We start from the raw sequence: 57,671 nt of genomic DNA on the forward strand, positions 1-57,671 counted from the left end.
AAAAGAATATTCTTTTTAAGGCATAGACAAGCTATGTCTTTTTGTGATATCATTTTTTTACAAAAATATTTCAAGTCGAAAATCTTTATCCCTTTTTTAGGAATTGGACCTATTTTTCATCTTTAGTTAACAGATTCAATATAATGATTTATAATTATATATACGAAAAAAAACAAAAAATTCCTAGAAAGTTATTTTTATAAAAAAAAGGTCGTGAATTTCACGACCTAAAAAATTATATTTTTTTTACAAATTCTGATTTTAGTTTCATAGCACCAATACCATCAATTTTACAATCGATGTTGTGATCTCCATGAACTAATCTTATGTTTTTTACTTTAGTTCCAATTTTAACAACAGATGAACTTCCTTTTATTTTCAAATCTTTGATAACAGAGATAGTATCTCCATCAACTAAAAGAGTTCCGTTTGCATCTTTAACTATAAGAGAATCGTTTGAATCCTCTTCAAGCGTTTCTGCTGACCACTCGTAAGCACATTCAGGGCAAACGAATAGGTTTCCATCTTCATATGTGTACTCTGAGTTACACTTTGGGCAATTAGGTAAATTTGTCATAATTTTTTCTCCATTCTATATGTTTACTACTATTATAAAACAAAATTGAAGAAAATTCAAGAAAACTAATTTTTATATAGAGGGAAATCTTCACAAAGAGTTTTTACACTTGTTTTAATCTCTTCTAAAATTGCTGGATTTTCAGAATTTTTTAAAGCTTTAAAAATTAGATTTCCAACTTTTTCCATTTCGACAGTTCCCATTCCTCTAGATGTCAAAGCAGGAGTTCCAAGTCTAATTCCACTTGTAACAAAAGGACTTTTAGTGTCATAAGGAATACCATTTTTATTAACTGTAATATGAACTTCTTCTAAAATTTTTTCTGCATCTTTTCCAGTTATATTTAAATTTGTTAAATCAACTAATATAAGATGGTTATCTGTTCCACCACTTACAACTCTTACACCATTATTTATTAAAGTTTGAGAGAGTACTTGAGCATTTTTAATTATATTTTTCTGATATATTTTAAATTCTGGATTTAAAGCTTCTTTTAAAGCGACAGCTTTACCAGCTATGATATGCATTAAAGGTCCACCTTGAATACCTGGAAATATTATTTTATCGATTTTTTTGGCAATTTCTTCATCATTAGTTAAAATTAATCCACCTCTAGGGCCTCTAAGAGTTTTATGAGTTGTAGTTGTAACTACATGAGCATAGGGCATTGGAGAACTGTGCAATCCAGCTGCCACTAAACCTGCTATATGAGCCATATCTACAACTAATGCAGCACCGACTTCATCAGCAATTTCCCTAAAAATTTTAAAATCAATCTCTCTTGGGTAAGCACTCGCACCAGCTATGATTAGTTTTGGCCTATGCTCTAAAGCTAAAGCTCTAACTTCAGCATAATCTATTCTTTCGTCATCTTTTTTGACACTATAAGATATCACTTTATAATCATTTCCAGAGAAGTTAACATTTTTACCATGAGTTAAATGTCCACCGTGATCAAGTTTCATTCCGAGAATAGTATCTCCAAGGCTTATTAAAGCTCTGTAGGCAGCCATATTAGCTCCAGAACCAGAATGAGGTTGCACATTAGCATACAGAGCACCGAACAGTTCTTTTGCTCTTTCAATGGCTAATGATTCAACTACATCTACAAATTCACAACCGCCATAATAACGTTTTTTAGGATACCCCTCTGCATATTTATTTGTTAAAATTGATCCAACAGCTTCCATAACACTTTTCGAAACAAAATTTTCTGAGGCGATAAGTTCTAATCCATACTCTTGTCGATTCAATTCATTTTGAATAGCGTTGTAAATATCAAAATCTTTATCTTTTAAAAAATTTAACATAATGACCTCCTTTATTTCAAATGATATTTCAATTATATACTATATAAAGATATTTTTCTATAGAAAATAGTGAATCAAAAATATAATCTCTATGGATTTATTAAGAAATATGATATAATACTTCTTATCTAAAAAAATTAAAAATAATTTAAATATACAGGAGGAAGCAAAAATCGTATGCTAGAAAAGTTTGTTATTTTAATTACATTAGTATATTCTACAGTTGCGTTTGGATACGCAAGCAATGAAATTAGAGAAATTATAATAAGTGAAGTTTTATCACATGAGGGAAATAAGCTGGTGAAAACTCAAAAAGAGCTTTCAAAATATGGAATAAGAAATTTTTTATTGATTGAATATAATAAAAAATTTGAGACAGCTTATGAAATAAGAAGTTTAACAGAAGAGCAAGCTAGAGAGATTGCATCTCATCTATTGGTAGATTATAGATTAGATGAAATAAAGCATTCATACTCACAAATGATGATATTTGATATATTTTTTAACGGAGGATACAGAGCAGGAGCAGTTGTAACTCAGAGAGCTTTAAAAAAATATAGGCCATCAGAAGATATAGCTGTTGATGGTGTTTTGGGAAGTAAAACAATAGCAATTATAAATTCTGTAGATGATCATGAAAAATTTATTGATCTTATAACAGAAGAAAGAATAGCTTATTATAAAAGCTTAGATAGTTGGGCAAAGTATGGAAAAGGTTGGGAAAAAAGAATAAACAACTATAAAGTAAAGCTTAAAGAGATGGCTATGCTTGACAATGGTAGTAGAATATAGTTTAATAAAGTTATCCAGAAAATTGGATAACTTTTTTTAATTGGGAGGAAAAAATGAAAAATATTTTAACAATAGCAGGATCTGATTCATGTGGTGGAGCAGGAATTCAAGCAGATTTAAAAGCAATGAGTGCTCAAGGCGTTTATGGAATGAGTGTTATAACAGCAATAACAGCTCAAAATACAAACGGAGTTTTTGCTGTTCAAGAGATAAATTTAGATATTATAAAAAAACAGATAGAAGTATTGTATGAGGATATAGATATAAGTGCAGTTAAGGTTGGAATGCTTTCAAGCAGTGAAATAATAAAAATAGTTCATGAAACTTTAAAAACTGTAAAAGCTAAAAATATAGTTATAGATCCTGTTATGATTTCTAAAAGTGGTTATAATTTATTAAAAGATGAAGCTGTTGAAGAGTTGAAAAAATTTTTGAAAATAGGAACTCTTATTACACCTAATATTCCAGAAGCTGAAATTTTAGCAGAAATGAAGATAGAAACAGAAGATGATATGATAGTTGCTGCAAGAAAAATAAAAGCATTTGGAGCTAAAAATGTTTTAGTTAAAGGAGGCCATAGAGAAGATAACTGTACTGATATTTTATTAACAGAAGAAAATACAGTAATTAAATTTACTGGAGTAAGATTTGAAACTAAGAATACTCATGGAACAGGTTGTACATTGTCATCAACAATAGCTTCTTATATAGGAAAAGGTTTAAGTGTAGAAGAATCTGTTAAACTAGGAAAAGAGTATATAAGTGAAGCAATTAAAAATTCGTTTTCAATAGGAGGCGGAGTAGGACCAGTAGGTCATTTTATAGATTTATATAAAAAAGCAGGTGTTGATTTTGAATAAAAATTTAGAAAAAAAAATTATTACTGAAAATATAATTTTAGCACTACAAAAAGTAAAACAAACCTCTCCTTTAGTTTATCATTTGACAAATACAGTTACAATAAATGATTGTGCAAATATAACTTTAGCGATTGGTGGGTCTCCTTTAATGTCTTTTTGTATAGATGAAATAGAAGAGATAATAGGGTTTTCATCGAGTGTAGTTTTAAATATAGGTACTATGGATAAAAGTATGCTTCAAATGGCTGTAGAGGTTGGAAAAATAAGTAATAGATTAAAAAAACCTATTATACTAGATCCAGTTGGTGTTGGAGCAACAAAAGCAAGAAAAAATCTTGTAAATGAATTATTAAAAGAAGTAAATTTTTCTGTTATAAAAGGAAATATGGCAGAAATAAAGTGTATTTTAGATATGGAAATTCAAAATAGAGGTGTAGATTCATTAGAAATTGATGAAAATGCAGAAGAGATAGCAAAATTAGCAGCTCAAAAATATAATTCGGTAATTGCAATAACAGGTAAAGTTGATACTATTGCTGATAAAAATAATATAGTAAGAGTATTTAATGGAAATAAAGCTATGGGTTCTGTAACAGGAACAGGCTGTATGATTTCATCGTTAATAGGTACTTTTCTAGGAGCAGAAAACAGCTCTTTTACAAGTGCTATTGCAGGAGTTTTAAGTATGGGAATTTCAGGAGAGCTTGCAGGAAATAATTTTGTTGGAACTGGAAGTTTAAAAGTTTCAATAATTGATAATATTTCAAAATTAAACGAGGAAACAATAATAGATGCGATTAAGATAGATTTTTTTAAATAGTTGTGGGAGGCTTATATGCAGAATTTATTAGAAAAGTTAGTTCAAAAGCATAAAAAAACAACAGAGTTAGGAAGAGTTGCAAATTACATTCCTGAATTAGAAAAAGCGAATCCTAAAAGTTTAGGCATATATATTATAGATAATGAAAAAAATGAATATTTTGCAGGAGATTATGATGAAAAGTTCACAGTACAAAGTATTTCTAAAGTAGTTGCTTTAATGTTGGCTATTTTAGATAATGGTGAAGAGCATGTTTTTTCAAAAGTTGGAATGGAACCAACTGGTGATCCATTTAATTCTATTAGAAAGTTAGAAACTTCCAGCAGAAAAAAGCCATATAACCCAATGATAAATGCAGGAGCTATTGTTGTATCATCAATGATAAAAGGTGATGATGCAAAGGATAAATTTAATAGATTTCTTCAATTCTTTAAAAAAATTACTGAAGATGACTCGCCAGAATTAAATTCAAAAGTATATTTAAGCGAATCAGAAACAGGAGATAAAAATCGAGCTATGGGATATTATTCAAAGTCTGAGGGAATTATAAAAGGAAATGTTGAAGAAGCTTTAGAAGTTTATTTTAAACAGTGTTCTGTTGATGTTACAGCTAAAACAATTGCAAAATTAGGGTTATTTTTAGCTAATGATGGGCGAATAAGTACAGGTGAAAGAGTTGTATCAAATCGAGTAAGTAGGATTGTAAAAACATTAATGGTAACATGTGGAATGTATGATAATTCTGGAGAGTTTGCTGTGAGAGTTGGATTACCTTCTAAAAGTGGTGTTGGTGGTGGTATAGTTTCAGTTGTTCCAAATAGGATGGGTATCGGAGTATATTCACCTGCTCTTGATTTAAAAGGAAATTCTATAGCTGGAGTTGCACTTTTAGAAGATTTATGTAACGAACTTAAATGTAGAATATTTTAAAGGATAAGTTTAAAATATTGGGTACATATATTATAGTAAGATAAAATATATGGGGTGATTTGGATGGATAAAATTTTAGTGTTATTTAAATATTATAATGATGCAAAGTTAGCAGTAGAAAATTATAAAGTTTTAAAAGAAAAATTTAATTTTGAGATGTTACCTCTTTATGTAAAAGAATTAAAAGTTCCAACAGGAGTGACTTTTCTAAGTCCTACTATGACTCTTGATATCTTGAAAGAATATGAGGATGAATATATAGAAAAATTAAAAACTCTTTTAGATAAAGAGGGATTAAAAGAAGAGTTAATAATAGATATAGGAATGACAAAACAACTTGTTCAAGATTATTTAAAAAAAGTAGATTTTATTATGGTTGAAGAAACAGATTATTTAGATGAAGATTTTTTGGATTTATTAAAAGTTATTTATAAGCCAGTTATAATTATAAATAAAAGTGTTTCAAATTTTGAAAAAATTGTTGTAATTTCAGATGATGGTATAAAAATTAATAAAAGTATAAAAAACTTTGTAAAAGATTTTCCAACCATTAAAGATGTAACATTAATAAGTTGGAACTATAAACAAGATGAAAATAATGTCTTAGATTTTTTAAAAAGAAAAGGTATTGAAACAAAAGTTGAAATGTTTGATGATTCATTAAATACAAAAGATGATTTCTTTAAACGAATAAATGAGTTTGATTTGATAGTTATGGGAAATTTAAGTAAGTCATTTTTCTTTGAAAAGATAACAAAACGTATGGGAGTAGAGATAATAGAAAAAGCCAATACACCAATATTTATAGGATGAAAAAAAGCTGAGGTTTTAAACCTCAGCTTTTATATTATAGAATTATTCATTGTAATATAAGTTTTCTGTAGGGAATACAGAATCACAAGTTACATCAACACCTAATTTTCTAAGAGTTTGTTCGTCACCTTTTCCTAAAATTGTAGTCGAGTGAAGTTGAGCTCCTTTTAGTGCAGAAAGCTGATCAAGAGCAGCTCCAGCCATTGGATTAGTTGAAGCAGAAATTGTAAGTGCAATTAACATCTCTTCACAATCTAAACCTTCATTTTTACTTTGTAGTGTAGTTCTTTTTAGTTTTGTAATATCTTCAATAATATTTGGAGATATTAAATGTATATTATCATTTATTCCAGCAATAGCTTTTAAAGCATTGATTAAAACAGCTGCTGAAGCGTCTAAAACATTAGATTTTTTACCAGTTAAAATCATACCAGTTGTAAGCTCCATAGCTACAGATGATAATAAATCAGTTGTTTCATAACTAGGAGTTTGCTTTTCTAAGTGTTCTCTAGCAGCAGTAACCACTTTTCTATAAGATTCTTTTAATCCTAACTCTTCCATAATAAGTTTTGCTCTTTGGAAAGTTTCCTTATCAACATAACCTTTTTTATATTCACATCCAGTTTTGAAATATCTTCTGATAATCTCTTGCTTAGAAGCTTCTCTAACAACTTCGTCATCAACAATACCAAAACCAACTCTATTTACACCCATATCAGTAGGAGATTTATATATTGATTCTTTATTTGTAATTTTTTCAATTATTCTCTTTAAAACAGGAAAAGCCTCAATGTCTCTATTGTAGTTAACAGCAGTCTCACCATATGCTTCTAGGTGGAATGAATCTATCATGTTAACGTCTCTTAAATCTACAGTAGCAGCTTCATAAGCTATATTTAAAGGGTGCTTTAATGGAACATTCCAAACAGGGAAAGTTTCGAATTTAGAGTATCCAACAGCATTTCCTCTTTTGTTTTCATGGTAAAGTTGGCTTAAACAAGTAGCAAGTTTTCCACTTCCAGGTCCTGGAGCAGTAACAACAACGATTGGCTTAGTTGTTTTGATATAAGGATTTTTTCCATATCCCTCTTCACTAACTATTGTATCTACATCTGTAGGATAACCTTTTGTAGCTCTATGTTGATAAACTTTGATTCCTCTTCTCTCTAATTTAGTTATAAATAGAGTTGTAGAAGGTTGATCATCATATCTTGTTATAACAACACTGTTAACCTCTAGTTCACGTTCTCTTAAATCATCTATTAATCTGAATACATCCATATCATAAGTAATACCAAAGTCACCTCTGATTTTATTTCTTTCGATATCTCCTGAGTATACACATATTATAACTTCAACTTTTTCTTTTAGTTTTTGAAGTAATTTAATTTTAGCATTTTCATCAAATCCTGGTAAAACTCTTTTTGCATGTAAGTCAAATAGAAGTTTTCCACCAAACTCAAGATATAATTTATCAAAATTATTAACTCTTTCTAGGATATACTTCGATTGTTCCTCTAGATATTTATTGTGATCAAAACCTATTTTCATGACTCACTCCTTTGAATTATATATATTTGTCAGAGCGCTTCCTGACTCTACATAGTAGCATAAGAATAAAAAAAAATCTAGATTATTTTTTATTCTTTGTGATATAATTATGAAAAATTCTTTTAAACAAAGGGGAGAAAGATGAAAAAAATACCAATAATAATAGATTGTGATCCAGGTTGTGATGATACAATTGCTTTGTTACTAGCTTTTGCAAATGACAAATTAGATATAAAAGGAGTTACTGTTTCAGCGGGAAATGTAAACATATACAATACAAGTGAAAATGCAAGAAAATTAATTGGGGTTTTTAGACGCGAGATAAAAGTAGCTAAGGGTTGTGAAAAACCTATGTTTAAAACTATAGTTACAGCACCAGAAGTTCATGGGGAAAGTGGTCTTGGATGTTTAATTTTACCAGAAAAAAATAAAAAATTAGAAGAGTTAAATGCAGTAGAGTTTTTAGCTAAAACTTTAAAAGAAAGCTCAGAAAAAATAACGATAGTTATAACTGGTCCTATGACAAATATAGCTGTATTTTTAATAGCTTATCCAGAGTTAAAAGAGAAGATAGAAAAATTTGTAATAATGGGTGGTTCATCAATTGGTGGAAATGTGACACCATCAGCAGAGTTTAATATCTATGTAGATGCTGAAGCTGCTGATATAGTATTTAAGTCTGGTGTACGTATTATTTTGTGCCCTTTAGACGTTACTATGAAGGCGTTTATAACTGAGAAAGAGCTAGAAGAAATAAAAGCGATAGGTGGATATGCATCTGAAGTTGCATATGGTGCTATAAAAAATGCTCTCGATTTTTATAAAGAATTTTACAATAAACATGAAGTTCCAATGCATGACCCTTGTACAATTGCATATCTATTAAATAAAAATATATTCAAAGGGAAAGAGGTTTTTGTAGGGGTAGAATTGAGAGGCGAGTTTACTTATGGTGAAACAATAATAGATTATCGTAATAAATTCTTTAAAGAAAAAAATGCTTTATCTTTAAATGAAATTGATAGAATCGAGTTTGTAAATATGATAAAAGTAGCTGTTACTAAACTAAAAACTGTGGTATAATAAAACTAAAATAATTTTATGGAGGAACTAGTGTGCTAAAGATATTTAATGATAGAGTATATGGTTTAGAAGAGAGTTTAATAGCTAGTGGATACCCTATGATAGCTGAATCTATAGAGCCTTGGGATGAAGATTTAAACTTAGAAGAAAAAGATTATAAAAGAGCAGGAAAGTTAGGAAATGTACCTTCGGGAAGTGGGCATGATAATTTTTTAAAAGGAGTTATTGTTCAGTTTGATATAACTTATCCTAACTATTGGACACCACAATTTCAAAGATATCACTTTGCTGATATAGTTTCATCGACTTCAAAGATGCATAGACTTACAAAGATGGATTTAAAAACTTCTTGTAATGAGTATGTAGATGATGTTGTAATTCAAAACCTAAATAATTGGATTCAGATTTTTAACTCTTTTGAAAAAGATGAGAAAGATGTAGAAGTAGCTGGAAAAGTTTATACAAAATATGAAATTTATATGAAAATAATTTCTAACTGTCCAATGGGCTTAGAACAAACTATGAGAGTAACAACGTCTTATTTGCAGTTAAAAACTATATATCTTCAAAGAAGACATCACAAGTTAAAAGAAGATTGGGGTAATTTCTGTGATTGGTGTTTAACACTTCCACATTTTGAAGAGTTTTGTTTGAAAGGCAATAAATAATTAAAGACCTTAATGGTCTTTTTTTTGTGCTATAAATAACTATTTACCTAGTAGTTACAAAAAATAAAAAAAACTCTACGAATAGAGTTATGTTTTTATTTGGTGCCTAGAAAAGGATTCGAACCTTCGACCGCCCGGGTATGAACCGGGTGCTCTAGCCAACTGAGCTATCTAGGCGTATGGCAGGTCAAGAGGGACTCGAACCCGCAACCCTCGGTTTTGGAGACCGATGCTCTACCAATTGAGCCATTGACCTACATGGTCGGAATAGCAAGATTCGAACTTGCGGCCCCCTGCTCCCAAGGCAGGTGCGCTACCGGACTGCGCTATATTCCGAAAATGTTTTCTTTGTAGCCGGTGTTTCTCGCTACATAAATATAGTATCACAAATTATTATTTATGTCAACAAACTTTTTTTATTTTTGTAAACATTTTTTTATGATATAATCTAAATTATAAAATTATGAACAAAATTTATCAGGAGGATACTATGAAAAAATTAATATCTTGGAATGTAAATGGACTTAGAGCAGTACTACAAAAAAACTTTTTAGAATATTTTAGTGATGTTAATGCAGATGTTGTTTCTTTACAAGAAATAAAGCTTCAAGAGGGGCAAACCGATTTCAATCCAGAAGGATACCACTCTTATTGGAACTATGCAGAAAAAAAGGGGTACTCTGGAACTGCTGTATTCACAAAAGAAAAACCAATTAATCATTTTTATGGAATTGGAATTGAAGAGCATGATAAAGAAGGACGAGTTATTACTTTAGAATTCGATAAATATTATTTAGTAAACGTTTATACTCCAAATTCTCAAGCTGAATTAGCGAGATTAGACTATAGAATGAGTTGGGAAGATGAATTTAGAAATTATCTTTTAGAATTAGATTCTAAAAAACCTGTTGTTCTTTGTGGTGATTTAAATGTTGCTCATACTGAAATTGATTTAAAAAATCCAAAATCAAATAAAACAAATGCTGGATTTACTATTGAAGAGCGAGAAAAATTTACAGAACTACTAACAAGTGGCTTTGTAGATAGTTTTAGGTATCTACATCCAAATGCAATTGAAAAATATTCATGGTGGTCTTATAGATTTGGTGCTCGTAAAAATAACGCTGGTTGGAGAATTGATTATTTTGTTGTTTCAAATAGAATAAAAGATAAAATTTCAGAGGCAAATATTCACAATATGATTCTTGGATCTGATCACTGTCCTGTTCAACTTATTTTAGAAATAGATTAAAAAGGAATTATTATTATTTGCCGTAAATGAGTCTATAAAGTATAATTTTTTATATAAATAGGGGATGATTTTATGTTTCGTGACTCTTACAGCAAAAATAAATTTTTAATCACAGTTGAAGGAATGAGTGCAAATACACTTTCTTTGGGAATTCAAGGGTTTGCACTAACAGCTTTAGCAATCTATTTTAATTGTAAACCCTTTTGGATCTCTCTTATAAGTACACTACCTTTGGGGCTTCAATTGTTACAAGTTTTTTTAGGGACATATTACAAGCTTTTCAAAAGTAAAAAAAATGCTCTGTTTTTTAGTGCTTGTGCAGCTAGAATTCCAATGTGTTTTCTTTTTTTTATAGTTCTCTTTGATAAAACAGATTATCGTTTTTTAGTTGGAATTGTTTTTGTATATTCTTTTTTTTCAGCTTTTTTAAGTGGAATATGGACAAGTTCAGTTGGGGATATTATAAAAAAAGAGGATAGAAGTTTATTTTTCTCAAGAAGATTTATTTTAGTTTCAATTTCAAGCGTAGCATTTTCTTATGTTGTTTCAAAAGCTTTAAATTATAATCCTGGAAAAATGAGTATGCTTGTGCTTACTTTTATTATTGGAATAGCTGCACTAACAACTTTAGTCTTGCTTTTTTTTCATGATATACCTGATTTTTCAGAAAAGCAAAAAGAATTTTCAATTAAAAAAGCATTAAAAGATAGTAATTTTTGTAACTTTTTAATGTTTATAGCTATGTGGAATTTTTCTATTGAATTTACAAAGCCATATTTTTATTATTTTGCTGTTGTAGACTTAAAAGCTTCATACAATATTTTGGGTTTATCCTCATCATTAACTGCTATACTATCTGTTTTTGCATTTTTTATATATGGAAAACTAGTAGAACGTATAGGATATAAAAAATTATTATCATTTGGGATTGGAGTTACAACTTACGTTGTTATTTTTTATTTTTTAATGACAAAAGAAACTGTAAATAGTTTAATTATGCTTGATGCAATTGGAACAGCAATTGGATGGTCAGCTATAAACTTTTCTTTATTTAGTTTATTGTTAGATTTATCATCTCCAGACAGAGATTCTTATACAGCTGCATATGCACTTTCTGTAGGGGTTCTAGGATTAACAGGTGCTCTTTGTGGGGGTTATCTTGCTAACTTTCTTCAAGGTAAAACAATCACATTATTTGGAGACTCTTATGCTGGATTGAAACTTATGTTTTTAATAAGTTTATTTTTAAGATTTTACTGTATGCTGCTATTAACTAAAGTTAGAGCTTATCAGAAAAATCTATACTATCCAGGAATCTATCCATCAATTGTATATTTATTAAGAAATCGTAGATAAAAAAATCCATCCTTTTGAAAATAAAAAGGATGGATTTTTTCTATTTAGTCATTTAAAATCAATTGAAGTATGACATCGTCTAATTTGTCTTTATTTTTTTTTATAAAATCATGAGTATCAGAACAAAGATTATTTATATTAGTTATAGATTTATTATCTAAGTCTAAAGACCCTTTATAAAGACTAGGGTTCAATCTATAGTAGTTCCATTTGTTTTTAGATGAGTCAAATATTTTTCTTAAAACAAAATCATCTGTATTTGATTGAGCTGAAAATAAAATGTCTATAATAGGCATCATCCATTTTGCGCCACCTTTGGTTTTTAAGTGCTCATAGTTTTTATATCCATCTTTTTTACCTGTTCCAATTGAAATTAAAATCATATCATCTGAACCTGGAAAAGAGGGTTTATTTTCTTTTAAGTGTTTTTTAAAATCTATATTTCTAGCTTCAGCATAAGCAATTAAAGCTGGGTTATTAGCAAAAATTCCACCGTCTATACAGTTGTATATCTCATTGTTTAAAGATACTAATTTTTTAGCATTAAAATAAACAGGAGCAGAAGAAGAAGCAATAACGACGTCTTTTAGCTTAAAATTTTTCAAAGGTTTTTTTTTAGCATTTAAACTATCAAAAAAAATCTCTTTAGCTCTAATAAGATCATAAGAAGTTGTCATAAAAGGTTTTATTGTATCACTTAAATTTATATCTCCAAATAGAGATTGTGAAAGCTCTTCTAAAGCTTTTGTAGAATATTTAGGACGAAGAATCCCACCAAAAGATGAGACTCTTCGAATTATATTCTTTTTAAAAATTCTATCACCACAATTTTTGTAAAGATCTACGATTTCATTTGCAGTATGATAGTTTGGTGAAACATATAAAGCACCTAAAATCCCACCAGTACTTGTTCCTACAACTAAATCAAAATATTGGTGTAGAAATACTTTTCGATTCATATATTTAGAAAGTTCATTTTCTAAATATTGACAAATTATAGCAGGAACAACTCCTTTTACTCCACCACCATCAATTGATAAAATTCTAAGTTTTTTCATATTAAATCACTATTTAATAAGTGGAGCTATTGCATTTTTAAATTGCCAGTTATGGTATTCATCCCAGTCAATACTCCAAGTCATAAATCCTTTTATTTTAGTATATCCTTTTCTTTCTAATTCTCTCCAAGCGTTAGTGAAAGAGCTCATATCGTTTGTAGCTCCTGTTCCAGCAGCACCAACACCAGCAGGAAGTCCAATAGCTAACATCTCTTCAGGAATTGGTCCTATAGGAAATAAGCTAGCATATTCATTTCCCCAAGCAGGTCCATCATGTCCTTTCATTAAAGCTTCAGCAAATGCAGGAATAAATTTAGCTTGATCATTACACATAACAGGTGTTCCACTTCCATCGAATGGATATATTCCAGTTCCAGGGGCATTATAGAATTGAGGATGTATTGTTGTAATTAAATGCTTTGTTGCTTTGATTAAATCAGAATATAAAGTTCCAAAACCATCGCTTATTAAGTAAGCTACTTCTGGAGCCATTGAATATACAAATTGAGGATCTTTAGCTCTGAAATATTCGATAATCTCTTTTATAGCGTCAACAGCATATTTTGTACCATTAAGAGCACTTTGTCCTTCTAAATCAATATCAAATCCATTGAATCCAAACTCTTCAATAATTCTAATTACACCGTTTTTAAAGATTGCTTTATCACTATCAGACCCAAGATGGAATACACCATTTTGTCCTCCAACAGCAATTATAACATTGTGTCCTTTAGCCTTCATTCTAGCAACTTTTTGAGCGAATTCAGCTCTAGTTACTTTACCACTTAATTCAGGATTGAATTGAGGAGTTAAGTAGTCGTTTGCGTGTTCGATGAATGATACAACTATTGTATCATATTCAGATGGAGTAGCTTCTAAATCAATATAAGATGTTTGTCCAGCATTTCCTCCCCAAGATGACCAATAACCAATAAGAGACTTTTTAGAAGTTCCTGTAGACTCTTTTATTAAAGTTAAAATATTAGTAGTATAGTAAGTTATAGAAGAAGTTCCTACTCCTGCAAATACTAATTGTACTTCATTCGTTCCAGTTAATAACGGAAGAGAAGATACAGCTAAGTTTACATTTAATATTGAAGATCTTCTTGTTAATTCAACTGGCTTTAAAGTAGTTTTAAATCCGTTTACATATACAGCATATTGAGCATGAATATTTGTATTAGGAATTGAAACTGTACCTAATACTGTAGTTTTATCTCCACTTAAATAGATAGCTTCTACACTAGTAGCTCCTAGAATAGGTAATTTGTCTGGAAATGAAACTTTAGGAGTTTCAGGTTCGGGATTAGGCTCGGGATTAGGAGTAGTTCCTTCACCAATAACTTCACCATTAATTATAAGAGAGATTGATTTTCCATTTAAAGTTGCATTAGCTGCAATTTTATTGTCAAATCCAGCGCCATTACCATTTATTCCATCAATCTTGAAACTACCATTAGGTCCTAAATTAAAGTTAGCAGCACCTGACCAATCAGTTCCAGAAGTTACAACAATTCTATTTCCAACTTTAGATGAATTTATTTGCCACTGAGAAAGACTTGATGCAGGAGAATCAAAACTTAATTCCCATGTACCACCATAATTTTGGGCGGTATGTGAAACTAATTCTAAGTTTGCACTAAATCCATTTCCCCAAGATTGACTTGAAGAAAGTTTTAATGTAGCAATATTATCAGTTGATGGAGGCGGTAAAATTACATCCTCTTCAATAGTAACTTTATTAGAAGATTTTGAAATTTGCTCTAAAGATTGAGAACCTGTATAAGAGAAAATAGCTTCAACTATATAGTCACCAGCAGTTAAAATACTGTTAAAATTAACTGGCGTACTTGGATTAGTAGCTGTTCTTTGTTCAATAGTATTTCTAACAGAAGTTTTTAAATTATAAGTAACTAAAGTAATTCTTCCTTGAGAATCTGAAACAGATTTAGAAACTACAGTAGCTTTTTTATCTTTGATAGTTAATTCTACATTTCCAACAGTAGGAACAATAACCTCTGGTTCAACAGGTGGTTCTGGAGTTATTGGAGGCTCTGGAGTTTCAACTTCTATATCTAAATCAAATATATTTTTTTCAACAGTTGAAAGAGTTTCTTTCACTTCGAAGAAATATATAATTGAAGATTCCATAGTTAAGCTATTAACTTTATTTTTTAATTCTATTAGTTGAATATTTAAAGACTCAAGTTCATCACTTGACTCAATAAATCTTTTCTTTAAATTGTTATAATGATTTAAAACATTTGAAAAATGTGATTTAATGCTTTGTATTTCTAAAGTATTCATTTAACACTCCTTATTTAAAATTATAGTGAAGTTTCTTTCCAAGCTTCATTTGATGTTGGCGGATTATCCCAAGCTGAAACAAACCATCCATTTATATAATATTGACCTTTGTAGTAAACTTTAGTATTTGACTTTGGGTAGCTCATAGATTCGTGCCAGACTTGTACTCCGTTGTAAATTCCAGAATCTAAATTTGGAATAAGAGTATTAACAGTTGTATTTAAATCGTTATAAACTTGGAAAGCTTTAGAAAAAGCAGAATCCTCTTGAATTAAACCAGTTGAATCAGGTCCGTTTATATTAGATCCACTATTTTCTTTATCTCTATTTGCAGACCAAAATGAAATCATTCCAACATTTTTAGTTTTACAGAATTGAATAAGTGTTGAAACATCTTCTAAGTAGAATGTATTAAAACTACCTGTATCATTGATTCCGATTTCAGGACAGATACCAACCATTCCCCAAAGTTCATCGTCAGATTTAAAAATTCCGTTGTTAGTATAAAGTGTTTTTAATTGTGAATGTAAGTTAGTCATAGCAGATATAGATTGCTCAGCCATATTTCCAACATAAGCAGGTCCATAACACATCGCCATAATGTTTACTCCCTCGATTGAAACACCCTTTTTAATAGCATCATCTAATAGTAATAGTTCAGCTTGATTTAGTCCATAAGGCATTACTGGTAATGTAAACCAAATACCAACGTATCTATCATCAGCTGCTAATTCATCTTGCAAAAGTTTTATTGCTAAATGGTTTGTTTTATTTTCATTAGAAGTTTCATTTCCAATAGTGCTGTTATGCTCCATATCAAAGTCCACTCTATTTAAATTCCAATTATTTATAATAGATTTATACTTGTTTTTTAAATCTTCAATATCTGATATAACTTCATTTAGGTATGGTCCGTTAAGTCCTCCAAAAGAGATACAAACATCCCCACCCATAGATCTTAATCTTTCGATATCTTGCATAAGCCCAGCGTTAGTTCCTTTGTTTCCAGGTAACATTGAGTTTCCTGCCCAAGCTGGATTTTTATTAGAATCAGCAGTTATAAATCCTAAATTATAGAATTGAACTCCAGTATTTTTTGATTTGTCAGCAAAAGTGAATTTTAAATTTACATCATCTCTAGCAGCATCAACAAACGGAGCAAAGATTCCTCTAGGCCATTTAGTAACTCGATTTTGTTCAGGGTCTGGCTCAGGTTCAGGTTTAGGAGGAGTCACTACTTCTCCTTTAATATTAATGATATTAGATTTTAATAGTATCTCACCAGTTCTAGATCCAAGATTGTATTTACAATTACAATTGAAGAAATACTGTCCTTCATTTACTTCGTTGAATTGAACATGGTCAAATGGATTATTAATAATAACAGTTTCAATTTCAGTATTGTTTTTATCTCTTAAAACATAAACAACTTCAGTTATAGCTGAATCCACATCAGTAACTTTAGTTAATAATCCTTTTGGAGTATTCTTGAAATAAGTTAATGCAGCACAACATATAGATGGCATTTCTTTGTCAACTAGTTGTACATTAACTTTGTTTGATGTTATAGACTTACTTTCAATAACATCATTTAACCCATCATAGTAATAAGTAGCTATGAAGTAGAAGCTTCCAGCTTCTCTAAATTTAAAATCCACATTAAATAGAGATTCAGGGAGAGCGATATGAGATATTTCTAAATCACCAGTTGAAATTTCTTTGTATAACTTATATTCGATACTGTTTAATCTTATTTCAGGATCAACAACATCCTTTAAAGTTGCAATAAGAGTAGTTCCATTATCACTTAATAAAGCTGTTTTAATCTCAGGAATAATTATTTCAGGAACCTCAGGTTCAGTTACCTCAATAATATGTTCTAAGTCAAATATCATTTTTTCAACATCGTATGCTAAAGCTTTTATTTCATAGAACTCGTTTATACTATTAGTACTATTTAAGCTATTTGACAGACTTATAAGAGATTCTAATTTATTTTTTGTAACATTGTATTCTGGGTTTGATGAAACAATATCAATAATTAAGTTCATATTTGTTTGGAGAGTTTTAAATTTATCAAACAAAGCTGAAATTTTATTTTTTAAGTCACTCACTTGAAAATCTAGTTCGTTATTTGAATTCAAGACAAAGAACCTCCTATTTTTTTATATATTAAGTTGTAATTTTATTTTCTTATATAAATTTTAAAGTTTATATTCTATGTAAAATACGAAGTAATAATTCAAAACTATTTAAGTATGATGATAAGTTACATTATGTTATCACAACTACAATGAAATTTCAATTCATAATTTTTTTTTAATTTTTTTTTAATTCAACCAAACCTTTCAATTAAAGGGTATTAGTGTGCTTTGTAAGATTAAAAATATTTTTCTTGAAAAATTTTGTTGATTATTTCTGATAAAAACTGTATTATATTTTCATAAAAGTTTAATTAAAACGGATGATAAAATAAAAGTAAAAAGATAAAAAACTATGAGTGGATGATAAGTAAAATTATAGTTTAAATATTTTTATGCTGAAAGGAGATAGTATGTTCTTTAACAAGAAGAATAAAGAGCTAAAGATAGAAATTGCTAATCTAGTTGCTATAAATAAGGAAAATGAAGAAAAATGTGAATATTATCAAGAAAAATATTTACAGATAAAATCAGAATATGTCGAAGCTCTGAAAAGAAATGAAAATTTTAATAATGCATTTAGAGAAAGCTTTTCAGAATTATCTTCAAAATTAATATCAGTAGAGGTTACACTTTCAAAATTAGAAGAAACTAATAAAAATAAAGATTTCTTAAAGACAGAAAACTTAATAAAAAGATTTCAAGAATTTGAAAATGATTTGATAAAATTGTCAAAAGATATAACAAGGTTAGTAACATTTTTAGAAAAACACACAGATTTTAATAAAGATGAATCAACTTACAGAGCAAAGCTTGAAGAGTCGTATAAAATGTTTAAATAAATTTACTGTTGGAGGATAAAATTACAAATGAAAAAAACGAATACAGATTTATTTCCTATTGTAGATAGAGAACAAGAATTTCAAAAAATATATAATAATACAATAGAGAAAGTTAACTATATAAACAATAAATATTCATTATCTCACGTAGGTATAGATTGTGAAGAGTTGTCACCTTTAATTGAAAAAATGAATAACTTCGTTTTAAACTTAACAAGAGTTACAAAATTAGAGGAATACTTATCTTTTAAGCTTTTAGTTCAAAAGATACTAAGATTACTGGGAGATTGTAATCACGATACTGTATTACCACCAGTGGACCCAGAATTAGAGCCAATTGTAATAAAAGCTATATTACAAAATTTAAACAAAAAATTAGTAGGAGAGTTATTAACATCTGAAAATGATCATTTAATAACTTCTGTAGAGTATGAGTTATATAAAAATAATGCAAGAGTAGAGAAAATAACTTTAAACTCAGTATCAGCATCAGCAAACTTTATTTCTACAGAGCCTGGAAGTTACTATTTTTTAGCTAAATATTACTGGTCAACAAAAATGAAGCAAATAACTTCAAACACAATCTTAATTGAAGAAGAGGTTGTAGTTCCACCACCAGTTGAAGGAGATTTCCCAACAACATTACCGTACTCAAACTTATGGGCACATACTGTAACTTCAAATGGAAACTATGAAATTACATTAAATAATACTTGGGGAGTTATAGATACTAAACTTGCTGTTTATTTAGATAATCAATTAAGTGAAATTTTAGATACAAATTATACTTCTGGAAATAAAGGATCTGCTAAAAATGTTGTTTCAACTTCAAAGTATCCTTCAAATAAAGATTTAAAATTTGTTTATAAAGTAACTTATAAGAGAGATGAAAAAACAAATGATACTATTGTAGTTTATTACAAGAGTACAACTGGAAAAATTGAAATAGCTACTCCTAATGGAGGGGTAAAGTATTGTAATTATCCAGAATGGAATCCAGAGATTGAGTATGGAGCAGCTACAAACAAGATTGTATTCTTTGGAGGATTCCACTTTAAACACTCTGGATGGGCTTCAAAAGGAGACGGTCCTAAAACAAATGGAGATTGGTCTCCTTGGACAAAATTATCTGCAGGAGAAGAAGCAGCAATAAATTGTCCTGGAAATCATCTTATGGATTCAGCGGGAACAAAACCAAATGCACATTTAGAGCCTATGAATATATCTACAGTTGAAGGATTAGGAACTCCAATGGAAAAAATGCATATAACTTATTCTCCAGAGTGGGGTAAATGGGGTGGAAGAAAGTATACTCCAAAAATTTCTCCATGGGATAAAATATCACATATGCAGTATGCATTCGTAGATGTAATTCCTGATTATACTGGAAGTTTTAATACAGATAAAGATGATATATCACACTTAAAAAAATCAGCATCAGATGCTCCAAATGGAACTAGTTTAAAAATTTCTCCAAATATATTTGATCCAGGAGCAGCGTTCTCAAAATATGGTGGAACAAACGCATTCATGACAGAGTTTAATGAAATGTCTAAAAAATATCCATACGTTAAGCCAATTGCTTCATTAGGTGGATGGTCAAGATCAGCATTCTTTAGAGATGCAGCTCAACCTGGAAATATATCTTACTTCACAAAAAGATGTATTGACTTTATAAGAGAGTTTGGATTTGCAGGAATAGATATTGACTGGGAATTCCCATGTAATAGAAGAGATGGAGATTTAGTAGATAGTCAAAATGACTTAGGATCTCCAAGAGCAGCGGATGATGAAGAATTCTTATTCACTAACTTGATGAAAGCTTTAAGATCAGCACTAGATAACGCAGGAGTAGAAGATGGAAAATATTACTTCTTATCATGTGCAATAGTTTCTGGAAAGAACCATATCCAAAAGAGTGGAATAGGAGTATGGCATCCAGCTTGTGACTTTATCAGTTACATGACATATGATGTGCATGGAGCATTTGATCCAATGACAAACCATCAATCTTATTTATTCCAAAATCCAGCTGAACCAGTATCAGAAACAAATCCATATGGAAATGCGTTATCTATAAGTGATTTAATAACTTATGTAACAACAACATTTGGAGTTTCTAAAAAGAAAATAACAGTAGGAACACCGTTTTATTCAAGAGGATGGTCTGGAATATTTAAACCAACTTCTGGATGGCCAACAAGTATGCCTGGATTATTTGTAAAAACAAATATAGATGCAGCAGCTAATGGTACAAAAGGATGTTCAGCACCAGGAACAATGGATGGAGGAAGAGGAGCAGGAGTATTACCTCTAAACCATTTAAATAAATTGATAAAAGGTGAAACTGTATCAGTGAAAACACTTGATATGAATGGACCAGCTAATCCACATGCAGGAGCAGTATTAAAAGGAATAGACTTTAACTACTACTATGATGAAGCAGCACAAGTTCCATACCTATACAATGAAACAGCTGGAATCTTCTATACATTTGAAGATGAAAGATCAGTAGAAAATAAATGTCAATGGATTGTTGAAAATGATTTAGCAGGATTAATATCTTGGGATATAGCAATGGATGATTATGGAGTTGATATGCATGGATCAACAGCAACATCAGCATACCCTTCATTATATTGTGAAGATCATCTTTTAACATCAGTTATATTTGATAAATTCAAAGCAAATTCTTTAAGATTAAACTATCTAAATAGATTGCTAAAAAGATAATAAAACCAAAATAGAGTGGACGGATGTTCACTCTATTTTAGAATAAAGCTTCTAACAGGAGGATAAATGTACGGACAAGTAATATATAAATTTAGTTTTTCTAGATTTAAAGTAGCAAAAGAAATTCAATTTTTTACAGATAGAAAAATAATAAATGCCACAGTAAAAACAATAGATTCTTATGGAAATATTATATTAAATGAATTGAAAAATATAAAAATAGATGAAAAAAATACTACGTTATCATTTGATTATTTTTATGGAAAAGATTATGAAGTAACTTTGTTTGGGGATGATATTTCTTATGATAATATAAGTGATATAGAGGTTTTAGAGTTAGATCAACTTCAATTTAAAGTTGGAGATGATGCACCTCATAAAGAGATGCTAAATAAACTTATGGATAAATCTAAAATGAATGCAATTAGTAATTGTGGTTTTAGTGGAAATAATAGTCCAGAAAAAGCGATAGATAGTAATGTAAATACATATTTTTTAAGTGAGAGTTATGAGTCTTTAGGATTTGGAGAGTTTTTAATAGATCTAGGAGATGTAGCATTAATTGATAATATTGAATTTTTAACAAACAGTAATGAAGATGGAAAAATTAAAAGTTATAAATTTATGTATAGAACATCATCAAGTGATACTTGGAAAGAGATATTTTCTGAACTTGATAACAATTCAACTAAGAAAAATAAAACCTTTGAAACAGTTTTAGCAAAAGAGTTATGTATAAAAGTTTTAGACAGCGGATATAAAAAAGTATATATAGCAGAAGTTAATGTATTTAAATATTGTTCGTTAGAAAATGAAGTTTATGATTTGTTTCTTGTTGATAACAAATCTCAATTGCGAGAAGATGTAACTCAAGATATGATTGTAGATTTACAAGAACGTGCAACTTATACAGAATCATATATGAGACTTTTAGAAGTAGCAAGTGATCTTTATATAGAAAGAGAAAATTTAATTCCAAAAGCATTAAAAATCTCTTTAAATGGAGAATCTGTAATAAACAGAATCGCATTTAAAGCAGATAGAAATATGATTAAGAGTGAAATTAGATATAAAGATTGTTTTGGTATTTTAAGAGTAAAAAGACTTTATTGGTATGTTGAAAATAAAGTTGATGGAATTATAACTATTGGAGTAGAAGAGTATGCTGGAAGACTTAGAGTTCATACAGATTCAGCAGAAATTTTAGTTTATGGAACAGAAAATGCAGAATTTGTTAGTGTAGAAACATTACCTTTAGATAATTTTTCTTTAAGAGAAGAAAAAGATAACAGAATAGATTTAAAAGCATCTTACTCTTCAGAAAATAAAACTGAAGAAAATTTACTTATAAAAAAAGAATACTTATTAAGTGAGATTAGAACTAGTAAAACTGGAGATGCTAAGATTTTTGTAAAAGACACTGGAAGAAGTAGTCGATTATCTTGGGATGATTTACCTGAAAAAAAAGAATATGTTGAAATTGGAACGTTAAAAAATAATGTTTTAAAGCTTGAAAAAGCTTATTTTACAGATGAAATTAAGATTGAGAGCTCATCAGGTGAAAGATACTTAGAAAATATAGAGTTATATCAATATAATAGTATCGGTGACGAAGTAGAAAATTTATATTTAAATGATAATTATTTAGAGTTAAAAGAAAATATAGATTTTGAAACAATTTTAGATGTTGAGTCTAGAGTTAAAAATGATGGTATTTATATAGAAAAAGTAAAAAAAGCAAAAGCATTATTTATAGAGAATAGCTTAACAGAAGAAATCGAACTTCAGTTTGAAGATGGAAAAATTTTAAGTGAAATTAAAGTTAGAACTTTAGAAAAAGCATATAGAGTAGAACTAGCTTATGAAAATAGAGCTGGAGATATTTTAAGAAAAGATTGTAACTTTAAAATAGATGAAGAAAATGAAGAGTTAACTATAAATTTTGAAAAGATTTATGCAGTAAAGATTAAATTGAAAATTCATGGAATAGATAGAGCGTATAAACCAAAAACAGATGCTTTAAGTATAGAATCTTATTTAGTATCAGTAGATACTGATGAAGAATTTAGTTTTAACAATCAAAATTCAACTGTAAGAGTATCACAAAAAGGATCTTACACAGACTATTTTATAGCCTTGAATAAAGAAGAAGTTTTTTATAAATTTAAAATAAGTTCTAAATCAAATATATTTATAAAAGATATGTTTACAGGTAACTACATTGAATTTAAAGAAAATGTTGGGTTTTTAGAAAATGATAAAGGATATTTAGTTAAAGAGTTTATATTTAGAGTTTATAATAATCTTTCAGAAGAGAGTAGTTTAGAAAATCTAAAAGCATTTAAAATAAGTAAACTAAAATTAGCTATAGACTCTTTATTTATTGGAGAAGAGTTAGCAAAATTTGTAACGTTTGATTATATTACAGAATTGGAAAAAGCAGTTGTTCAATCACAAGAATATTTAGCTAAACTAAAAATAGCAAAAGATATTATTAAATCAGAGATAGAAGATACAAAGTATAAATTACTTACAAATAAAAATTTACCTATAAAAAGTTTAGTTTTAAGCTTTAATGATGAAATTGAAAATATTTTCGAGTATAAACTATATTCAAAAGATTTATTAGAAAATATAATTGAAATAGAAGATTTTTCTATAGATGTTTTAGAAAATAGAAAAGAGATTCGTTTAAGTTTCAATGAAATATATTCTACTCAATTAGAGATAGTATTAAAGATTGCAGAAGTAGAAGCTTCAAAATTTGCAGTTGCGTATGAAGAGTATAGTATAAAAATTTAATACGGAATGAAAGGAGCCCAAATGAGAACTACTAGTAATAATAGAAATGTATGTTTAGTTTTTACAATTGAAACTAATGTAAAAAATGTAATAAATAAATTAGAATTATTGACATTAGCTCATATTTCAAATGCAGAAATATTATACACAGATGAGCATGGATATGATAAAGTGAGCAAACTTTTAGAAGTAAAAAATATAGACAATAAAACAGAATTATTGTTTGAAGCATTTTATGCAAAAAAGTTTGATTTAGTTATTTATGATGAAGTATCAGAAGAAGAGATAGAAAAGATTAATATTATTTCAATAGATCAACATCAATTTTATGAAGAGAAAGATGTAGATGTAAGATTAGATAAAAAAATAATGTTAGCAACATCTCTTTGTGGTCAGAACTCAAATGAATCACCAAATTTAGCAATTGATGGAAATAGAAGTACTCGTTTTCATAGTGCTAAATATAGTGGAGGTTACGCTGATTTTTTACTAAATTTAGGAGATGAATTTTTAATTTCAGGATTAGAATTTATAACAAGAGCTAATAATGATGGAACAGGAAATGGAAGAATAAAATCTTATGAAATCATGTATAAAAGTTCTACAGCTGAAGAGTGGAAAAAAATATTTCAACAATTGACAGAAGAAGCTGGAGAAACTAGAACAGCAACGTTTAAACCTGTTTTAGCTACAGAAATTTGTATAAGAGTTACAAATGGAAAAAATGGATATATTGCTATAAATGAAATCGATATATTTAAATATAGTTTAATTGAAGAGAAAATTTCAAATTTATTTACAAATAGTTTAGAAGAAAAATTGAAAGATGAAGTAACAATAGAGGAAATTGAAGCTTTAGAATCTCAATTAGTAACAAAATCATATTTAGATAGAATTACAAATGCAAAAAAATTATATTTAAAAAGAATGTTTAGAAAAGTTTTTCAAATTGAATTAAGTGAAAACAAAAAATTTGATAAAGTTTATTTTACATCAGAAGAAGTTGTTGCAAGCGCTGAATTAGAGTATATAGATAAAGATGGAATTGAAGTGTTAATACAAGCTGAAGTTTCAAATTCTGGAAACAACTATACTTTAAATATAGATAGAATCTCAACATCAAAGGCTTCTATTATACTTTATGGAACAGATAAAATTACTGATATTGAAACAAATAGATATATAGCAAAAGATACAATATTAGTAAAATCGAGTGTTTCAACTTATTCAACGAATTATCCAGAACTTATGCTAGATGAAGATGAATCTACATATTTCCATTCAAATAAATATAACAGTGGAACCTATGGGGATGTTTATATATCTTTAAATTCTCCTGAAGTTATTTCAAAATTGGAGTTTAAAACAGATCATCCAATTGCGAGTAACGGTCAAATTCAACAGTACGATATCCTATATAAAGAATCAAAAGAGGTTCCTATATGGAAAGAGTTGTATACATCAAATATAGATACTTCTCCTGGATGGAAATTAGCAGAATTCCCTGCAGTTTATGCAGCAGAGATTTGTATAAGAGTAAATCAAAGTTATGGAAACTGGATTTTAATAAATGAATTAAATATTTGTTCAAATAAATCTGAATTAGAAAAATATTTAGAAAAAGTATACTCTGATAAAACTTGTACTACAGTAAAATCTGATGTTAAATTAAGAGATATTAAGAAGCTAACTGAAATATATTCTGATAGTATTTTAGGAGCAAAAGCTAAAATGTTATGGTTAACTGATAACAATTTAGAGGTTAGTAATTTTAAACTTTTAGAAGTTGATAAAAAGTATGAAAATCTTGAAGAGATTTTAAGGATTCAAGAGTGTATAGATTTAGTTTCAACATCATATAAGTTATTAGAAAAGACAGACTATTTAATTGAGAGTAACAAAGATATAAAATTATGTGTAATATCACAATCAGCAGAAACTCCAATTGAAAACATTATCGAGTTGAAGTCTGGAATAAATGAGATATACTCAAAAAATATTTCAGGAGATATATTTGTATTAAGAGAAGATACAAAAGAGGTATCTTTATCACTTTATAATGTAAAGAAATCAACTACTCATTATAAAATTGGAGAGTATACAATAAATGAACTTTTCAGAAAAAATAATCCTGAAGAGTATATTACTTTAGAGGGTAAAAACTTTATAATAAGAGGAAAAATAAAATGGATATTAGAGAATTGTGATATTCATAATGTTGTTGATGGTATTGTTAATTTAGATTATATATTAGATTATTTATGGCTTTTAATTGATAGAAATGAATATCATACAACAGATTATAGAGTAACAAATCTAAAAAGAATTTTCTGGCAAAGCAGTACAGGAAAAGTAGCTTCAAAATACACTCATCATGGATCGTATATAGAGTTTAAAAATGATTTTGGATTCTTATTACAAGACAAAATGAAAAATCTAGTAAAAGAAGAGATAAGTGAAGTTTTAGCAGAACAGATGATATCAAAAGACCTTTATGGACCGTCTGTATGCAGTTTTATTAAAACTATTATTAAGAAAATAATGATTCTAAAAAGTAACGATGTTGTAGAAATGCCAACAACTTCATTAGAGGCGTTAGCTACAAAATTATTCTTGTTCTCTAATAATGACAGAATGATAACATATATATATAAAAATTTAACAAAAGAAGAGTTAGGGCAAAATAATTCTGTTATTTTAAATAAAATATGTCTTTGGATAACAAAGTACTTACAAAGAGATATTTCAACATATTTCTTGGCGCTAGGACTTGAATTAAATGAAGAGATATTGAAAGAATGTAATAGTTACATTGAACCAACAATCAATATAAACAATATTACATTTGAAAATTATAAAGAATTGGTAAAAGAAGAGTTAGAGAAATTTAATTTAAATTATACTAGTTTAGTAAATGGAAATGGTGGTGATACAAGTGCAAAATAATTTGATTTTTACAATAGAGACAAATATAAAAAATGTGATGAATACATTAGAGATAAAAACTAATGAAAATATTTTAAGTGCTGAAATAAAATATTTAGATGCATATGGTTATGAAAAAACATCACAGCTTTTAAATATACAGAAAAAAGAAAATACAACTTTATTAACATTCCATCACTTTTACTCAAATAAGTTTGATTTAGTGATTGATGGTAGTATATCAGAAGATTTAATTGAAGATATCAAAATAATACCTTTAAATCAAGAAAATTTTTATGAAAGTAAAGAAAGCGATATAAAAGTAGATAAAGCAAAATTGAGTGCAGTAACACTTTGTGGACAATACTCAAATAAAGCACCTGGTTTTATACTTGATGGTTTAACAAATACCAATTTCCATAGTGCAGATTATAGAAAATATGAACCAGGAACTTATGGAGATGTTGTAATTAAATTAGATGAAGTTCAATTAATAGATAAATTTGAAATGGTATCTGCATCTTCTGGAAATGGAGTAATAAAAACATATGAAATTTTATACAAAACAGCTGAATCAGAAGATTGGAAAAAAATATTTGAGCAAACTAAAGATGAATCAGGGTCAAAAAGATTAGCTCAATTTAAAGCAGTTTTAGCAAGTGAAATTTGTATAAGAGTTACAAAAGGACAAAATTACTTTGTAGTAATCTATGAAGCAGATTTGTTTAGACATAATTTTATAGATACAAGAATATCGAATCTATTTTTAGATGAAGCTGAAACAATTCTAAAATCAGGAGTTACTTTAGAAGAAATTGAGGTTTTAGAAAAAGAAGTTAAAACACAATCATATATTGATAGAGTTATAAAAGCGAAGAAATTATATATAGATGGACTTCCTAAAACTAACTTCACAATTCCATTGAGTAAAGAAACAATATTTGATAAAATTCAATTTATGACAAATGAAAGAGTTTTCAAAATTAATTTAAAGTATATTGATGCTTATGGAATTGAAAGATTAATATCAACAGACTTTGAAGCAATAGGAAATCTTTACACTCTAAATTTGAATAAAATCATGACAAAGTCTGCTACAATAGTAATGTTTGGAGTTTCTAAAATAGAAAATATTTCAATAAACAGTTATAATAGAGCAGATTTCTATATAAATGAAGATGTAGATTGTGCAATATCTTCTAATAAGATAACACCGTCAACGACTTCTTCAATTAACTCATCATATCCACTAAGTAATATGTTTGATGGAAATTTAACTTCTACTTTTAATTCAAGTGTATACACTGATTATTGTGATATATATTTCAAATTAGATAAAGAGTATTTAATAGATAAATTAAGTTTAATGAGTTATAGAAGCAATACCTCTGGACTTATAAAGAAGTTTAAAGTTTTAGCAAAAGAGATGAACAGTGAAAATGTGTGGGCAGAACTAGGTGAATACACAGTAGATACTTTTAAAAATAGCTGGTTAGATGTAAAAAATAAAACAGCATATTTGACAAATGAGATTTGTGTAAGAATAGAAGAATGTGTAAATAATTGGGCAATAGTTAATGAAATAAAATTATATATTCATAATAATTTAGAGAAAGAGATTGACAACTTATTTAAAGATGATACATTTGAAGAGTTAAAATCAGATGTAAGTTACAATGAAATTCTAGAGTTATCAGAAAAAGTACAGAATACTGAAGCTTATAAAGATAAAATAGAATTAGCAAAAAAATTATATTTAGATAAAAAAACACCAGTTTATTTTACATTTGAAGTAGAGAAAAAAAATGTAATAAATGAAATTAAAATCCAAACTACTGGAAAAGTATATAATACTGAAATAACTTATAAAGATGATTACGGTTATGAAAAAATTGCAAAAGTTTTAGATATTAAAGTTAAAGATTCTGAAATTGTTTTAACATTTGAATATTTCTATGCAAATAAATTTGATCTAATGCTTCATGGAGATATAACTGAAGAATTAGTAAATAATATTGAAGTAATAGAATTAAATCAAAATGAATTTTATGAAAGTAAAGATATAGATGTAAGGTTAGATAAAACTAAAATGATAGGAAAATCTTATTGTGGGCAATATTCTAATAATGTACCATCTAATGCTTTTGATGGAGACTTAAATACTAGTTTCCATAGTGATACTTATACAAAATATACTCCAGGAATATATGGAGATTTTGGAATAGAGTTGGAAAAACCATACTTATTAGATAGATTACAGATGGTTACAAGAAATTCTGGAAACGGAAGAATAAAAGCTTATGAAGTTTTATATAAAACAACAAAAGCTGAAGATTGGAAAAAAGTATTTGAACAGTTAACAGAAGAATCAGGAGTAAATAGAACAGCAGTGTTTAAGCCAGTTTTAGCAAGTGAAGTTTGTATAAGAGTTACAAATGGACATGGAAACTTTGTTGTTGTTACTGAAGTAGATCTGTTTAAGCACAATATAATTGAAGAAAGAATCTCTAATCTATTTTTTGATGAAACTGAAAGTACAATCAGATTAGATTTAACTTTAGAAGAGATTGAAGTTTTAGAAAGAGATGTTAAAACAAACTCATACAAAGAAAGAGTTACAAAAGCAAAAGAGTTGTATATAGAATCATTGTTAGTAAAAGAGTTTTTAGTTTCGCTTAATTCTGAAAGAATCTTAGATAGAGTGCAATTTACAACATCTGAAAGAGTGTTAAAGGTAAAGGTAAAATATACTGATAATTATTCTAATGTAAAAATTATAGATGTAAAATGTGCAATTGTTGGGGATGTATATACATTAATTTTTGAAAAAGTAATGGCAGAGAATCTGAGTATTTTAATATGGGGAGCACAAAAGATTGATAATATATCTACAAATTCATTTGATAAATTAGAATTTTGTTTAAATGATGATATAGATTCAAGAATCTCTTCTGAAAAAATAGTAGTAAGAACAGATTTACCAAGCAGCTCTTATCCAGCAATTAATATGTTTGATGGAAATATAAATTCAATGTTCCAGTGTAATCATTCGAAAGAATATGGAGAAATATTCTTTAAGTTAGATAAAGAATATTTAATTGATAGATTGAGATTAATTAACTTTAGAAGTAACTCTACATCAGGTCTTATAAATAAATTTAAAGTTTTATTAAAAGATATGAACTCTGTAGATACTTGGGTAGAGTTAGGAGATTATACAGTTGAAAAATATTCAAACGATTGGCATCTTGTAGAAGGAAAAGCTTATTTAACTAATGAAATTTGTTTAAAAGTTGAAAATTCAATTAATAACTGGACTTTAATAAATGAATTAGAATTATTTATTTATAACAACTTTGAAACATCTATAAATAATTTATTTAAGGACAATAACTTTGAAGAGTTAAAATCAGATGTAAGTTATGAAGAAATTTTAGAATTATCAAAAAAAGTAAAAAATACTCAAATTTATAAAGAAAAAATAGAATTAGCAAAAGCACTTTATTTAGCAAAAACTACAAAGAAAAATTATAAATTAAATTATGAGTATGATTTTGTTTTAGACGAATTGATAATATCTTATAAAACAGAAGTAAAAGGATTAGTAGATTATAAATTAGAATATATTGATACTCTTGGTGAAACAAAATATATTTCTGATTTTGAAATTATAACTCAAAATGAAAAAGTAGTTTCTTTAAAATTTGAAAAAGTATTAACTAGAAATATAGAAGTAACTATAAGCTATATAGATGAAGCTGAAAGTTGGAAATCTTCATATGCTCAAGTAGTGGAAATAGATCAAACACCTTATTATATAGTTGATGATCAAAATAGAGCATACGATAATAAGTTGGTAAAAGTAATTTCACATTGTGGAGTTTATAACACTGTTAATAATCCACCAGAGATGATGTTAGATGGATTAAAAGAAACAATGTTTCATTCGAAAAAAACAGGTAAAGTAGAGTTTATTTTAGATGAACCTAAAATAATAAATGAATTCTGGGTTGATTCAAGCCATCCAAACGGAAATAACGGTAAAATAGGAACAGCAAAACTTTACTTTAAAGAAAACGATGATCAAGATTGGATTTTATTGCAAGAGTATATTAGTGATCAAGCTTTATTTGGAATGAAACTATTTAAATTCCAGAATGTTTTAGTTAAAAGATTCTGTATAGATGTTCAAACATGTTATGCAGGAGTAGTTATAATGAATGAAATTGGATTTAATATCTATAGTTCATTAGAAACTAAAATTGATAATTTATTTAATAGTGATGCTCAAAGCTTAAGAGATGGTGTTACTTTAAAAATGATTCAAAAATTAGAAAAAGAAGTTGTTCAAAATAAACTTTTAAAAGCAAAACTTCAAATAGCAAAAATGATATTAGAAAACAAAGGGATTTTACCATTAGAAGTATATGGTTATAAAGCTTTGGATAAAATTTCAGGTGAATATTTTGGACCGACAGTATCTAATGACACAGGAAACGTAATGTTGGGAAATCACTATATTTCATCTAATACAGATTATATAATAGCTGTTAATAGAGATATTCAATTGAGTATGGGAAATACTTTAAATCCAAGTTTAAATACAACTGTGGATTTAAAAAAAGGAATTAATCATATAAATGTTCCTTATGAAGGGCAAGCATTCTTTAGAGGAGCTAGAAAAGAGAAATTTGAATACTACTCATTAAATGAAAGAACAAGTTTGTCATTCCGTTATGGGTATGATAAATCTGTAGATCTATTTGATAAGGATTATATAGAAACTCAGATAGTAGGAAATTATAATTCGAATTTAGTTTATATCGAAGGAAATAACTATATAGGAGCAGTTAAATTTGATTGGGTAAAGAAAAATTTCAAAGCTGAAAATTTAACAAAGCATATAGAGTCAACAGATGAATATATAGATTTCCTTTATTATTTAGATAATGTTCAAGGTCACTTTAAAGAACATATACCTTATAGAAGATTAATGTGGACAGGATCTAATGGAGATAATCCATATGCAGGTAGTTGTGTGTTTGGTGGTCATACATCTTATGCTGGAGGAAGTGGAGGAGTTTTATCTAATTGTACATATGATATGGGTAACTCTTGGGCAATAGGTCATGAAATAGGCCATGAGATAGATCCAAACGATTATATAATGGGATTATTTGGAGAGGTTGCTAATAACTGGTATGCAGAGCAAGGAAAACATGAATTTACAAAAAATGTAAGATGTAAAGGAAACACTCAGAATATAGCCTTAGATCCAAAACCGATAGCAGAGTATGGATTCTTTGACAAGCTAGCTGTGTTTTATAAGTTGAGACTATTCTACACAGATAATAGTTTCTTCCAAAAATTAAATGCACTTATGCAAGAAACTAGAGCTAATTCAAATGCTGAAGCAGCAGATAACTATACTAAATTCTTTACTCAAATATTGAAAAGAGATATGAGTAGTTACTTTGTAAAGTATGGATTTAATCCTTCAGAGTCAGCAATTGCATACTGTAATCAGTATCCAGCTCCATCAATAGAATTACAATATTTAACTTATGATAACCATTTAGACTTTATAAAAGAAGAAATGAAGTTATTTAATCAAAAATATAAATCAGCTTCAAAAATAAAGTAAAAAATGCTTTACATTCTGATTATATTTATATATTATACTAATGTATATTATAAATAAATCGGGAGTGAAAAATGATAGCAAAAGAGTTGGTTATGGATATCTTAACGTATGTTCTTACAATAATAGGTATATTAAATCCTTTTGGAAATGTACCGCTATTTATGACACTGACAAAAGATCAGAAACCAGAAGTTAGAAAAAAAATGTATAATGCAATAGTACTCGGTGGCTTCGCAATAGTAACAGGATTTATAATTGCTGGAGATTTTTTTATGAATCACTTGTATAAAGTTGGTATGAATGAGTTAAGGGTAGCAGGAGGAATGATTCTAATTGTTGTGGCCTTTAGAAATCTTTTAGGACTCGGAGCATCAAAAGAAAGTTCTGGAGATGTTATGTCTGAAAAGGATGCTATAAGGTATGCTATAACACCATTAACATTCCCAATGTTAGTGGGACCAGGAACAATTTCAACAGTAATGATAATTCATAAAGAAGCAGGTCTTTTTATATCTGTTGGTGCAGTCGCTGTTACATTTTTAATTATTAAATTTTTATTTATGATTTCGGATTGGTTGGACAAGGTTTTAGGAGAAGTTGTTTTATTCGTGCTATCTAGAGTTATGCAAATATTCATAATGTCAGCAGGTGTAAAAATGATTTCAACTGGATTAAAAGGGATATTCATAGGTTAACTTTAAATTCTTAGCAGAGGCCAATTAGGTCTCTGCTATTTTTTTCACTTTAAATAGTTACAGCAAAAATAACTTTAGAGTTTTTATCACTAATATTTTCCCAGTTATGTTTTACAAACTTTTCAATTTTAACACTATCTCCTGTAGAAAGAGTGAAAGATTCGTCGTCAATCTTTAAAACAACTTCACCTTCTAAAATAAATGCAACCTCTTGACCATCATGTCCAATTTCTTTCTCTTTTGAAGATGAATTTGGTTCTAAATTTAAAATCATAAATTCCATATCACTTTGTGGTTCTGGACTTAGAATTTCATAAGATATTTTACTGTTTTTAGATGGTTTAATAATTTTTCTTTTATTTGATTTAACAATATGAACTTTTTTAAAACTATCTTCTAAGAAGAATTTATATAATGGAATTGATAAGGCTTTCGAAAGACTTTTTAAAGTGTTTATAGATGGATTTGTAACTCCTTTTTCAACTTGGCTTAGTAAAGCAGATGTAGAATTTATTTTTAAAGCTAAATCTTTTAAACTGAGTTTTTGATCGGTTCTAAATTTTTTTATTTTTAATCCTAAATTGATATCAGTCATTCAATACTCCTAATTCTTTTTCTTCATAGTATATCTTATTTTGAAAATATTTGCAATTTTACAAAAAAAGAAAAAGATCACTTATACAAAAGCGATCTTTTCTATTTTAATAGACTATTTACTTGTCTAAAATAGGTTTTGATGTAATTTCTTTCCCCATCTCCATAGGTTCAACAATTACAACTTCTTCAACTGCAGGAGTTTCTACTGGCTGAGAGCTAGAACATCCAACAAAAAACATACTAAAGAAAACACTTGCTAAAACAAACTTTTTCATAATATAACCTCCTAAAGATATTTTCATTACTATATTATACTGAAAAAGAGCAAGATTCTTTTAAATAAAAAAATTAATACAAATTATTTAAGATAAGCTGTCTATTGCATGCTTTTTCTAAATTTGAAAAAGAGACACCCAAAAGTTTTATATCTCCAATTAAGCCTAAGGAATTCAATAGTTCATCGAGTATCTCTTTCAAAGTATATTTATCGTTTGTAGTCGTAAATCTGGTTTTCGATCGCGAAATTGTTTCTCTATTACTAAAACGAATTTTTATAGAAATTGTTTTTGTTAACAGTTTTTTATTTATCAATCGAGCATATGCCCATTCAAAAAGCGCTTCAATCTCTCGAGATATTTCAACTTCTGAATCTAAAGGAATTCTAAAAGTATTTTCATTACCAATAGAACTTATAGCTCTGTTAAATTCTATTTCTCGGTAATCTATTCCACGGCTATAAGTGTACAAGAGTCCGCCTCTTGAATTTCCATATTTAGAGCATAGTTCTTTAAAAGAAAAAGAATAAATATCTTCAACCTTAAAGATTTTATTTTTATTTAGAATTTTTTCAAATTGCTTTCCTACACCAGGAAGTTTTCGTATTTTTTTATTTTTAATAAAATCTATAAATTCATCTTCATCCTTAAATATGAATTGTCCACCAGGTTTATAAATATCAGAAGCTATTTTAGAACTCAATTTATTAAATCCAATACCCACAGAACAAGTTAAGCCAGTTATCTCAAAAATTCTTTTTCTGAATATAGAAGAGAAACTTTCTAGAGAGGAAAATTTAGAAATAATATCTGTGATATCAAGAAAACCTTCATCAAAAGCTATAAACTCAACTTTAGGAGTTATTTTTAGCACTAAATTTTGGATTGTTTTAGACTCTTTCATATATTTTTCTTTGTTCACAGGAACTATTATTAATCCTGGACATAATCTTTTTGCATCTAAAGTACTCATAGCAGAATGGATACCAAATTTTCTTGCAGGATAACTTGCTGTAGTAACAACTCCGCCAGCAACAACTATTGGTTTATCCTTATATTTTGGATTGTCTCTTATTTCAATTGAAGCGTAAAATGCGTCCATATCATAGTGAAGAATTATTCGTTTCAAATCTTATTTCCTTTCTAAATTAAATATAATATATTTTATCATATTTTTAAGAATAAAAAAAACCTTACTTTTGGGGAAAAGTAAGGTTTTTTTCATTTTTATAAACACGGGGGAGTGTTAAAATAAAAAGATTTAAATAAATTTGGGGGGTATTAAATTTACTTAATCATCGGTTTCTATTTATAGTATCATATCCGTAACAAAAAGTCAACTATGTTTTTTTTTAGTAATGTAACAAAATAAAAATTTTCAAAAAAGTACAAAATAAAAATTTGTGAGTCAAAACAGAAAGAAGAGAGTTGAAAAGAATATATTCAGAACTTATTATTTGGAGAGACTTTTAAAACATACCCACCCATATAGGGGGGGGTTGACAAGAGTTGAAAAAAGTGATATAAATATTTTATAAAAACAAATATCAAAAAAATGAGGAGATTAAAAAATGAAAACAGAAAAAGAAAAAGCTATTTTAATGTTAAAAACATGTCGTGGGCAAATTGATGCAACATTAAAGATGATAGATGACAGAAGATATTGTTTAGATGTTATGAATCAAATTTTAGCAGCATCAGCTTTATTAAAAAAAGCGAATAAACTTATTTTAAAGCAGCATATGGAGAGTTGTGTTAAAAATGCATTTAATGAAGATGATTCAAATGAAAAAATAAATGAAGTGATAGATCTTTTAAACAAAATTATGAAGTAAAAGGAGAAAATTTATGAAAGAAAATACATTTAAAATAGAGGGTATGAGTTGTTCAGCTTGTTCAGGCCATGTAGAAAAAGCTGTAAGAAAATTAGATGGAATAATAGAAGCAAATGTTAATTTAGCAGGTGAAAAGTTGTTTGTTAAATTCGATGAAAAAAAAATTACTATTCTTGAAATAATAAATTCAGTACAAAATTTAGGATATAAAGCTACCTCTGAAGAGAATTTTGATTTGTCTAAAAGTGAAGACAATAGAGATAAAGAGATAAAAGAACTCTGGAATAGATTCGTAATATCATTAGTATTTACAATGCCATTACTTATAATTTCAATGGGACATATGCTTGGATATTCACTTCCTGATTTTATATCTCTAGAAAGTAGTCCGAAAATGTTTTCAATCGCTCAACTTATTTTAACAACACCAGTTTTACTCTTAGGATATAAATTTTTTAAAGTTGGAATTAGGACTCTACTAAAAAGAAGCCCAAACATGGATTCACTTATAGCTATTGGGACAGCATCGGCTTATTTATATGGAATCTTTGCAGTTATAAAAATCTTTGGTGGAGAATCGAGATATGCTCATGAGTTGTATTTTGAGTCAGCAGCAACTATTTTATTGCTTATAACTCTTGGAAAATATTTAGAAGCTATAAGTAAGGGAAAAACATCATCCGCTATAAAAAAAATGATGAATTTGGCGCCAAAAACAGCTCGTATAGAGAGAGAAGGAAAAGAGGTTATTATCTCTTTAGAAGCTGTAAAAGTAGGAGATATACTTATAGTTAAACCTGGAGATAAAATTCCAGTTGATGGAGTTGTGATAGATGGCAGAACATCAATAGATGAATCAATGTTAACTGGTGAAAGTATACCTGTGGAAAAAAATATAGGCTCAGAGATAATAGGAGCGAGTATAAATAAAAATGGTTCAATAAAGTATAAAGCAACAAAGATAGGAAAAGATACAGCTTTAGCAGGAATAATAAAACTTGTAGAAGATGCTCAAGGTTCAAAAGCTCCAATAGCAAAATTAGCAGATATAATTTCTGGTTATTTTGTACCAGTTGTAATTTTACTCGCAATTTTTTCAGCTTTAGGTTGGTATTTTACTACAAAAAATACAGAATTTGCTTTAACAATATTTATATCGGTTTTAGTAATAGCTTGTCCTTGTGCACTTGGACTAGCAACACCAACAGCGATAATGATAGGAACTGGGAAATCAGCAGAATATGGTATTTTGATTAAAAGTGGAGAAGCTTTAGAAACAGCTCACAAAGTAAAAACAGTTATATTTGATAAAACAGGAACTATTACTGAAGGAAAACCAAAGGTTACAGATATATTAGTACAAAATATAGTATCTCAAGATGAGTTATTAATTTTAGCTGCGAGTGCTGAAAAAAATTCAGAACATCCTTTAGGAGAAGCTATCCTAAAGGCTGCCATAGAAAAAAGTCTAGAGTTGAAAAAAGTTGATTCTTTTTTAGCTATTCCTGGCTATGGAATTAAAGTAATGTTAGAAGGAAAGTCAATTCTTTTAGGAAATAAAAAACTGATGTTACAAAATAAAATAGATTTAAAAAGTTTAGAACTTCAATCTAATAAGCTAGCTAGCGAAGGAAAAACACCTATGTTTATATCAATAGAGAAAGAAATAGCTGGTATTATAGCTGTAGCTGATACAGTGAAAGAAAATTCTAAAAAAGCAGTAAAAGTTCTACATAAAATGGGCATTGAAGTTGTTATGATCACAGGTGACAATAGAAAAACAGCAGAAGCTATTGCAGCTATAGTCGGAATAGATAGAGTATTTGCTGAAGTTTTACCAAAAGATAAAGCAGCTGAGGTAAAAAGATTACAAAATGAGGGTAAAGTTGTAGCAATGGTAGGAGATGGAATAAATGATGCACCAGCGTTAGCTCAGGCGAATGTTGGAATTGCAATTGGTTCTGGTACAGATGTTGCCATAGAATCAGCAGATATAGTTTTAATGAAGAGTGATTTAATGGACGTTTCTACAGCGATAAAGTTAAGCAGAGAAATTATTAAAAATATAAAACAGAATTTATTTTGGGCATTTGGATATAATATTCTAGGAATACCAGTTGCAATGGGGGGGTTACATCTGTTTGGTGGACCATTACTAAGTCCAATGATTGCAGCTGCAGCTATGAGTATAAGTTCAGTTTCAGTTATAATAAATGCTTTAAGGTTAAAAAACTATACTAAATAGCTATAAAATTATATTGAAAAAATCTGGTAATTATGTAATAATACTATATATAGTAAAAATAAAAAGATAATAGCACAATATATTGTGCTCTGGAGGATATATAGATGATAAAGGTGTTTGGTAAAGAAAATTGCAGTAAATGTGAGGCTTTAAAGAAGATTTTAGATGATAAAGAGCTAGAGTATGAATATAGTCAAGATTTAAAAACATTAATGATAGTAGCTAGTAAAGCTAGAATTATGAGTGCACCTGTTGTTCAAAAAGATGATAAATACTATACTATGGAAAGCTTTTTAGAGGTTTTATAGGATGAGAGAGGTTATAAACAGAGCTGGAATAAAGGAAAATTTAGATATATCGAAAATTAGAGAAAAATTAGTGAGAGCTTCAGAAGGATTAGAAGTTAATGTGGTTGAGTTAGAAAGCCATATAGAATCAATATACATAAACAATATAAGCACTAAAAAAATTCAAGAGTCTTTAATTAATGAAGCGGTTTCAATGACATCTTTTGAAGAAAGTGATTGGACATATGTAGCTGGAAGATTATTAATGATGGAAACAGAGAGAGAAGTTTTCCACAAAAGAGGATTTTCTTATGGTGAACTCTTAAAAACTATAAAGAGTTTAGTAGATTTAGGAATTTATGACAATAGGCTTTTAAATTATTCTGAGCTAGAAGTAAAAGAGTTAGAAAAAGAGATAGATATATCTAGAGATATGATGTATGACTATGCTGGTGCAAATATGTTTGTAAATAGATATTTACTAAAATATAAAGGTGATATATACGAGTTACCCCAAGAAGTATTTATGTGCATATCTATGTTGTTAGCTATAAATGAAGAGGATAAAGTTAAAGTAGCGAAAAAATTCTATACAGCATTATCTTTAAAAAAAGTTAGTTTAGCAACTCCTATTTTAGCAAATTTAAGATTACCAAATGGAAATTTATCATCTTGTTTTATAACTGCAATGGATGACAATATAGAATCTATTTTCTATAATATAGATACAGTAGCAAAAATAAGTAAAAATGGAGGAGGAGTTGGCTTAAATATTTCAAGAGTAAGAGCTAAAAATTCAACTGTAAATGGATACTATAATGCTAGTGGTGGAGTTGTTCCTTGGATAAAAATCATAAATGATACAGCTGTAGCTGTAAATCAGCAAGGTAGAAGAGCTGGTGCAGTTACAGTAGCCTTAGATTCTTGGCATTTAGATATAGAGCATTTCTTAGAACTTCAAACAGAGAATGGTGATCAAAGAGGAAAAGCTTATGATATATATCCACAAGTTGTACTTTCAGATTTATTTATGAAAAGAGTAGAAGATGATTCTATATGGACTTTAGTAGATCCATATGAAATTCGTAAAAAATATTCAGTAGAACTTTCAGAAATATATGGAGAAGAGTTCGAAAAATATTATTTTAAAATAGAAAATGATGAAACTTTAAAGCTTAAAAAAGTTATTAAAGCAAAAGAGCTTTTTAAACAGATTATGAAAGTTCAAATTGAAACAGGAATGCCATACTTATTTTTTAAAGATAGAGCAAACAAGATGAATCATAACAGTCATAAAGGTATGATAGGAAATGGAAATCTTTGTATGGAAAGTTTCTCAAACTTTTCACCAAGTGCAGCAGTAAGCGAAGAAATAGTAGGTGAAAATTCAGTTCGAAGCACAAAGTTAGGAGAGGTTCACACTTGTAACTTAGTTTCTATGAATTTAGCAGAAATAGATAGAGATGAGCTAGAAGGTATTGTAGATATATCTGTTAGAATTTTAGATAATACAATAGATTTAACAAAAACTCCTATAAAAGAATCGGATAAACATAATTTAGCTTATAGAACTATTGGAGTTGGAGCTATGGGATTAGCTGATTATCTGGCAAAAGAGTTTATGATATACGATGAGTCAATAGATGAAATTGATGAATTATTTGAAGAGATTGCAATTTACACTATAAAATCGTCAGCTCTACTATCAAAAGCGAGAGGTGCTTATCCTATGTTCTCAGGTTCTATGTGGGATAAAGGGATTTTCTTCGGTAAAGATAAAGAGTGGTATGCTGTAAATTCAAAGTTTTCTGAAAAATGGAGTGAAGTTTTTGATTTAGTTAGAACTCATGGATTACGTAATGGAGAATTAACAGCAATAGCTCCAAATACATCAACATCTCTACTAATGGGTTCAACAGCATCTGTTAATCCAACATTTTCTAGATTTTATATTGAAAAAAATCAAAAAGGAGCTGTTCCAAGAGTTGTAAAGCATCTAAAAGATAGAGCTTGGTTTTATCCAGAACTTAAAAATGTAGATTCTAAAACTTATGTAAAAATAATGAGCAGAATAGGAAAATGGGTAACTCAAGGAGTTTCTATGGAGTTAATCTTTGATTTGAATAAAGATATAAAAGCAAAAGATATATTCGATACATTTATGACAGCATGGAAAGAAGGATGTAAATCAGTTTATTATATTAGAACAATTCAAAAAAATACAAATATAATGAATGAAAAAGAGGAGTGTGAAAGCTGTAGTGGATAGAAAAAAACTTTTTAATCCCTTCGGAGATGATTCTTTATCAAATAGAAAAATTATAAAAGGAGATAGCACTAATATATTTAACTTGAATAATGTTAAATACGGATGGGCAAATCAACTTTATAGATCAATGATGGGAAATTTCTGGATACCTGAAAAAATAGATTTAACTCAAGATAAAAATGATTATGAAAATTTAACTGACGAAGAATCAGCAGCTTATGATGGAATACTATCGTTCTTAATATTTTTAGATAGTATTCAAACAAACAATATTCCAAATGTTTCAGATTATATAACAGCTCCAGAGGTAAATTTAATACTATCAATACAAACATTTCAAGAAGCGATACACTCGCAATCTTATCAGTATATAATAGAATCTATTTTACCGAAAGAAACTAGAAACTCTATATATGATAAATGGAGAGAAGATGAAGTTTTATTTAAAAGAAATAGCTATATTGCAGATATTTATCAGAGTTTTTTAGAAAATCCGAGTGATAGTAATTTCTCAAAAGTAATTATCGCAGATTATTTATTAGAATCTATCTATTTCTATAACGGATTTAATTTTTTCTATTTGTTAGCAAGCAGAAATAGAATGATGGGAACTTCTGATATTATAAAATTGATAAATAGAGATGAATTATCTCATGTTGTGGTTTTTGGACAGATTATAAAAGAGATTAAAAATGAAAATCCAGGATTCTTTGAGGATGACTTAATCTATAGTATGTTTAAAAGAGCTGTAGAAGAAGAGATAGCTTGGACAAATCATATAATTGGAAATGGAATTTTAGGAATAACTAAGAATACAACAGAGAAGTATACAAAATGGTTAGCGAACGAAAGACTAAAGAGTATCGGATTAAAACCTATCTATAAAGATTTTGATAAAAATCCTTACAAACATTTAGAAAAATTTGCAGATACAGAGGGAGAGGGAAATGTAAAAGCGAATTTCTTTGAAGGATCTGTAACAAGTTACAATATGAGTTCATCAATAGATGGATGGGACGAGTTTTAGAATATAGAAATTGAATTAACTATTTAAAAAATCAATTTGACAATTGAGTGAAAGAAGAATAAACTTACCCTTGTAGTAAAGAATATAATTCAGGGGTGATTAAATGTCAAAAGAAAAAAAGGATAATTTAATACTGAAGCTAGCTTTTGGTGTAATAGTTGGTTTAGTGGTTGGATTATTTGCAAATGAAGGTTTCATTGGGGTAGTTCAAACAATTAAATTTATTTTAGGTCAAATAGTTTCGTTTACAGTACCGCTTATTATTTTAGGATTTATAGCACCAGCTATAACTAAAATGAAAAGTAATGCGAGTAAGATGCTTATAACCATGTTATTACTAGCATATTGCTCATCGGTTGGAGCAGCATTGTTTTCAATGTTTGCAGGATATGCAATAATTCCAAAATTAAATATACTAACAGTAGTCTCTGGATTAAGAGCTCTACCACCAATGCTATTTAAGCTGAATATACCACCAGTTTTATCGGTGATGTCAGCTTTAGTATTAGCCCTATTCTTAGGACTATCTATAGTTTGGACAAATTCAAAAAAATTAGAAGCAGCTTTAGATGAGTTCAATAATGTGGTTTTATCGATTGTACACAAAATCATAATTCCAATACTACCTTTCTTTATAGCTTCAACATTTGCTACACTAGCTTATGAAGGCAGTATCACAAAACAACTTCCAGTATTTTTGAAAGTTGTAATAATAGTTTTAATAGGCCACTTTATCTGGCTAACTATACTTTATAGTATAGGAGGAGCGATTTCAAAAAAAAATCCGTATAAACTATTGAAAAGTTATGGTCCAGCATATTTAACAGCAGTAGGAACAATGTCCTCAGCGGCAACACTTCCAGTTGCATTATCTTGTGCTAGAAAATCTGAGGTTTTAGATGAAGATATAGCAAACTTTGCAATTCCTTTAGGAGCAACAGTACATCTTTGTGGTTCTGTATTAACTGAGGTATTCTTTGTAATGACAGTTTCACAAGTTTTGTATGGAAGTTTACCTGCAATGGGAACAATGGTATTATTTATAATTTTACTTGGAATATTTGCAATTGGTGCTCCTGGAGTTCCTGGTGGAACAGTAATGGCATCACTAGGAATAATTTCTTCGGTTTTAGGATTTGACGACACAGGAATAGCCTTAATGCTTACAATCTTTGCATTACAAGATAGTTTTGGAACAGCTTGTAACGTCGTTGGAGATGGAGCGTTAGCACTTATTTTAAATGGTATTTTCAAAAAGAAATAAAGTATAAAAAAAACTCTCCTTCTTGTAAAAGGAGAGTTTTTTAGTTATAATGTATAGTATGGAAAAAAATTGAGTGGGTGATCTGTGTATAAAACTTATAGTAAAAAAGAGATATTAGAAAATGTTGAAGAGTTTAGAAAAATAGATACAGATTTTATATTAAATGAAGAGGGTGTTTATATATCTTTAGAAGTTAAAAAAGAGATAATAGCTTATGCTTTTTTAGAAAAAAGAGTTAACGACTGCTATTTAAGAAGAATATTTGTAAAAAAAGATGAAAGATTTAAATCTTATGGTAGAAAACTAATATCTTTTATTCAAAATACAAAATTTAGAAAGTCAAATATAATAGTAGAACCAGCGTCACAAATTTGTGATTTTTTAACTAAGGTTGGATTTCGAAAAGAAAAAGATGGTAGTTTTATAATTAAAAATATAGAGGAAAAAGCGACAAGAAAAAAAGAAGGGCAAAAAGCCGCGATATTTTCTATATTTTGGAATATTATTTTAGCAACTACCAAAATAGGATTTGGAATTTTTTCAAATTCAAGAGCATTACTTGCAGACGGATTTAACTCTTTATCAGATACAGTAACTTCTAGTGGAATACTTTTAGGAATACACTTTAGTAATATGCCAGAAGATGAAGCACATCCTTTTGGACATGAAAAAATAGAAAGTATTATCGGTGTGATAATGGGTATTTTTATGATTGTAACAGCCTTTGAACTTGGAAGAGGTGGTATAGGACTACTTTTATCACAAGAAAAAAGAGAGGTTCCAGGTTTTATAGCGATCTATTTTGCATTGTTTTCCTCAATTGTAAAATACTTTATGTATAAACAAAAAATGAGAATTGGAATAGAAACTGAAAATCGAGCGCTAATAGCTGATGCAAAAGACAGTAGAAATGATATTTTCTCATCACTAGGTGTTGTTCTTGGGATACTTTTTTCAATTTTTATAAATCCTATTTTCGATGTTATTATCAGTATTTTAGTTTCGATTTTAATATTTAAAGAGGGTGTTTCTGTAATTTTAGATATAACCGATACAATATTAGATAAACAAGATTCTGAATTTTTAGAAAAAATAGAATATTATATCTATAGTAATACAAATATAAAAAATGTGCATGATTTAACAATGAGAAAATCTGGAGATAAAATATTTTTAGAGCTTCATATTAGACTTCCAAAAGATATGAGTGTTTATGAAGCACATAAAATTTCAGAGGATTTGGAAAGTTCTATAAAACAAGATTTTAAATCTGTAAAAAATACAATTATACATTTAGAGTGTATTATTGATTAAAAAATTAAAGGAGTGTTGAAGGTGAAAAAGATATTGTTTTTAACAGTGGCGTTATCGTCAATTTTATTTGGAGAAAATATTAAAACAGCTCATGTTTTAAAAAGATTAGAAGATTCAAATTGGGTTATAGTTGATACAAGAGATACAAATGAATATAATGGGTGGAATCTATCAAATTTAAAAAAGAACGGTCATATAAGGGGAGCAAAAGATTTTTCTTCAAAATGGTTGGATAAAGAGTACTCAAGTTTAGAGAATAAAAACATTTTAAAAGAAAGAATTTTAGAAAAAGGAATAACTTCAGAAAAAAATGTTGTTTTGTATGGTACGAATTCTGTAGATATAGAAAAAGTTAGTAATTACTTAAAAGAAAATAAAATAGCTAATATTTTCGAATATAATTTAAATGAAAACAAAGATTATGAACAACTGCCATTTGTTGCCTATGAAAATTATGAAATGCTTGTTCCGCCGAGTTGGTTAAAAGATAAATTAGATAAAAAAGAAATCAAAGTTTTTGAAGTTTCTTGGGGAAGCATAAAAGATGCAGCAGTATATGTAGCTGGTCATATTCCAGGTGCACCTCATATAAACACAGACAAAATTGAACCACCTCCAGCTTGGCTCATAAACACTGATGAGAATCTAATTAAATTTGCAGAAGAGATTGGAATAGTAAAAGACGATAGTATTGTTCTTTATGGAGATGATGTGATGGCATCATATAGACTTGCAATAATTTTAAAATATTTAGGTGTAAAAGATGTAAGAGTTTTAAATGGAGGATTAGCTGCTTGGAAAAACGCAGGTTATAAAACAGAAATAGGAGTTACAAAACCAACTAGTATAAAAGATTTTGGTTCTAGAGTTCCTTTAAAAAAATCATATATAGTTGATGAAGCAAAAACAAAAGAGATTTTAAAAGATAATAAAAATTCAAAAATTTTAGTGGATATAAGATCTTATAACGAAAGAATTGGAAAAGAATCTGGATATTCATATTGGGATAAAAAAGGAAGAATCCCTGGTTCTGTTTGGGGAAAATCAGGTACAAAATCAGTAACTTTAGAGGACTATAGAAATGTTGATAACACAATGAGAAATGGTTATGAGATAATCTCTATGTGGCTAGATTTAGGAATAGATAAAAATAAAGAGTTAACATTCTTCTGTGGTTCTGGATGGAGAGCAGCTGAAGTTTTATTCTATTCTGAAGTTATGGGATTGAAAAACAATTCACTTTATTCTGACGGATGGATTGGATGGAGTACAAATAGTAATAACAAAATAGAAACAGGTGAGGAAAAGTAAAAAAATATACTAGGAGAGAAAATAGATGTTAGATGGTAAAAAGTCATTGTTTTCAATAACAATTCCAATATTTTTAGAGTTGTTACTAGTAACTGTTGTAGGAAATATAGATACAATTATGCTAGGAAGATTTAGTGATAAAGCTGTAGGAGCAGTTGGTGGAATGAGCCAAGTACTCTTAATTCAAAATACAATTTTGAGCTTTATATGTTTGGGAACAACAATATTGATGGCTCAATTTATAGGAGCTAAAAATGATAAATCTACAAAAGAGGTTATTGCAGTTTCTTTAATAATGAATTTATTTATTGGACTCGCTTTGGGGTTGTTGTATTATGTAGGTTGGGAATGGATTTTAGTGAAAATAAAACTGCCACTTCAATTGAGAGAGATGGGAATGGGTTACTTTAAGCTTGTAGGAGGGCTTTGTGTATTTCAAGCAATGTCTTTAACTTGCGGAGCAGTACTGAAAAGTTATGGAAACACAAAACCAATGCTTTTTGTAAATGTTGGAGTAAACTTGATAAATATTTTAGGAAATGGAATGTTTATATTTGGATGGTTTGGAGCTCCAACTTTAGGCGTTACAGGAGTTGGTTTATCAACAGTTTTCTCAAGATTTATAGGAGCTATAATATCGATAATAGTTATGACTAGCTATTGTAAATTTAAATTTCAAGATTTGAAAAGATTTACAATTGAAAAAGTAAAAAAGATTTTATCTATTGGAATACCTACAGCAGGTGAACATCTAACTTGGAGTTTAACACAAGTTATAATTTTATCGATGGTAAACACAATGGGAGAAACTCAGATTACAGCAAGAACATATTTAGCTTTAATATCATCTTTTATTATGATATTTTCAATTGCTCTCGGGCATGGAACAGCAATTCAAGTTGGACAACTTGTAGGAGCTGGAAACAAAGATAAAGCTTATCATCAATGTATGAAGAGTTTAACAATGTCGTTTGTAGCAGCAACAATAATATCTATACTTGTATTTTTATTGAGATATAAAATAATGAACTTATTTACAAAGGATGTAGAAGTTATAGCAGCAGCGGCGGTTGTATTTCCTTGGATGATATATATTGAAACAGGAAGAACGTTTAATATAGTAGTAATAAATGCACTTCATGCAGCAGGAGATATAAAGTTTCCGATGTTTATGGGTTGCGTAGTTATGCTAGGAGTTGCAGCACCACTTTCTTGGTTATTAGGAATCAGTATGGAATGGGCTTTAGTTGGAGTTTGGATAGCAAATGGAACTGATGAATGGATAAGAGGCTTTGGAATGCTATGGCGTTGGAAAAGTAAAAAATGGATGACTAAAAGTTTTGTATAAATAATAAAGTAAAAAAAACGGGTCCTAGGATCCGTTTTTTTTTAATGGTATATTAACTATTTAAAATTCCTAATTTAACTAATATTATAGCGATAGTATAAATAACTGGGAATGTGATAACTGTTCTTAGTATAAAGAATTTAATAACATCTAAAAGAGTGAACCCCATTTTAGAGTTAACAAGAATCATACCAGTTTCGCTAAGGAATATTAACTGAGCAAAAGAAAGAGTTCCAACTATAAATCTAGCTAATTCACTGCTAGTATTCTCAATAAATAGAGCAGGTAAATACATATCAGACAAACCAACAATCATAGCTGGTGCCATTGATGCAGCAACATCATGTGAGAAACCAAGCATTCTTAATACTGGTAATAAAGGCATAGATAAGATATTAAAGAAGCTTGTATTTTCAGCTAAAATTAATCCAATTGATCCTACACACATAATAACTGGAATGAAAGTTATATATATAACTAAAATTTTAAATAAAGAATCTACTAAAATATCTTTTTCGTTAGCTTTTCCAGCTGTTGATTTAGCTAAATGTATCGCTTCAGCAAAACTTTTAGCTCCATCATCTACTACTTTATTTCCTTCGTAATATTCATTCTTAAATTTCTTTAATGGTAATCTTGTTATTATAAATCCAGCAACAAAAGTTGAGAAGGCAATAGTTCCATAAAATATCCAAAATATTTTAGAGAATTGTAATAAGTCAGCAACAACAGCAGCAAAAGAGATACCAACTATTGAAAATGATGTCGCTATTACAGCAGCTTCTCTTTGAGTATAATAACCCTTTTGATATTGTTGGTCTGTAACTACTATACCGATCGTTCCATCTCCTAAAAATGAAGCAAGAGCATCAATAGCAGCATATCCAGGAACTCTGAATACTTTTCTCATAACTGGAGCAATTAAAGTTCCAATAAACTCAACTAATCCAAAAGATGTAAGTAAAGGCATAAGCATAACTCCAATAAAGAAAGTTACCATAAGAGGTGGGATCATATCCGCTGCCATCAATCCACCAGTTGTATCATTGCTCAGAAACTGAGGTGCAACTCCTAGCGAAATCAGAATAAACATAATTGATCCACCAATTCTCAAAATAGAACTGAATTTATCGGTTACAAATAAATCATTTAAGTATTGTTCTTTAAAGTTCTTTTTAAATAATCCAAGCCCAGTTCCAACTATTGTAATAATTGAACAGAATAAAATTAAAAAATTAACTCCACTTGAAAAATGATTCATAATAAAGTTTTTCATATGCCCCATCAAAATAGATGATTCACCACCGATAGTGATTGGTAGTAAGAATGATAGTAACCCAATTAAAGAATAAATACCAAATTTTAATATCGCCATTTTAAAACCTCCAGAAATTTTTAATTTCCGCCAAATAAAAAAACATACTTAAAAAAAGTATGCCTAATTTGAGAACTTATCTTATAAGCGAATCACTATGGCAGCTTCGTGATTCTTAATTCACAGAAAAATGTCGTCAACGCCATCGGCCTTAGGCTCAAACATAAAAGTGAACTAACCTCTATTAAATTGTTAGCTTAGTATATATTAAAATTAAAAAATTGTAAAGATAAAAATAAAAATAAAATAAAATAAAAAGATAAAGTCAGAAATAAGAGTAATAAGTTTAAAAGCGTTCAGAAGGTGGTGGATAGATGTATTCAGAAGATGATATGATTTTATGGTCAATGATAAATTCAATGGTATTAGATGTTGGTAGATTAGAAATTTTAGCGTTTTCTCCAGAAAATTTGTTTCAAGTTTTTAAAAAATCTATAGAACTAGGAATAAATATTTTTAAAGAAGATTATAAAAAAACTTTAGAAGTTTTAAATAGTTTAAAAGATACCCCTGAAAAAGAAAAAATCAGAACTTTATTATCTGACTTTAAATTATTAAAAAGTTTGAAAAAAGGAGTAGATTTAGAAAAAATAATAATTGCAGAAAAAAATATAAAAATGATGACATACTTTTCTTCGAATTATCCAGAGAAATTAAGAAATTGTAAAATACCACCTTATGTACTTTACTATAAAGGTGAGGATATAGATTCAGAAAAATTGAATTTTAGTATAGGAATTGTAGGCACAAGGTATCCAGAAGGTGAAGGTATATATGAGTTTACAGAAGAGATTATAAAAAATTTAAAAGCTGAATTACAGTATAATATAAGTGGTTTAGCAATAGGTTGTGATTCGATTGGTCATAATATAACTTTAAATTATAAAATAAAAAATATAGCAATATTAGGAGAGGGATTAGGACGAGAAATTTATCCAAAAGAAAATAATGATTTGAGTGAAAGAATTTTAAAATGTGGTGGAACTTTATTATCTGAAATACCACCAAGTCTATCTGTAAAAGGGATATACTTGTTGCAAAGAAATAGACTGCAAGCATATTTAACAAATGATTTATTGGTTTTAGAAACTGGAAATAAAGGCGGAACTATAACAACAATAAAAGCAGCTTTTAGTGAAAAAAGAAAAGTTTATATTAGAAATATAAGCAAAAATCATTCGAATTTTACAATTAAAAATTTATCAAAGCTAACTTTTATAACTTCTTATTCAGATATAAAGAAAATGAAAACACCGATTACAAAACCAGTTACACTATTTTCATATTTGTTTCCATAATTTTTTTAGTTCTTGACATCTAAAATTTTATGAGGTATATAATAACTTATAGTGTTATATAAATACAATAAGTATTGAAACGGAGGATTTTATGAAGAAAATTTCATTTTTATTAGGAGCATTAGCTATTACAACAATAGCATCAGGGGCTGGAACAAAAATTGGAGTAACAGTTTATCGTTATGATGATAACTTTATGTCAACTGTTAGACAAAGAATTGAAGAAGTTGCAAAAAATGATAAAGATGTCGAAGTTCTAATGAATGATTCTCAAAATGATCAATCAAAGCAAAATGACCAAGTTGATATATTAATTGCAAAAGGTGTAGATGCTTTAGCAATTAATTTAGTTGATCCAGCAGCAGCTTCAACGGTTATAGCAAAAGCAAAAGCAGAAAATATTCCGATTGTATTCTATAATAAAGAACCCTCAAAAGCAGATATGGACAGTTATGATAAAGCTTATTATGTTGGAACAGAGTCAAAGGAATCAGGAATTATTCAAGCTGAGGTTATAGCAAAACATTGGGCTATGCATCCAGAATGGGATTTGAATAAAGATGGTGTTATTCAGTATGTTTTATTAAAAGGAGAGCCTGGGCATCCAGATGCTGAAGCTAGAACAACATATGTTACTAGAACTCTAACTGAAAAAGGAATCAAAATAGAAGAGTTGCATATGGATACTGGAATGTGGGATGCAGCAATGGCAAAAGATAAAGTAGAAGCTTGGTTATCAGGAAGAAATGGAGATAAAATAGAAGTAGTTATAGCAAATAATGATGGTATGGCTATGGGAGCAGTAGAAGCATTAAAAGCTAATGGAAGAGCAAAAGCACCTGTATTTGGAGTTGATGCTTTATCAGAGGCGTTGGTTATGCTCCAAAATGGAGATATAGCTGGTACAGTATTAAATGATGGAATAAATCAAGGTGAAGCAACTTATGAAATAGCAAAAAATTTAGCTAAAGGAAAAGCTGCAACTGAAGGAACAAAATGGGAATTAAAAGATAGAATATTAAGAGTTCCTTATGTTGGTGTAGACAAAGAAAATTTAAAAGATTTTAAAAAATAAATATATCACAGGGAGGCGAAATCCTCCCTTTATTTAATTAAAATTTTTAGGAGAGAGAAAATGGAGAGATATTTACTAGAGATGATAGATGTATCGAAATCTTTTCCAGGAGTAAAAGCTTTGGATAAAGTAAGTTTAAAAATAAGACCTAAAACTGTTCATGCTCTTATGGGAGAAAATGGAGCGGGAAAATCAACACTAATGAAATGTTTGTTTGGGATATATTCGAAAGATGAAGGAAAGATTATTTTTGATGGAAAAGAAGTTAATTTTGTATCAGCTAAAGATGCACTTCAAAATGGTGTTTCTATGGTTCATCAAGAGTTGAATCAAGTTTTACAAAGAAGTGTTATGGATAATATGTGGCTAGGAAGATACCCTTTAAAAGGAATTTTCATAGATCATAAAAAAATGTATTGTGATACAAGTAGAATATTTAAAGAGTTAGAAATAGAAGTTGATCCAAATGCTAAAGTATCTACTCTTTCTGTTTCACAGATGCAGATGATTGAAATAGCAAAAGCTTTTTCATATAATTCAAAAGTGATAGTTATGGATGAACCAACATCATCACTTACAGAGAAAGAGGTTGCACACCTTTTTAAAATCATAAATAAATTAACAGATAGAGGATGTGGAGTTGTCTATATCTCCCACAAAATGGAAGAGATAAAAGAGATTTGTGATGATATAACAATTTTGAGAGATGGTGAATGGGTTGCTACAAAAAGTTTAGATGGTGTAAGTACAGACGAAATTATAAGCATGATGGTTGGAAGATCTTTAACTCAGAGATTCCCAGAAAAAACAAATAAACCAACAGAAATAATTCTAGAAGTAGAGAAATTAACCGCTAAAAACCAACCTTCTATAAAGGATGTTAGTTTTAATTTGAAAAAAGGAGAAATATTGGGAGTTGCAGGATTAGTAGGTTCTAGAAGAACAGATATAGTTGAAACAATATTTGGAATTCGTGAAAAAGAATCTGGAAAAATAAAAATAGCTGGAAAAGAGATTGAAAATAATTCAAGTTTAGAAGCTATAAAAAATGGATTTGCTCTTGTTACAGAAGAACGAAGAGCAACTGGAATTTTTCCACAACTTAACATAGAGTTTAATTCACTTATATCTAATATAACTAACTATGAAAGTAAAAACAAACTGTTAAATAGTAGTAAAATGCATGATGATACAAAGTGGGTTATAGATTCAATGAGAGTAAAAACACCAACTCAAAAAACACCGATTGGAAACTTATCTGGTGGAAATCAACAAAAAGTCATTATCGGAAGATGGCTTTTAACAAGTCCTGATATATTGATGTTAGATGAACCAACAAGGGGAATAGACGTAGGAGCAAAGTATGAAATATATCAACTTATGCTAGATTTAGCTAGTAAAGGTAAAGGGATAATAATGATTTCATCAGAGATGCCTGAACTTTTAGGAATCACAGATCGAATAATAGTTATGAGTAATGGACGAGTTGCAGGAGTGGTAAATACAAAAGAGACGACTCAAGAAGAAATTTTAAAGTTGGCATCACTGTATTTATAAACTTAGAGGAGGAAAAAATGGAATTAAAAGATAAAAACATAAAAAAAATACTACTAGACAGTGGGCTATATATAGTTTTACTAATACTTATAGCTGGAATAATTATAAAAGAACCATCGTTTTTAAGTTTTAGAAATATGAGGAATATTTTGACTCAATCATCGGTTAGAACTATATTGGCACTTGGTGTTGCTGGAATAATTGTAACAGGAGGAACAGACCTTTCTGTAGGAAGACAAGTTGGATTATCTGCAGTTATATCAGCGACTCTTTTGCAGGCGTTAACTAATGTAAATAAAGTGTTTCCAACATTAAATACTTTACCGATACCACTTGTTATATTAATTGTTTGTTCTATTGGAGCTATAGTAGGATTTTTAAATGGCTTTGTAGTAGCACATCTCAATGTAACACCATTTGTTGCGACTCTTGGTTCGATGATTATAATATACGGTGCAAACTCTTTGTATTTTGATTATGTTGGAGCATCCCCAATAGCTGGATTCTCAAAAGAGTTTACAAGCTTTGCTCAAGGGTTTTTTACTATAGGTGGATTCAGATTTAATTATTTGATAATATATGCTGCTTTAGCAATTTTGTTTATTTGGATTTTGTGGAATAAAACAACATTTGGAAAAAATCTCTTTGCAGTAGGTGGAAATTCAGAAGCAGCAAAGGTTTCAGGAGTAAATGTAAAGAAAACTCTAGTTTCAGTTTATACTTTATCTGGAATATTCTATGCTTTTGGAGGAATGTTAGAAGCTGGAAGAGTAGGAAGTGCTACAAATAACTTAGGGAATATGTATGAAATGGATGCTATAGCAGCTTGTGTTGTTGGAGGAGTATCTTTCTCTGGAGGAGTTGGAACTGTCCCAGGAGTTATGATAGGAGTTATAATTTTTACAGTTATAAACTATGGTTTAACGTTTATAGGTGTAAATCCGTATTGGCAGTATATAATAAAGGGTATTATAATAGTGATGGCCGTTGCTCTTGATACGCTAAAATATGTAAAGAAAAAATAACATAAATGAAAAAGTTCTAGTGATTTTTAGTCACTAGAACTTTTTTTAGTCAATATATTTAACGATTTCTTTTAATTTTAAACTTTTTTGAATATCGATAACTCTTTGGTTGTTACTACCACGCCATTTTAAATTTAAATTCTTTTCATCTTTATTAAATTTACCATCAACTAAAACATCGCATAACTCTATTAAAGATAGTAGTTTAGGATTAGCTAAAATCATTTCAAAAGTAAATCCAGACCATATCCAAATACTTTTCTCAGGAAAATTAGTTTTAAATTTCAGAATAAAATTTCTGAGAGGCTCTATATTATCTATATAAGTAGGATCTCCTCCAAGTAAAGAAAGTCCTTTGATGCTTTTGTCATACTTTTTAAAATAACTTAAAATTTCATTTTCTACTGATTCTGTAAAAGGATTACCAAAGTTAGGATTCCATGTTTCTGAGTTAAAACAATCAACACATTTATGAGAACATCCACTTACAAAAATACTAACTCTAATTCCTTCACCGTTAATCATGTCTGTGTACTTAATACCAGAATAGTTCATAAGACCAATCTCCCGTCGTTTTACATATTTACATATGTTTAACTCTATTTATTACCTCTTTCTGTTTACCTTTGTTAAAAGGTCTAGAATCTGGTTGAGCTAGGTATCCACAAACCCTTCTAATAACATTCATTTTAGTAGAGTCATTGTTTCCACATTGCGGACATTCAAATCCTTTTTCAGTAGCTAAAAATTCACCGTTGAAATCACAAGTATGACACTTATCTACAGGTTGGTTTATTCCCATATAGTGTATTCCAATTGATTGAGCATATTTTAAAACTTCATAAACAGCTTCTAAGTTCTTTTTTAAAGAATCCGTTTCAATATAACTGATATGTCCACCAGCAGCTAAAGTATGCCCAGGAGCTTCTAATCTTAGCTTTTCAAAAGGATTAATACTTATTTTAGAAGATACATGGAAAGAGTTGTCATAATACTCTTTATCAGTTATTCCTTCAATAATACCAAATTCATTTAAATCTATAGCAGCAAATCTGTCACAAAGAGACTCTGAAGGTGTAGAGTAAAGAGCAAATCCTAAATTAGTTTCTTCTTTAAACTGCGCAACTTTTTTAGAAATATATTCTAAAATTTTAAATGTTTTAGTGTATGACTCTTCATCTAAAGCAAAGTTTTTACCATAAAGAAGTTCTGAAACTTCACTTAAACCAATATATCCAATTGAAACAGTGGCATATCCACCCCAGATTAAATCTTTGATAGTGTCTTTACCCTCTTTTTCAGCTAAAGCTCCAGCCATCCAAAGAATTGGAGCGATTTCAGCAGGAGTATTTTCTAAGTATTGAGCTCTAAATAGATTGTTTTCTTTACACATATCTAAAACTGAGTCTAGCTCTTTATAGAATCCAGCTTCATCACCTCTATTTTTAATAGCGATTCGAGGTAGGTTTATAGTAGTTGCTCCAATATTAAATCTACCAGAATATTTTTCAACTCCATACTCATCTTTCCAAGGAGATAAAAATGCTCTACATCCCATTGGATAAACTACAGTCCCATTTTGCACTTCTTCTTTTGTTACAAATAAAATATCTGGATAAACAGATTTAGTCATACACTCAAAAGCTAGTTGTGAAATATCCCAGTTTATATCTTCAAGAGAGAAGTTTAACCCCTCTGTTACAGCATAAACGATTTTAGGGAATATAGCAGTTTCTTTTTTAGCACCAAAACCTTCCATTCTAGTTTTGAAAATATATTTCTGAACTAATCTACCTTCCCAAGAAGTCTCAGTTCCTATTCCAACAGTCGTAAATGGCGTTTGACCATTAACAGTAGATAAACTATTTATTTCATACTCTAAGCCTTGCATAGACTGTTTAACAGATTCTTCTGTCATATCTACAGCAAATTCAAAAGCTAAAGGATGTTTTTCTTTTAGTTCTAGATTTTCAAAGATAATGTTTTGAGCGGATTTTATAGTTGTAATAGATTCTACATCTAATCTTTCAACATATCTTAATCCTTTTAAAAAGTGCTTCTTGAAACTTTTAGAAATATATGGAACTAAAGCTCTATCTAAATATGGAATAGAACATCCACCATATGTATTAGAAGAAACAGAAGCTATAATTTGTACGATATGTCCTACAGCAACTTCAACAGAATTAGGCTCTAGCATCTTCGCGTTTCCGATGTTGCATCCATTTTTTAACATCTTTTCAATATCTACTAACTCACAGTTTGTTTCTCTAAAAAGAAGATAATCCAAATCATGAATATGAATTCTTCCACTTTCGTGAGCGTCTTTTAAATGTTTTGGTAACATTCTATTTAAATAATAATCTTTCGAAGAGATTCCAGCTAATAGATCTCTTTGAACAGATATAGTTTTACCATCTTTATTAGCATTTTCATTTAACATATCTTTATTTGATGCATCAATAAGTTCACCAATTTTTTTATATATAACGTCTTCTTTTTTTCTTAATTCATTTTTAATTGTACGGTACTCTTGATAAGAAAGAGCAATATCTTTTTCAGAAGAACTCATAAGTTTTTTAATAACTAAGTCTTGAATATCCTCAACATTCATTTTAGAGATATCAAGATTTTCTATTTGAGTTGCAATTTTTTCAATAAGATCTATGTTTGGAACTTTTTCCTTTTGTGTAAAAGACATTGTAAGAGCTCTTACAATTCTACTTCGATCAAAGTTCACAGTGGAACCATCTCTTTTAATTACTTCTTTCAAAAAATCACCCCGAGTTTTTATTTTTTTTACATTAGTATTATACACACATTTCTAGATTTCTACAAACATATAAAACTGTAAAAAATAGTTTAAAAAATGGTTAAAAAAAAATATTTGACAAAGAAATCGAGATTTATTAAAGAAAAATCGAGTTGAAAAAATAATCAAAGCTTAAAAAACCGAGCAAAAAGAATTCAAAAGTTTTTTTACAAAACACAACATATATTGTTTTTGAAAAATAAAAAGCACAAGATATAGTGTTTGTATTTTAAGAGTAATTTACATTCGTTAAAAGTAGTAAAAATATTAAAGAAATATGATATAGTATTCTAAAGTACTAAAAAAATATTAAAATAGGGAGGAATTTATGTTTCAAAAAGAAATTTATATCTCGAGAAGAGAAGAGTTAAAGAGATTAGTAGGCAGTGGATTAATAATAGTTATGGGTAATTCAGAATCTCCAATGTCATATTCTGACAATTGTTATAATTTTATACAAGACTCAACATTTTTATATTATTTTGGATTAAATTCTCCAGATTTAATAGGTTTAATAGACGTTAAAAAAAACAAAAGCTATATTTTTGGAAAAGAATTTACAATAGATGATATTATTTGGATGGGAAAGCAACAAAAATTTAAGGATAAATCATTAGAAGTCGGAGTAGAAAACTTCTTAGATATAGAAGAGTTAAAGCTAGTTGTAGATTCTGCAAAAGTTGAGAATAGAAAAATACATTTTACAAATCAATATCGTTTAGAAAATAGTTACAAGTTATCGAAAATTTTAGATTTAAGTTTAGAAGATATAAGCACTCAATTTTCAGAAAAATTGGTGCAATCAATAATAGATATGAGAAGTATAAAGTCAGAAATAGAAATATTAGAGATGGAAGCAGCAACAAATATAACTAGAGATATGCATTTAGTTGCTATGAAAAATATAAAATCTGGAATGAAAGCTTTTGAATTAGTTGCCTTGCTAGAATCTGCAGCTAAAAAAATGAATGCAACTATGTCTTTTCATACGATATGTACAAAAAATTCAGCAGTATTACATAATCATGACCATAGTAATGTTTTCAAAGATGGAGATTTAGTTTTGCTGGATTGTGGTGCAAAGTTAGAAAGTGGATATTGTGGAGACATGACGACAGTATTTCCTGTTTCAGGAGAGTTTGATAGTAGACAAAAAGATTTATACTCACTATTAATAGAGATGTTTGATAAAGCAGAAGAGTGTACAAAACCAGGGGTAAAAAATAAATCTGTACATTTAGAAGTTGCTCGTGTTTTGACTAGAGGACTTGTGGAGAGAGGATTTATGAGCGGGGATATAGAAAGTATAGTAAAAGCTGGAGCTTATGCTTTGTTTTTCCCACATGGACTAGGTCATATGATTGGACTGGATGTACATGATTTAGAAAACTTTGGAGAAAATAGAGTTGGATATGATAGTGAAACTATAAGAGAAAATCAATTTGGAATAAGATCTTTAAGAATGGGAAAAGAGTTGAAAAAAGGTCATGTGCTGACAATAGAACCAGGAATTTACTTTATTCCAGAGTTGATAGAAAAATGGGAAAGTTCTGGTTTGTTTAGAGAGTTTATAAACTATGAAAAGGTAAAAGAATATT

General features: G+C 28.7%; 41 protein-coding genes and 3 tRNA genes (1 of these 44 running past the window's edge). 29 read left to right on the plus strand and 15 right to left on the minus strand.

The window, feature by feature from the left end; translation table 11 throughout:
• Window positions 1-235: 235 nt before the first annotated feature.
• Window positions 236-577 carry a zinc ribbon domain-containing protein YjdM gene (locus ACRCZX_RS05565; protein ID WP_438581944.1) on the minus strand — a complete coding sequence of 114 codons (342 nt, stop codon included), beginning with the start codon at window positions 575-577 and terminating at the stop codon, window positions 236-238.
• Between the two features lie 65 nt (window positions 578-642).
• Complete coding sequence (gene glyA / locus ACRCZX_RS05570; RefSeq protein WP_438581945.1) at window positions 643-1,887, minus strand: serine hydroxymethyltransferase; 1,245 nt, start codon at window positions 1,885-1,887, stop codon at window positions 643-645.
• Between the two features lie 177 nt (window positions 1,888-2,064).
• Here glyA and ACRCZX_RS05575 point away from each other — a divergent pair, with 177 nt between their 5' ends.
• From ACRCZX_RS05575 to ACRCZX_RS05595, 5 genes are all read left to right on the plus strand, one after another.
• Window positions 2,065-2,679, plus strand: a complete 615-nt coding sequence (locus ACRCZX_RS05575) for a hypothetical protein (RefSeq protein ID WP_438581946.1) — start codon at window positions 2,065-2,067, stop codon at window positions 2,677-2,679.
• 53 nt (window positions 2,680-2,732) lie between these two features.
• On the plus strand, window positions 2,733-3,539 hold the full coding sequence (gene thiD / locus ACRCZX_RS05580; RefSeq protein ID WP_438581947.1) for a bifunctional hydroxymethylpyrimidine kinase/phosphomethylpyrimidine kinase: 807 nt from the start codon (window positions 2,733-2,735) through the stop codon (window positions 3,537-3,539).
• Window positions 3,532-4,359 (plus strand): hydroxyethylthiazole kinase, encoded by an 828-nt coding sequence (gene thiM / locus ACRCZX_RS05585; RefSeq protein WP_438581948.1) that lies wholly within the window; start codon window positions 3,532-3,534, stop codon window positions 4,357-4,359. The genes thiD and thiM overlap by 8 nt, the downstream gene beginning before the upstream one ends.
• Window positions 4,360-4,374: 15 nt before the next feature.
• Complete coding sequence (gene glsA / locus ACRCZX_RS05590; protein ID WP_438581949.1) at window positions 4,375-5,289, plus strand: glutaminase A; 915 nt, start codon at window positions 4,375-4,377, stop codon at window positions 5,287-5,289.
• A 63-nt stretch (window positions 5,290-5,352) separates the two neighbouring features.
• On the plus strand, window positions 5,353-6,102 hold the full coding sequence (locus ACRCZX_RS05595) for a hypothetical protein (RefSeq protein WP_438581950.1): 750 nt from the start codon (window positions 5,353-5,355) through the stop codon (window positions 6,100-6,102).
• Between the two features lie 42 nt (window positions 6,103-6,144).
• On the opposite strand, the gene ACRCZX_RS05600 is transcribed toward ACRCZX_RS05595, so the two are convergent.
• A complete protein-coding gene (locus tag ACRCZX_RS05600) occupies window positions 6,145-7,653 on the minus strand; it encodes a DUF1846 domain-containing protein (protein WP_438581951.1) in 1,509 nt (502 codons plus the stop codon).
• A gap of 141 nt (window positions 7,654-7,794) precedes the next feature.
• Between ACRCZX_RS05600 and ACRCZX_RS05605 the strand changes: the two genes are divergently transcribed.
• Complete coding sequence (locus ACRCZX_RS05605; protein ID WP_438581952.1) at window positions 7,795-8,736, plus strand: nucleoside hydrolase; 942 nt, start codon at window positions 7,795-7,797, stop codon at window positions 8,734-8,736.
• A 32-nt stretch (window positions 8,737-8,768) separates the two neighbouring features.
• Window positions 8,769-9,404: a hypothetical protein gene (locus ACRCZX_RS05610; protein WP_438581953.1), complete on the plus strand. Its 636-nt coding sequence runs from the start codon at window positions 8,769-8,771 to the stop codon at window positions 9,402-9,404.
• 100 nt (window positions 9,405-9,504) lie between these two features.
• Here the strand turns inward: ACRCZX_RS05610 and ACRCZX_RS05615 are convergent.
• The 3 genes from ACRCZX_RS05615 to ACRCZX_RS05625 form a co-directional block, all read right to left on the minus strand.
• Window positions 9,505-9,581, minus strand: a tRNA-Met gene (locus ACRCZX_RS05615).
• A gap of 3 nt (window positions 9,582-9,584) precedes the next feature.
• Window positions 9,585-9,660, minus strand: a tRNA-Trp gene (locus ACRCZX_RS05620).
• A 3-nt stretch (window positions 9,661-9,663) separates the two neighbouring features.
• Window positions 9,664-9,740, minus strand: a tRNA-Pro gene (locus ACRCZX_RS05625).
• Window positions 9,741-9,894: 154 nt separating this feature from the next.
• Here ACRCZX_RS05625 and ACRCZX_RS05630 point away from each other — a divergent pair.
• Both ACRCZX_RS05630 and ACRCZX_RS05635 read left to right on the plus strand, forming a co-directional pair.
• The gene (locus ACRCZX_RS05630; RefSeq protein ID WP_438581954.1) at window positions 9,895-10,656 is read left to right on the plus strand and encodes an exodeoxyribonuclease III; all 762 of its coding nucleotides are present in this window, start codon (window positions 9,895-9,897) and stop codon (window positions 10,654-10,656) included.
• A 72-nt stretch (window positions 10,657-10,728) separates the two neighbouring features.
• Window positions 10,729-12,012: an MFS transporter gene (locus ACRCZX_RS05635; RefSeq protein ID WP_438581955.1), complete on the plus strand. Its 1,284-nt coding sequence runs from the start codon at window positions 10,729-10,731 to the stop codon at window positions 12,010-12,012.
• A 44-nt stretch (window positions 12,013-12,056) separates the two neighbouring features.
• Here ACRCZX_RS05635 and ACRCZX_RS05640 read toward each other — a convergent pair whose 3' ends face one another.
• Genes ACRCZX_RS05640 through ACRCZX_RS05650 form a run of 3 tightly spaced genes read right to left on the minus strand, consistent with a single transcriptional unit; the run spans window position 12,057 to window position 17,521 of the window.
• Window positions 12,057-13,070: a patatin-like phospholipase family protein gene (locus ACRCZX_RS05640; protein ID WP_438581956.1), complete on the minus strand. Its 1,014-nt coding sequence runs from the start codon at window positions 13,068-13,070 to the stop codon at window positions 12,057-12,059.
• Window positions 13,071-13,079: 9 nt separating this feature from the next.
• Window positions 13,080-15,377, minus strand: coding sequence for a glycosyl hydrolase family 18 protein (locus tag ACRCZX_RS05645; RefSeq protein WP_438581957.1), 2,298 nt, complete (start codon window positions 15,375-15,377; stop codon window positions 13,080-13,082).
• A gap of 20 nt (window positions 15,378-15,397) precedes the next feature.
• Window positions 15,398-17,521 (minus strand): chitinase, encoded by a 2,124-nt coding sequence (locus ACRCZX_RS05650; protein WP_438581958.1) that lies wholly within the window; start codon window positions 17,519-17,521, stop codon window positions 15,398-15,400.
• Window positions 17,522-17,931: 410 nt separating this feature from the next.
• On the opposite strand from ACRCZX_RS05650, the gene ACRCZX_RS05655 reads away from it, so the two are divergent.
• From ACRCZX_RS05655 to ACRCZX_RS05680, 6 genes are all read left to right on the plus strand, one after another.
• The gene (locus tag ACRCZX_RS05655) at window positions 17,932-18,360 is read left to right on the plus strand and encodes a hypothetical protein (protein ID WP_438581959.1); all 429 of its coding nucleotides are present in this window, start codon (window positions 17,932-17,934) and stop codon (window positions 18,358-18,360) included.
• A 27-nt stretch (window positions 18,361-18,387) separates the two neighbouring features.
• A complete protein-coding gene (locus ACRCZX_RS05660; protein ID WP_438581960.1) occupies window positions 18,388-21,093 on the plus strand; it encodes a glycoside hydrolase family 18 protein in 2,706 nt (901 codons plus the stop codon).
• A 66-nt stretch (window positions 21,094-21,159) separates the two neighbouring features.
• A complete protein-coding gene (locus ACRCZX_RS05665) occupies window positions 21,160-23,895 on the plus strand; it encodes a discoidin domain-containing protein (protein WP_438581961.1) in 2,736 nt (911 codons plus the stop codon).
• A gap of 21 nt (window positions 23,896-23,916) precedes the next feature.
• A complete protein-coding gene (locus ACRCZX_RS05670; protein ID WP_438581962.1) occupies window positions 23,917-26,841 on the plus strand; it encodes a discoidin domain-containing protein in 2,925 nt (974 codons plus the stop codon).
• Window positions 26,831-32,464, plus strand: a complete 5,634-nt coding sequence (locus tag ACRCZX_RS05675; RefSeq protein ID WP_438581963.1) for a discoidin domain-containing protein — start codon at window positions 26,831-26,833, stop codon at window positions 32,462-32,464. The genes ACRCZX_RS05670 and ACRCZX_RS05675 overlap by 11 nt, the downstream gene beginning before the upstream one ends.
• 71 nt (window positions 32,465-32,535) lie before the next feature.
• Complete coding sequence (locus ACRCZX_RS05680) at window positions 32,536-33,159, plus strand: MarC family protein (RefSeq protein WP_438581964.1); 624 nt, start codon at window positions 32,536-32,538, stop codon at window positions 33,157-33,159.
• Between the two features lie 49 nt (window positions 33,160-33,208).
• Here the strand turns inward: ACRCZX_RS05680 and ACRCZX_RS05685 are convergent, their stop codons facing one another.
• From ACRCZX_RS05685 to dinB, 3 genes are all read right to left on the minus strand, one after another.
• Window positions 33,209-33,754 carry a cupin domain-containing protein gene (locus tag ACRCZX_RS05685; RefSeq protein ID WP_438581965.1) on the minus strand — a complete coding sequence of 182 codons (546 nt, stop codon included), beginning with the start codon at window positions 33,752-33,754 and terminating at the stop codon, window positions 33,209-33,211.
• Between the two features lie 118 nt (window positions 33,755-33,872).
• The gene (locus tag ACRCZX_RS05690; protein WP_438581966.1) at window positions 33,873-34,031 is read right to left on the minus strand and encodes a hypothetical protein; all 159 of its coding nucleotides are present in this window, start codon (window positions 34,029-34,031) and stop codon (window positions 33,873-33,875) included.
• 73 nt (window positions 34,032-34,104) lie between these two features.
• Window positions 34,105-35,160, minus strand: a complete 1,056-nt coding sequence (gene dinB / locus ACRCZX_RS05695) for a DNA polymerase IV (protein ID WP_438581967.1) — start codon at window positions 35,158-35,160, stop codon at window positions 34,105-34,107.
• Window positions 35,161-35,602: 442 nt separating this feature from the next.
• Between dinB and ACRCZX_RS05700 the strand changes: the two genes are divergently transcribed.
• From ACRCZX_RS05700 to ACRCZX_RS05740, 9 genes are all read left to right on the plus strand, one after another.
• Entirely contained in the window at window positions 35,603-35,866 is a 264-nt protein-coding gene (locus ACRCZX_RS05700; protein ID WP_438581968.1) for a metal-sensing transcriptional repressor, read from the plus strand.
• 13 nt (window positions 35,867-35,879) lie between these two features.
• Window positions 35,880-38,111, plus strand: a complete 2,232-nt coding sequence (locus ACRCZX_RS05705) for a heavy metal translocating P-type ATPase (RefSeq protein ID WP_438581969.1) — start codon at window positions 35,880-35,882, stop codon at window positions 38,109-38,111.
• Window positions 38,112-38,215: 104 nt separating this feature from the next.
• Window positions 38,216-38,419: a glutaredoxin family protein gene (locus ACRCZX_RS05710; RefSeq protein WP_438581970.1), complete on the plus strand. Its 204-nt coding sequence runs from the start codon at window positions 38,216-38,218 to the stop codon at window positions 38,417-38,419.
• Between the two features lies 1 nt (window position 38,420).
• Entirely contained in the window at window positions 38,421-40,667 is a 2,247-nt protein-coding gene (locus ACRCZX_RS05715) for a ribonucleoside-diphosphate reductase subunit alpha (protein ID WP_438581971.1), read from the plus strand.
• Complete coding sequence (locus ACRCZX_RS05720; RefSeq protein ID WP_438581972.1) at window positions 40,660-41,694, plus strand: ribonucleotide-diphosphate reductase subunit beta; 1,035 nt, start codon at window positions 40,660-40,662, stop codon at window positions 41,692-41,694. The genes ACRCZX_RS05715 and ACRCZX_RS05720 overlap by 8 nt, the downstream gene beginning before the upstream one ends.
• A 103-nt stretch (window positions 41,695-41,797) precedes the next feature.
• On the plus strand, window positions 41,798-42,958 hold the full coding sequence (locus ACRCZX_RS05725; protein WP_438581973.1) for a dicarboxylate/amino acid:cation symporter: 1,161 nt from the start codon (window positions 41,798-41,800) through the stop codon (window positions 42,956-42,958).
• 84 nt (window positions 42,959-43,042) lie between these two features.
• On the plus strand, window positions 43,043-44,272 hold the full coding sequence (locus ACRCZX_RS05730) for a cation diffusion facilitator family transporter (RefSeq protein WP_438581974.1): 1,230 nt from the start codon (window positions 43,043-43,045) through the stop codon (window positions 44,270-44,272).
• 21 nt (window positions 44,273-44,293) lie between these two features.
• Complete coding sequence (locus ACRCZX_RS05735; protein WP_438581975.1) at window positions 44,294-45,583, plus strand: rhodanese-like domain-containing protein; 1,290 nt, start codon at window positions 44,294-44,296, stop codon at window positions 45,581-45,583.
• 25 nt (window positions 45,584-45,608) lie between these two features.
• Window positions 45,609-46,931 (plus strand): MATE family efflux transporter, encoded by a 1,323-nt coding sequence (locus ACRCZX_RS05740; protein ID WP_438581976.1) that lies wholly within the window; start codon window positions 45,609-45,611, stop codon window positions 46,929-46,931.
• 52 nt (window positions 46,932-46,983) lie between these two features.
• Here the strand turns inward: ACRCZX_RS05740 and ACRCZX_RS05745 are convergent, their stop codons facing one another.
• On the minus strand, window positions 46,984-48,306 hold the full coding sequence (locus ACRCZX_RS05745; protein WP_438581977.1) for a YjiH family protein: 1,323 nt from the start codon (window positions 48,304-48,306) through the stop codon (window positions 46,984-46,986).
• 314 nt (window positions 48,307-48,620) lie between these two features.
• Between ACRCZX_RS05745 and ACRCZX_RS05750 the strand changes: the two genes are divergently transcribed.
• The 4 genes from ACRCZX_RS05750 to mglC all read left to right on the plus strand — a co-directional run bounded on the left by ACRCZX_RS05750 (window position 48,621) and on the right by mglC (window position 53,261).
• Window positions 48,621-49,604, plus strand: coding sequence for a DNA-processing protein DprA (locus ACRCZX_RS05750; protein ID WP_438581978.1), 984 nt, complete (start codon window positions 48,621-48,623; stop codon window positions 49,602-49,604).
• Between the two features lie 91 nt (window positions 49,605-49,695).
• Window positions 49,696-50,679, plus strand: a complete 984-nt coding sequence (mglB, locus tag ACRCZX_RS05755; RefSeq protein ID WP_438581979.1) for a galactose/glucose ABC transporter substrate-binding protein MglB — start codon at window positions 49,696-49,698, stop codon at window positions 50,677-50,679.
• Between the two features lie 60 nt (window positions 50,680-50,739).
• Window positions 50,740-52,236 (plus strand): galactose/methyl galactoside ABC transporter ATP-binding protein MglA, encoded by a 1,497-nt coding sequence (mglA, locus tag ACRCZX_RS05760; RefSeq protein WP_438581980.1) that lies wholly within the window; start codon window positions 50,740-50,742, stop codon window positions 52,234-52,236.
• Between the two features lie 17 nt (window positions 52,237-52,253).
• On the plus strand, window positions 52,254-53,261 hold the full coding sequence (gene mglC / locus ACRCZX_RS05765) for a galactose/methyl galactoside ABC transporter permease MglC (RefSeq protein ID WP_438581981.1): 1,008 nt from the start codon (window positions 52,254-52,256) through the stop codon (window positions 53,259-53,261).
• 45 nt (window positions 53,262-53,306) lie between these two features.
• Here the strand turns inward: mglC and nrdG are convergent, their stop codons facing one another.
• Both nrdG and nrdD read right to left on the minus strand, forming a co-directional pair.
• Window positions 53,307-53,816, minus strand: coding sequence for an anaerobic ribonucleoside-triphosphate reductase activating protein (gene nrdG, locus ACRCZX_RS05770; protein ID WP_438581982.1), 510 nt, complete (start codon window positions 53,814-53,816; stop codon window positions 53,307-53,309).
• 28 nt (window positions 53,817-53,844) lie between these two features.
• The gene (gene nrdD, locus ACRCZX_RS05775; protein WP_438581983.1) at window positions 53,845-56,034 is read right to left on the minus strand and encodes an anaerobic ribonucleoside-triphosphate reductase; all 2,190 of its coding nucleotides are present in this window, start codon (window positions 56,032-56,034) and stop codon (window positions 53,845-53,847) included.
• A gap of 367 nt (window positions 56,035-56,401) precedes the next feature.
• Here nrdD and ACRCZX_RS05780 point away from each other — a divergent pair, with 367 nt between their 5' ends.
• Window positions 56,402-57,671, plus strand: partial view of an aminopeptidase P family protein gene (locus ACRCZX_RS05780; RefSeq protein WP_438581984.1) — the 5' portion only. Its footprint extends 119 nt past the window's final position; 1,270 of the gene's 1,389 nt are visible here — the first part of the coding sequence; its start codon is at window positions 56,402-56,404; its stop codon lies off the right edge, out of view.

The organism is Cetobacterium sp. (assembly GCF_051658645.1).
Lineage (GTDB): Bacteria > Fusobacteriota > Fusobacteriia > Fusobacteriales > Fusobacteriaceae > Cetobacterium_A.

Bases quoted from the DNA above. Each gene is read 5' to 3' on its own strand.
- ACRCZX_RS05725 (WP_438581973.1), top strand. From the start codon at position 41,798: ATGTCAAAAGAAAAAAAGGATAATTTAATACTGAAGCTAGCTTTTGGT.
- ACRCZX_RS05690 (WP_438581966.1), bottom strand. From the start codon at position 34,031: ATGAAAAAGTTTGTTTTAGCAAGTGTTTTCTTTAGTATGTTTTTTGTT.
- glyA (WP_438581945.1), bottom strand. From the start codon at position 1,887: ATGTTAAATTTTTTAAAAGATAAAGATTTTGATATTTACAACGCTATT.
- ACRCZX_RS05715 (WP_438581971.1), top strand. From the start codon at position 38,421: ATGAGAGAGGTTATAAACAGAGCTGGAATAAAGGAAAATTTAGATATA.
- mglB (WP_438581979.1), top strand. From the start codon at position 49,696: ATGAAGAAAATTTCATTTTTATTAGGAGCATTAGCTATTACAACAATA.
- ACRCZX_RS05655 (WP_438581959.1), top strand. From the start codon at position 17,932: ATGTTCTTTAACAAGAAGAATAAAGAGCTAAAGATAGAAATTGCTAAT.
- ACRCZX_RS05660 (WP_438581960.1), top strand. From the start codon at position 18,388: ATGAAAAAAACGAATACAGATTTATTTCCTATTGTAGATAGAGAACAA.
- glsA (WP_438581949.1), top strand. From the start codon at position 4,375: ATGCAGAATTTATTAGAAAAGTTAGTTCAAAAGCATAAAAAAACAACA.
- ACRCZX_RS05575 (WP_438581946.1), top strand. From the start codon at position 2,065: ATGCTAGAAAAGTTTGTTATTTTAATTACATTAGTATATTCTACAGTT.
- nrdG (WP_438581982.1), bottom strand. From the start codon at position 53,816: ATGAACTATTCTGGTATTAAGTACACAGACATGATTAACGGTGAAGGA.
- ACRCZX_RS05740 (WP_438581976.1), top strand. From the start codon at position 45,609: ATGTTAGATGGTAAAAAGTCATTGTTTTCAATAACAATTCCAATATTT.
- ACRCZX_RS05670 (WP_438581962.1), top strand. From the start codon at position 23,917: ATGAGAACTACTAGTAATAATAGAAATGTATGTTTAGTTTTTACAATT.
- ACRCZX_RS05710 (WP_438581970.1), top strand. From the start codon at position 38,216: ATGATAAAGGTGTTTGGTAAAGAAAATTGCAGTAAATGTGAGGCTTTA.
- ACRCZX_RS05640 (WP_438581956.1), bottom strand. From the start codon at position 13,070: ATGAAAAAACTTAGAATTTTATCAATTGATGGTGGTGGAGTAAAAGGA.
- thiD (WP_438581947.1), top strand. From the start codon at position 2,733: ATGAAAAATATTTTAACAATAGCAGGATCTGATTCATGTGGTGGAGCA.
- mglA (WP_438581980.1), top strand. From the start codon at position 50,740: ATGGAGAGATATTTACTAGAGATGATAGATGTATCGAAATCTTTTCCA.
- mglC (WP_438581981.1), top strand. From the start codon at position 52,254: ATGGAATTAAAAGATAAAAACATAAAAAAAATACTACTAGACAGTGGG.
- ACRCZX_RS05630 (WP_438581954.1), top strand. From the start codon at position 9,895: ATGAAAAAATTAATATCTTGGAATGTAAATGGACTTAGAGCAGTACTA.
- ACRCZX_RS05750 (WP_438581978.1), top strand. From the start codon at position 48,621: ATGTATTCAGAAGATGATATGATTTTATGGTCAATGATAAATTCAATG.
- ACRCZX_RS05645 (WP_438581957.1), bottom strand. From the start codon at position 15,377: ATGAATACTTTAGAAATACAAAGCATTAAATCACATTTTTCAAATGTT.
- ACRCZX_RS05705 (WP_438581969.1), top strand. From the start codon at position 35,880: ATGAAAGAAAATACATTTAAAATAGAGGGTATGAGTTGTTCAGCTTGT.
- ACRCZX_RS05700 (WP_438581968.1), top strand. From the start codon at position 35,603: ATGAAAACAGAAAAAGAAAAAGCTATTTTAATGTTAAAAACATGTCGT.
- ACRCZX_RS05565 (WP_438581944.1), bottom strand. From the start codon at position 577: ATGACAAATTTACCTAATTGCCCAAAGTGTAACTCAGAGTACACATAT.
- ACRCZX_RS05635 (WP_438581955.1), top strand. From the start codon at position 10,729: ATGTTTCGTGACTCTTACAGCAAAAATAAATTTTTAATCACAGTTGAA.
- ACRCZX_RS05600 (WP_438581951.1), bottom strand. From the start codon at position 7,653: ATGAAAATAGGTTTTGATCACAATAAATATCTAGAGGAACAATCGAAG.
- ACRCZX_RS05665 (WP_438581961.1), top strand. From the start codon at position 21,160: ATGTACGGACAAGTAATATATAAATTTAGTTTTTCTAGATTTAAAGTA.
- ACRCZX_RS05605 (WP_438581952.1), top strand. From the start codon at position 7,795: ATGAAAAAAATACCAATAATAATAGATTGTGATCCAGGTTGTGATGAT.
- ACRCZX_RS05595 (WP_438581950.1), top strand. From the start codon at position 5,353: ATGGATAAAATTTTAGTGTTATTTAAATATTATAATGATGCAAAGTTA.
- ACRCZX_RS05680 (WP_438581964.1), top strand. From the start codon at position 32,536: ATGATAGCAAAAGAGTTGGTTATGGATATCTTAACGTATGTTCTTACA.
- ACRCZX_RS05685 (WP_438581965.1), bottom strand. From the start codon at position 33,754: ATGACTGATATCAATTTAGGATTAAAAATAAAAAAATTTAGAACCGAT.
- ACRCZX_RS05745 (WP_438581977.1), bottom strand. From the start codon at position 48,306: ATGGCGATATTAAAATTTGGTATTTATTCTTTAATTGGGTTACTATCA.